General features: G+C 70.2%; 57 protein-coding genes, 1 tRNA gene and 1 riboswitch (1 of these 59 cut by a window edge). Of the genes, 38 read left to right on the plus strand and 20 right to left on the minus strand.

The window, feature by feature from the left end; genetic code table 11:
• Nucleotides 1–213: 213 nt before the first annotated feature.
• On the minus strand, nt 214–1,728 hold the full coding sequence (locus ACWEFB_RS19220; RefSeq protein WP_326561737.1) for a peptide deformylase: 1,515 nt from the start codon (nt 1,726–1,728) through the stop codon (nt 214–216).
• Nucleotides 1,729–2,187: 459 nt separating this feature from the next.
• Here ACWEFB_RS19220 and ACWEFB_RS19225 point away from each other — a divergent pair, with 459 nt between their 5' ends.
• On the plus strand, nt 2,188–2,970 hold the full coding sequence (locus tag ACWEFB_RS19225) for a hypothetical protein (protein ID WP_452287426.1): 783 nt from the start codon (nt 2,188–2,190) through the stop codon (nt 2,968–2,970).
• A 25-nt stretch (nt 2,971–2,995) separates the two neighbouring features.
• Here the strand turns inward: ACWEFB_RS19225 and ACWEFB_RS19230 are convergent, their stop codons facing one another.
• The gene (locus tag ACWEFB_RS19230) at nt 2,996–3,127 is read right to left on the minus strand and encodes a hypothetical protein (protein ID WP_452287146.1); all 132 of its coding nucleotides are present in this window, start codon (nt 3,125–3,127) and stop codon (nt 2,996–2,998) included.
• A 179-nt stretch (nt 3,128–3,306) separates the two neighbouring features.
• On the opposite strand from ACWEFB_RS19230, the gene ACWEFB_RS19235 reads away from it, so the two are divergent.
• Nucleotides 3,307–4,035, plus strand: a complete 729-nt coding sequence (locus tag ACWEFB_RS19235; protein ID WP_452287148.1) for a class I SAM-dependent methyltransferase — start codon at nt 3,307–3,309, stop codon at nt 4,033–4,035.
• Nucleotides 4,036–4,102: 67 nt separating this feature from the next.
• On the opposite strand, the gene ACWEFB_RS19240 is transcribed toward ACWEFB_RS19235, so the two are convergent.
• Nucleotides 4,103–4,642: a YbhB/YbcL family Raf kinase inhibitor-like protein gene (locus ACWEFB_RS19240; protein WP_326561739.1), complete on the minus strand. Its 540-nt coding sequence runs from the start codon at nt 4,640–4,642 to the stop codon at nt 4,103–4,105.
• A 658-nt stretch (nt 4,643–5,300) separates the two neighbouring features.
• Nucleotides 5,301–5,444, plus strand: a riboswitch (cyclic di-AMP (ydaO/yuaA leader).
• A 410-nt stretch (nt 5,445–5,854) separates the two neighbouring features.
• Here ACWEFB_RS19240 and ACWEFB_RS19245 point away from each other — a divergent pair.
• The 3 genes from ACWEFB_RS19245 (at nt 5,855) to ACWEFB_RS19255 (ending at nt 7,208) form a co-directional block, all read left to right on the plus strand.
• Nucleotides 5,855–6,703 (plus strand): C39 family peptidase, encoded by an 849-nt coding sequence (locus tag ACWEFB_RS19245; protein WP_452287150.1) that lies wholly within the window; start codon nt 5,855–5,857, stop codon nt 6,701–6,703.
• A 125-nt stretch (nt 6,704–6,828) separates the two neighbouring features.
• Complete coding sequence (locus tag ACWEFB_RS19250; protein WP_452287152.1) at nt 6,829–6,984, plus strand: hypothetical protein; 156 nt, start codon at nt 6,829–6,831, stop codon at nt 6,982–6,984.
• Complete coding sequence (locus ACWEFB_RS19255) at nt 6,981–7,208, plus strand: hypothetical protein (protein ID WP_326561742.1); 228 nt, start codon at nt 6,981–6,983, stop codon at nt 7,206–7,208. Before ACWEFB_RS19250 ends, ACWEFB_RS19255 begins: the two co-directional genes overlap by 4 nt.
• Before the next feature lie 60 nt (nt 7,209–7,268).
• On the opposite strand, the gene ACWEFB_RS19260 is transcribed toward ACWEFB_RS19255, so the two are convergent.
• The 4 genes from ACWEFB_RS19260 to ACWEFB_RS19275 form a co-directional block, all read right to left on the minus strand.
• Nucleotides 7,269–7,643: a type II toxin-antitoxin system VapC family toxin gene (locus ACWEFB_RS19260; RefSeq protein WP_326561743.1), complete on the minus strand. Its 375-nt coding sequence runs from the start codon at nt 7,641–7,643 to the stop codon at nt 7,269–7,271.
• Nucleotides 7,640–7,897, minus strand: coding sequence for a type II toxin-antitoxin system Phd/YefM family antitoxin (locus tag ACWEFB_RS19265; RefSeq protein ID WP_452287155.1), 258 nt, complete (start codon nt 7,895–7,897; stop codon nt 7,640–7,642). The genes ACWEFB_RS19260 and ACWEFB_RS19265 overlap by 4 nt, the downstream gene beginning before the upstream one ends.
• Nucleotides 7,898–7,963: 66 nt before the next feature.
• A complete protein-coding gene (locus ACWEFB_RS19270; RefSeq protein WP_452287157.1) occupies nt 7,964–9,166 on the minus strand; it encodes a serine hydrolase domain-containing protein in 1,203 nt (400 codons plus the stop codon).
• Between the two features lie 181 nt (nt 9,167–9,347).
• Nucleotides 9,348–9,436: transfer RNA gene (locus tag ACWEFB_RS19275), tRNA-Ser, on the minus strand.
• A gap of 122 nt (nt 9,437–9,558) precedes the next feature.
• Here ACWEFB_RS19275 and ACWEFB_RS19280 point away from each other — a divergent pair.
• A complete protein-coding gene (locus tag ACWEFB_RS19280; protein WP_452287159.1) occupies nt 9,559–10,536 on the plus strand; it encodes an NAD(P)H-quinone oxidoreductase in 978 nt (325 codons plus the stop codon).
• Between the two features lie 276 nt (nt 10,537–10,812).
• On the opposite strand, the gene soxR is transcribed toward ACWEFB_RS19280, so the two are convergent.
• On the minus strand, nt 10,813–11,262 hold the full coding sequence (gene soxR, locus ACWEFB_RS19285) for a redox-sensitive transcriptional activator SoxR (RefSeq protein WP_452287161.1): 450 nt from the start codon (nt 11,260–11,262) through the stop codon (nt 10,813–10,815).
• 46 nt (nt 11,263–11,308) lie between these two features.
• On the opposite strand from soxR, the gene ACWEFB_RS19290 reads away from it, so the two are divergent.
• Both ACWEFB_RS19290 and ACWEFB_RS19295 read left to right on the plus strand, forming a co-directional pair.
• Nucleotides 11,309–12,001 (plus strand): transketolase, encoded by a 693-nt coding sequence (locus tag ACWEFB_RS19290; RefSeq protein ID WP_452287163.1) that lies wholly within the window; start codon nt 11,309–11,311, stop codon nt 11,999–12,001.
• A 32-nt stretch (nt 12,002–12,033) separates the two neighbouring features.
• The gene (locus ACWEFB_RS19295) at nt 12,034–12,927 is read left to right on the plus strand and encodes a transketolase family protein (RefSeq protein WP_452287428.1); all 894 of its coding nucleotides are present in this window, start codon (nt 12,034–12,036) and stop codon (nt 12,925–12,927) included.
• Here the strand turns inward: ACWEFB_RS19295 and ACWEFB_RS19300 are convergent.
• Nucleotides 12,908–13,618 carry a glycosyltransferase family 2 protein gene (locus ACWEFB_RS19300; RefSeq protein ID WP_326561749.1) on the minus strand — a complete coding sequence of 237 codons (711 nt, stop codon included), beginning with the start codon at nt 13,616–13,618 and terminating at the stop codon, nt 12,908–12,910. The genes ACWEFB_RS19295 and ACWEFB_RS19300 overlap by 20 nt on opposite strands.
• A gap of 121 nt (nt 13,619–13,739) precedes the next feature.
• On the opposite strand from ACWEFB_RS19300, the gene ACWEFB_RS19305 reads away from it, so the two are divergent.
• Nucleotides 13,740–15,806 carry a hypothetical protein gene (locus tag ACWEFB_RS19305; protein ID WP_452287165.1) on the plus strand — a complete coding sequence of 689 codons (2,067 nt, stop codon included), beginning with the start codon at nt 13,740–13,742 and terminating at the stop codon, nt 15,804–15,806.
• 9 nt (nt 15,807–15,815) lie between these two features.
• On the opposite strand, the gene ACWEFB_RS19310 is transcribed toward ACWEFB_RS19305, so the two are convergent.
• From ACWEFB_RS19310 to ACWEFB_RS19325, 4 genes are all read right to left on the minus strand, one after another.
• Nucleotides 15,816–17,243, minus strand: a complete 1,428-nt coding sequence (locus tag ACWEFB_RS19310) for a sensor histidine kinase (RefSeq protein WP_452287167.1) — start codon at nt 17,241–17,243, stop codon at nt 15,816–15,818.
• Nucleotides 17,233–17,928, minus strand: coding sequence for a response regulator transcription factor (locus ACWEFB_RS19315; RefSeq protein WP_452287169.1), 696 nt, complete (start codon nt 17,926–17,928; stop codon nt 17,233–17,235). The genes ACWEFB_RS19310 and ACWEFB_RS19315 overlap by 11 nt, the downstream gene beginning before the upstream one ends.
• Nucleotides 17,929–18,022: 94 nt before the next feature.
• Entirely contained in the window at nt 18,023–18,520 is a 498-nt protein-coding gene (locus tag ACWEFB_RS19320; RefSeq protein ID WP_452287171.1) for a hypothetical protein, read from the minus strand.
• A 129-nt stretch (nt 18,521–18,649) separates the two neighbouring features.
• The gene (locus ACWEFB_RS19325; RefSeq protein WP_452287173.1) at nt 18,650–19,840 is read right to left on the minus strand and encodes a thiolase family protein; all 1,191 of its coding nucleotides are present in this window, start codon (nt 19,838–19,840) and stop codon (nt 18,650–18,652) included.
• A gap of 79 nt (nt 19,841–19,919) precedes the next feature.
• On the opposite strand from ACWEFB_RS19325, the gene ACWEFB_RS19330 reads away from it, so the two are divergent.
• Nucleotides 19,920–20,378 carry a PH domain-containing protein gene (locus ACWEFB_RS19330; RefSeq protein WP_452287175.1) on the plus strand — a complete coding sequence of 153 codons (459 nt, stop codon included), beginning with the start codon at nt 19,920–19,922 and terminating at the stop codon, nt 20,376–20,378.
• A gap of 49 nt (nt 20,379–20,427) precedes the next feature.
• Here the strand turns inward: ACWEFB_RS19330 and ACWEFB_RS19335 are convergent, their stop codons facing one another.
• Entirely contained in the window at nt 20,428–21,339 is a 912-nt protein-coding gene (locus ACWEFB_RS19335; RefSeq protein ID WP_326561755.1) for a rhomboid family intramembrane serine protease, read from the minus strand.
• Between the two features lie 92 nt (nt 21,340–21,431).
• On the minus strand, nt 21,432–21,962 hold the full coding sequence (locus tag ACWEFB_RS19340; RefSeq protein ID WP_326561756.1) for a peptidylprolyl isomerase: 531 nt from the start codon (nt 21,960–21,962) through the stop codon (nt 21,432–21,434).
• A gap of 159 nt (nt 21,963–22,121) precedes the next feature.
• On the opposite strand from ACWEFB_RS19340, the gene ACWEFB_RS19345 reads away from it, so the two are divergent.
• Entirely contained in the window at nt 22,122–22,877 is a 756-nt protein-coding gene (locus tag ACWEFB_RS19345) for a hypothetical protein (protein ID WP_452287178.1), read from the plus strand.
• Between the two features lie 14 nt (nt 22,878–22,891).
• Here ACWEFB_RS19345 and corA read toward each other — a convergent pair whose 3' ends face one another.
• Together corA and ACWEFB_RS19355 are read right to left on the minus strand one after the other, a co-directional pair.
• Complete coding sequence (corA, locus tag ACWEFB_RS19350; RefSeq protein ID WP_452287180.1) at nt 22,892–24,055, minus strand: magnesium/cobalt transporter CorA; 1,164 nt, start codon at nt 24,053–24,055, stop codon at nt 22,892–22,894.
• A 396-nt stretch (nt 24,056–24,451) separates the two neighbouring features.
• A complete protein-coding gene (locus tag ACWEFB_RS19355) occupies nt 24,452–25,552 on the minus strand; it encodes an aminotransferase-like domain-containing protein (protein WP_326561759.1) in 1,101 nt (366 codons plus the stop codon).
• 186 nt (nt 25,553–25,738) lie between these two features.
• On the opposite strand from ACWEFB_RS19355, the gene ACWEFB_RS19360 reads away from it, so the two are divergent.
• The 4 genes from ACWEFB_RS19360 (at nt 25,739) to ACWEFB_RS19375 (ending at nt 28,835) form a co-directional block, all read left to right on the plus strand.
• A complete protein-coding gene (locus tag ACWEFB_RS19360) occupies nt 25,739–26,188 on the plus strand; it encodes an NUDIX hydrolase (RefSeq protein WP_452287182.1) in 450 nt (149 codons plus the stop codon).
• 96 nt (nt 26,189–26,284) lie between these two features.
• On the plus strand, nt 26,285–27,058 hold the full coding sequence (locus tag ACWEFB_RS19365) for a phosphocholine cytidylyltransferase family protein (RefSeq protein ID WP_452287184.1): 774 nt from the start codon (nt 26,285–26,287) through the stop codon (nt 27,056–27,058).
• Nucleotides 27,059–27,067: 9 nt separating this feature from the next.
• Complete coding sequence (locus tag ACWEFB_RS19370; RefSeq protein ID WP_452287186.1) at nt 27,068–28,135, plus strand: iron-containing alcohol dehydrogenase family protein; 1,068 nt, start codon at nt 27,068–27,070, stop codon at nt 28,133–28,135.
• Nucleotides 28,119–28,835 carry a CDP-alcohol phosphatidyltransferase family protein gene (locus ACWEFB_RS19375; RefSeq protein WP_452287430.1) on the plus strand — a complete coding sequence of 239 codons (717 nt, stop codon included), beginning with the start codon at nt 28,119–28,121 and terminating at the stop codon, nt 28,833–28,835. Before ACWEFB_RS19370 ends, ACWEFB_RS19375 begins: the two co-directional genes overlap by 17 nt.
• 73 nt (nt 28,836–28,908) lie before the next feature.
• Here ACWEFB_RS19375 and ACWEFB_RS19380 read toward each other — a convergent pair whose 3' ends face one another.
• Entirely contained in the window at nt 28,909–30,090 is a 1,182-nt protein-coding gene (locus ACWEFB_RS19380) for a glycosyltransferase (RefSeq protein WP_452287187.1), read from the minus strand.
• 25 nt (nt 30,091–30,115) lie between these two features.
• Here ACWEFB_RS19380 and ACWEFB_RS19385 point away from each other — a divergent pair, with 25 nt between their 5' ends.
• The 9 genes from ACWEFB_RS19385 to ACWEFB_RS19425 all read left to right on the plus strand — a co-directional run bounded on the left by ACWEFB_RS19385 (nt 30,116) and on the right by ACWEFB_RS19425 (nt 41,330).
• Nucleotides 30,116–30,976 (plus strand): Fpg/Nei family DNA glycosylase, encoded by an 861-nt coding sequence (locus tag ACWEFB_RS19385; RefSeq protein ID WP_452287189.1) that lies wholly within the window; start codon nt 30,116–30,118, stop codon nt 30,974–30,976.
• 271 nt (nt 30,977–31,247) lie between these two features.
• Entirely contained in the window at nt 31,248–32,810 is a 1,563-nt protein-coding gene (locus ACWEFB_RS19390; protein WP_452287191.1) for a sugar transferase, read from the plus strand.
• A gap of 50 nt (nt 32,811–32,860) precedes the next feature.
• Complete coding sequence (locus ACWEFB_RS19395) at nt 32,861–34,078, plus strand: sensor histidine kinase (RefSeq protein WP_326561766.1); 1,218 nt, start codon at nt 32,861–32,863, stop codon at nt 34,076–34,078.
• A 22-nt stretch (nt 34,079–34,100) separates the two neighbouring features.
• Nucleotides 34,101–34,856 (plus strand): LytR/AlgR family response regulator transcription factor, encoded by a 756-nt coding sequence (locus ACWEFB_RS19400; protein WP_326561767.1) that lies wholly within the window; start codon nt 34,101–34,103, stop codon nt 34,854–34,856.
• A gap of 88 nt (nt 34,857–34,944) precedes the next feature.
• A complete protein-coding gene (locus ACWEFB_RS19405) occupies nt 34,945–35,622 on the plus strand; it encodes a response regulator transcription factor (RefSeq protein WP_452287194.1) in 678 nt (225 codons plus the stop codon).
• Nucleotides 35,619–36,710 (plus strand): HAMP domain-containing sensor histidine kinase, encoded by a 1,092-nt coding sequence (locus ACWEFB_RS19410; protein ID WP_452287196.1) that lies wholly within the window; start codon nt 35,619–35,621, stop codon nt 36,708–36,710. The genes ACWEFB_RS19405 and ACWEFB_RS19410 overlap by 4 nt, the downstream gene beginning before the upstream one ends.
• A 398-nt stretch (nt 36,711–37,108) precedes the next feature.
• Nucleotides 37,109–39,031, plus strand: coding sequence for a DUF4153 domain-containing protein (locus ACWEFB_RS19415; protein WP_452287198.1), 1,923 nt, complete (start codon nt 37,109–37,111; stop codon nt 39,029–39,031).
• 243 nt (nt 39,032–39,274) lie between these two features.
• Nucleotides 39,275–39,688: a hypothetical protein gene (locus ACWEFB_RS19420; RefSeq protein WP_452287200.1), complete on the plus strand. Its 414-nt coding sequence runs from the start codon at nt 39,275–39,277 to the stop codon at nt 39,686–39,688.
• A 1-nt stretch (nt 39,689) separates the two neighbouring features.
• Nucleotides 39,690–41,330: a sodium/solute symporter gene (locus ACWEFB_RS19425; protein WP_452287202.1), complete on the plus strand. Its 1,641-nt coding sequence runs from the start codon at nt 39,690–39,692 to the stop codon at nt 41,328–41,330.
• A 180-nt stretch (nt 41,331–41,510) separates the two neighbouring features.
• On the opposite strand, the gene ACWEFB_RS19430 is transcribed toward ACWEFB_RS19425, so the two are convergent.
• The gene (locus ACWEFB_RS19430) at nt 41,511–41,783 is read right to left on the minus strand and encodes a hypothetical protein (RefSeq protein WP_452287204.1); all 273 of its coding nucleotides are present in this window, start codon (nt 41,781–41,783) and stop codon (nt 41,511–41,513) included.
• A 12-nt stretch (nt 41,784–41,795) separates the two neighbouring features.
• A complete protein-coding gene (locus ACWEFB_RS19435; RefSeq protein WP_452287206.1) occupies nt 41,796–41,921 on the minus strand; it encodes a hypothetical protein in 126 nt (41 codons plus the stop codon).
• A 512-nt stretch (nt 41,922–42,433) separates the two neighbouring features.
• Between ACWEFB_RS19435 and ACWEFB_RS19440 the strand changes: the two genes are divergently transcribed.
• From ACWEFB_RS19440 to ACWEFB_RS19505, 14 genes are all read left to right on the plus strand, one after another.
• Entirely contained in the window at nt 42,434–43,615 is a 1,182-nt protein-coding gene (locus ACWEFB_RS19440; RefSeq protein ID WP_452287208.1) for a helix-turn-helix domain-containing protein, read from the plus strand.
• Nucleotides 43,616–43,930: 315 nt separating this feature from the next.
• Nucleotides 43,931–44,920, plus strand: coding sequence for a hypothetical protein (locus ACWEFB_RS19445; RefSeq protein WP_452287210.1), 990 nt, complete (start codon nt 43,931–43,933; stop codon nt 44,918–44,920).
• 115 nt (nt 44,921–45,035) lie between these two features.
• Entirely contained in the window at nt 45,036–45,794 is a 759-nt protein-coding gene (locus ACWEFB_RS19450) for an ABC transporter ATP-binding protein (protein ID WP_326563084.1), read from the plus strand.
• The gene (locus ACWEFB_RS19455) at nt 45,785–47,464 is read left to right on the plus strand and encodes an ABC transporter permease (RefSeq protein ID WP_452287212.1); all 1,680 of its coding nucleotides are present in this window, start codon (nt 45,785–45,787) and stop codon (nt 47,462–47,464) included. Before ACWEFB_RS19450 ends, ACWEFB_RS19455 begins: the two co-directional genes overlap by 10 nt.
• Nucleotides 47,465–47,507: 43 nt before the next feature.
• Nucleotides 47,508–48,053 (plus strand): flavin reductase family protein, encoded by a 546-nt coding sequence (locus ACWEFB_RS19460; RefSeq protein ID WP_452287214.1) that lies wholly within the window; start codon nt 47,508–47,510, stop codon nt 48,051–48,053.
• Between the two features lie 194 nt (nt 48,054–48,247).
• The gene (locus ACWEFB_RS19465; RefSeq protein WP_452287215.1) at nt 48,248–48,595 is read left to right on the plus strand and encodes a DUF485 domain-containing protein; all 348 of its coding nucleotides are present in this window, start codon (nt 48,248–48,250) and stop codon (nt 48,593–48,595) included.
• On the plus strand, nt 48,595–50,268 hold the full coding sequence (locus ACWEFB_RS19470; protein ID WP_326561781.1) for a solute symporter family protein: 1,674 nt from the start codon (nt 48,595–48,597) through the stop codon (nt 50,266–50,268). Before ACWEFB_RS19465 ends, ACWEFB_RS19470 begins: the two co-directional genes overlap by 1 nt.
• A gap of 172 nt (nt 50,269–50,440) precedes the next feature.
• On the plus strand, nt 50,441–51,418 hold the full coding sequence (locus ACWEFB_RS19475) for an NAD-dependent epimerase/dehydratase family protein (protein WP_326561782.1): 978 nt from the start codon (nt 50,441–50,443) through the stop codon (nt 51,416–51,418).
• Between the two features lie 77 nt (nt 51,419–51,495).
• Entirely contained in the window at nt 51,496–52,758 is a 1,263-nt protein-coding gene (locus ACWEFB_RS19480; RefSeq protein ID WP_452287218.1) for an LCP family protein, read from the plus strand.
• 143 nt (nt 52,759–52,901) lie between these two features.
• On the plus strand, nt 52,902–54,101 hold the full coding sequence (locus ACWEFB_RS19485) for an LCP family protein (RefSeq protein WP_452287220.1): 1,200 nt from the start codon (nt 52,902–52,904) through the stop codon (nt 54,099–54,101).
• A gap of 109 nt (nt 54,102–54,210) precedes the next feature.
• A complete protein-coding gene (locus ACWEFB_RS19490; protein WP_452287222.1) occupies nt 54,211–55,293 on the plus strand; it encodes an LCP family protein in 1,083 nt (360 codons plus the stop codon).
• Nucleotides 55,294–55,349: 56 nt separating this feature from the next.
• Nucleotides 55,350–55,685 (plus strand): rhodanese-like domain-containing protein, encoded by a 336-nt coding sequence (locus ACWEFB_RS19495; protein ID WP_326561785.1) that lies wholly within the window; start codon nt 55,350–55,352, stop codon nt 55,683–55,685.
• Nucleotides 55,686–55,687: 2 nt separating this feature from the next.
• The gene (locus tag ACWEFB_RS19500) at nt 55,688–56,485 is read left to right on the plus strand and encodes a glycerophosphodiester phosphodiesterase (RefSeq protein ID WP_452287224.1); all 798 of its coding nucleotides are present in this window, start codon (nt 55,688–55,690) and stop codon (nt 56,483–56,485) included.
• Between the two features lie 50 nt (nt 56,486–56,535).
• Nucleotides 56,536–56,776 carry the 5' end (the start) of a PAS domain-containing sensor histidine kinase gene (locus tag ACWEFB_RS19505; RefSeq protein WP_326561787.1) on the plus strand. 1,220 nt of this gene lie beyond the right edge of the window, so the window shows 241 of its 1,461 coding nt (coding positions 1–241); the start codon lies at nt 56,536–56,538; the stop codon falls past the right edge of the window.

Here is a 56,776-nt window from a genome sequence, read left to right on the forward strand (position 1 = left end):
CAGCCTCGACTTCGGCACCGGGCAGTGGCTCAAACGGGACCTGGTCGTCGCGGCGGTGGCCGCGGTCGCGCACCTGACCGTACGCGGTGGGAGCCCGATACCCGGCCCCCCTTCACCCCCGCCCCCGACGGGCCCTGATACGGAGAAAGAGTGGCTATCCCCCCGGATATAGCCACTCTTTCTCTACATCTGCCCCAACGCAGGGCGGGTGGGTCAGTAGCGCCAGGGGCTGCCGGTTTCGCGGTATTCCTCTACCGGGACCAGGGGGATGTTGGGGTCCATGCGGTCGATGTAGAGCTTGCCTTCGAGGTGGTCGATCTCGTGGGCGACGAGTCGCGCCATGGCGAACTCGAAGGACGTGATCGCCCGCCCCCCGTCCCATCTGGCGTGTTCGACGTCGAGTCGGAGTGGGCGGGCCACCAGGCCACGCTGGTCGAAGAAGGAGAGGCAGCCCTCGTACTGCTCGTCGGTGTCCCGGGCGGTGTCGACAACACGCGGGTTGAGCAGGACGACGGGTTCGGCGTCCCGGTCGGGTGGGCGTACGACGGCGGCGGCCCAGGGGATGCCGAGTTGCGGTGCGGCGAGCCCGACCCCCTTGCTGAACGGGTGCAGTTCGTCCAGCCGGTGCAGTGCCGCCCGTAGTTGGAAGACGACGTCCCGGGCAGTGGCCTCGTCCCGGGGCAGTTCGAACAGTCGGGCCGGTTGGCGCAGGAGGGCCGCCCCGCGCTGGACGATGCCGGCGGCCCGCATCCGGTCGCTGGCCCGTGGCTCGGGCTCGGCCTCGGCGGTGGGCTGGGCACGGTAACGCCATTCGAGGCGGTAGCGGGCGTTGAGCGGTGGTTCCTCGGTCGACCAGTCGAAGACCGCCCGGCCGTCGACGTCGTGGCGGAGCAGGGGCGTACGCAACGGCCCCTCTTCGGCCGAGAGGGTGGTCTCCACCCCCCACACCTGGGGGTCGAGGTCCAGCGGGAGGTTGAGCCGGACGGAGAGGTGCCGGGTGGGCAGGCGTACGGCCCGCTGGAACCACGGACCCCACTTCTCCTCACCGACGGTGTACGCGTACTCGATGGTGACCCGCTCGCCGGGGTAGAGCGGGAAGCGACCGTTGGCGTTCTCGAAGAGCAGCCAGACCTCTTTGAAGGCGTCCCGGTCGTGCTTCTTGCGCCAGTCCATCGGCTCGGGGCTGGCTTCGTCGCCGCAGAACGCCTGGAGGTCGAGTTCGGCGAAGGTGAGCGGGTGCTCGCGGTGGTGCCGGTTGGAGCGCCCGGGGTCGCTGGGGTACCGGTCGACGGCGACCCGGACCAGGTAGCGGGTGACGGGTTCGGTGCCGGCGTTGTAGAGCGCCCGCCGGATGACGCACCGGTACGCCTTGTCCTGGTGGGTGAGGGTGGCGGACTCCTGCTCGACGATGAGCCCGGTGCCCGGGGGCAGCCACTGTTCAGGTACGGGCGGGTCCCGGTGCGCGGTCATGTTCGACCGGGCGTGCCGGAGTTCGTCGTACTCCTGGAAGCGTTGCCAGATCGCGCCGGACGCGGCGAGTACGGCCTCGGCCCGGCGGGCGAAATCCTCGGTGGGCCGGTGGCGGCGGCCCTCTACATGGCTGACATATGAGGGGTCGAACCCCATGCGGGCGGCGAGCTGCTTCTTGGTCATGCCCCGCTCGACCCGCCGTCTGGAGAGTTCGGCCGCGAACGAGTCGGCAGCTCGCTCAATGGGCGAGGTGGTCATCTGGTTCCTAAGGGGCCGGGAATCCCAGTCTGGTGGGCGACCTACCCACTGGGGCAGAACTGCCGCGTTAACGACATTTGGCTTGACAATTCTTCCATCATCATCGATCCTATCGCGGCTCGATGCCCTGCTCAGGGCCATGGTCGAGCCCTCCGATCGGTCACTCCCGGTTACCTGTCACCCGTTCGGGTATCCGCCCGCCAGGCGTACCGGTGGATCTCGGTAGCCGATGGTGACGAACGCCTCCGCACCCTCCAAGATGTGGTTAGGCTTCCCTTAGTGCTAACGTGGCGACCGGTACGGTGACCGAAGGGCGGGTGCGGTGACAGCGGTGACACCATGGCGAACGCGGCCCCTGCGCCACGCTGACCTGGGCATCCTCCCGACACGGCGGCACCGCGCCGCCGACCCGCTGGACACATCCGCGCAGCACACAGGTGACGCACGGTGACGGCCGTCATCGATGGGCGCGCGTACGCGACCGCACCGCTCGCACCGGTCAACGCGACCCTGCGTCAGATGTTCGGGACCGACGACCTGCCCGGGCTCGTACCCGGACTGTTCGTCGACGACGAGCGGGGCTGGCTGCCCGCCACCGACCTGATCAACGGCAGTCACCTGCCCGACCTGCTGGCCGCCGCGCGGCGCTCCTGGCAGTCCACCCCGCACGCCGCCGCCGCGCTGTTCTGGAAGTCCTACACCTACTGGTTGGCGCTGCCCACCGTGGTCGGCTGGGCCGCCGCCCGCCGGGTCCCCCTGCTCCGGGCGTCGGACGTACTGGTGCGGGCCGAAACCGACCGGGCGACGCTGACCCTCGGGCTGCGCCGCTCCACCACGGTCGCGGTGCTCGCCTCCGACCCGCTGGCGCTCAGCGGGCTGCCCGAGGTGCGGGTGCTCACCGACGAGACCCAACTCCTCCGCGAGCTGCGTGCCTCGCTGCTCGACGAGCACCTGACCCCGCTGCTCGACGCGATCCACACCCAGGTCCGGGTCGGCGCCCGTACGCTGCTCGGCTCGGTCGCCTCCGGGGTCGCGTACGGCATCCTGCGGGCCGCGGACGGCCTGCCCGGCGCGTCCGAGGAGAACGTCGCGACGCTGCTTCGCGCGCTCGACCTCGAAGACCTGATCGAACTGGTGCCCGGTCCGGACGGTGAGCCGACCGTGCAGCGCAAGACCTGCTGCCTCGCCTTCACCCTGCCGCAGCCGCGGATCTGCAAGGGCTGCTGCATCCGCTCGAACTGAGCCCAGGCAGGACGCCCCCGCCGGTTCACCCGTCCAGCAGGGGACGGACGTCCCAGACCCAGACCCCGCCGATGGGCTTCGACACGACGCCGGTCAGCGCGGTCATCCCGGCGCGCGGTGCGTCGGCCCGAGCACCTCCGCGCGGCGTCGCAGCCACCGGAACAGGGCCACCACGAGTACGACCAGCCATCATCCACCGGAAGGCGGACGGGGACGGATCAACCGAACAATCCGTTCGTGCCACGCCGATGCCTCAATTTCCCTACGGTCGTCGTAGATGGTTCACTCTGTCGGTCCAGGGTGCAGGTCGAGTTTCAGATCGCGAGGAATCGACGCATGGCAGAAATCACTGGGGATCAGCGAGTTCAGTCCGAGGTACTCGAGGGTCTCGCGACCGCCGTGAACCACCGCCGATGGTTTGTTGAGCTGGCGCTGCCCTACCTGGGGGACAACCCGATCGAGATCGGCAGTGGCCTCGGTGACTACGTGCTCGAGTGGGCGCCGCACTTCCCCAGGTTCACGGCCACCGAGGCCGATCCCGACCGGTTGGTGGCACTGAAGGAGCGCCTCGCCGACGAGTCCAACGTCGAGGTACGGCAGATGCTGCTGCCGCAGCCGGAGCAGGAACGCGGCGACTACAGCGCGGCGGTCTCGTACAACGTGCTCGAACACATCGAGGACCACGTCGGGGCGCTGCGGAGCATGCGGGAACTGGTGCGTCCCGGCGGTGCGATCGTACTGATCGTGCCGGCGTTCGAGTTCGCCATGGGTCCGGCGGACATCGCCACCGGACACGTACGGCGCTACACCAAGAAGACGATGCGGGCCGCGCTCACCGACGCGGGGCTGACCGTGGAGCGGTTGCACTACGCGAACGCCCTCGGCCTCATCGGCTACTACATGGCGACGAACGTGTTCCGGCTGATGCCCAAGGAAGGCCCGATGGTGAAGGTCTACGACAGCCTGGTGCTGCCGGTGACCAAGGCGGCGGAGCAGCTCGTGCGGCCGCCGTTCGGACAGTCCGTCTTCGCCGTCGCCCGGGTACCCGGCGCGTCGAAGGCCTGACCGGAGAGCGACGACCGACACCGTTCCACCCGTCCCCGGTGTCGGCCGTCCACTTACTCCGGTTGGTTCAGCCCTTGACCTGGTACGTCGGCCGGATTACCGCCCGTGCCAGGGTGTGGAAGGTCAGGTTGAAGCCGACGTACGCCGGGCTCGCGTCCGGCGTGAGGTCGAGCTGCTCCACATCGAGGGCGTGTACGGCAAAGAGGTACCGGTGGACATGGTCGCCGGCCGGCGGGGCAGCGCCGCCGTACTCCTGGGTGCCGTAGTCGTTGCGGACGGCGAACGCACCACCCTCGACGGACCCGGCCTTGCCCGCGCCCCGGGGTAGCTGGGTGACCGACACCGGGATGTTGACCAGGACCCAGTGCCAGAAACCGCTGGTGGTGGGCGCGTCCGGGTCGTAGCAGGTGACCGCGAAGCTGCGCGTCCCGTCCGGGAAACCGGACCAGGCGAGCTGCGGCGACAGGTCGCCACCGCCCACGCTGGAGTGTACGAACTCGGTGCCCAGCGGCTCCCCGTCGCGCACGTCGTCGCTGGTCAGCGTGAACGCCGGCACCGGCGGCAGCAGGTCGTACGGGTCCGGCCCGATCGCTCGCTCAAGGTTCATCAGGATGTCCTTCCAAAGAGGGAGACTCAGTGTCTTTGTACCCTGTCCGGCCTGCCTCAGTGCTGCCGGTGGGGGAAACAGTGGGCGACAGGTCTCCCGGCGCCCACGACAACACCGGTGGTCCCCATTTTCGGAATACCGATCCGACCACTCGTACGGATGGCCCGCCGCCTATTTCAGCCGAGAATCGGCACCGGTTCGGAAACCCTCTGCCTCGCGTGCGGACGCGACTTTCATCCGGGCTTTTCCCGGCCGGGTCGTCGGCGCGCCCCCGACCGGCAGAGCGTGAACGACGGCTCGCTGGCTGCCGCGCCGGTCGACCGAGGCGGGGGGACCCCGGGTCCGTGGCTGCCGACGAGGGGACCAGCCCGCCTCGGCCCAATGGACATTTCTCTGATCCGGACACCGTGCCGGCAATGTCACCTCGTCGACAAATCCGACGTCGTCAACGTCCGGGACACAAGCGGGTACGCCTGTCGCAGTCAAACTGGTCACTGCGGCTACAACCACTCTCCGTGATCACGGATCGCGGGTCGCACCACTCGAAAGAAGCGGCATGGGTCACGGTTTAAGCAGGCCAAGAGGGGTTGGCAGGAGCAGAAGCGGCCCAGTAACGTCAGCCCGTCTGGTCCGGCCCTTAGTCACCGCGGGTGACACCGGAACAGGCCCGCTGAGTCGTAACTGTTACGAGCCGGGGACCCACAGTAGTTCTGGGGTGAATCCGCGAACCATTGGTTAGCGGTAGGGCGTGCTTCCCGCCCGAATCCGTCAGCTAACCCGGTAGGCGGTATCGGAAGGAGAACATGCTCGTGCAGCGCCGTACCTGCCGTGGCCCAACCCTCGATCCCCCCGGCCCGATCCGCCACCTGCCCCGGCTCGCCCGCATCGCGGTGCAGCCCGCGAAGGTAGCGCACTAGGCCCACTCCGACGACCGGCGACGCACACAGGTACGCGGTCGGTGGCGCGAGGACGCGCGTGACCGGTAGGTGATCCGAAATCGCCCGGCAATTCCCGTGGCGAGTTCATCCGGTAACGCATTTCACCGCATCGCGGTGACGGTTCCGCACGCCCCGATCCGGACCGACGGCTGGCGGTGAATCCGCCCCGCCGATAGCGCGTACCCCGGTCACGTACCCGGCCCCGGCAGAGACATCTCGCCATCCCGATTCATGTGCCCCCGATCGCAGATCGGCACATCTGCGGAGGATCTATATGAAGCATCGTCAGCAACTCCGACGCGTCGTGACCGCCAGCCCGTACCGGGCCGGTGCCGTCTCCGCCGCCGTTCTCGCCGTGGGTCTCACCACCGGCATCCTGCTCACCCAGGGCAACGGGTCCACCCCGCCGGCCAACGCCTCGACCATCGCGGTCGCGGAGAAGATGGGCGGCCAGGCCGGCGCCGAGGTCGCGCCCAGCCTGGTCACCCCGAGCCCGGCCACCCCGTCCCCGAGCGCCTCGACCTCGGCACCGGTTCCGGCGGCCCCGTCGTCGGCCCCGCCCACCGCCGCCAAGGCCGTGGCGACACCGACCAAGGCAGCCAAGAAGGCTCCCCCCGCGTCGAAGGTGCTCGACTACGACTACGAGGCGCAGATCAACGGCTGGTACTGCGGGCCGGCGGCCACCCGGATCGCCCTCACCGCCCGCGACCGTCAGCCGAGCCAGGACGACGTCGCCGCGGCCCTGGGCACCACGTTCAACGGGACCAACTCCGCCGACGACGTCACCCGTGGGCTGAACAGCCTGGCCAAGACCAACTTCTACACGAGCACGTTCATCCAGGGGGCCCCGTCCCCGGCCCAGATGGACCAGCTCCAGGCGGACGTCGTACATGCGGTCAGCAGCGGGTACGCGGTCGTCGCGAACATCGCCGGTTCGGCGACCGACACCGACGGCGGCTGGCACTCGTACGACGGTGGTCACTACCTCACCGTCGTCGGCTACCGCGACAGCGGACGGACCGTGCAGATCGCGGACCCGGCGTTCGTCAACGGGGTCAGCTCCTACTGGATGACCACGATCGACCTGGCCAACTGGATGGCCACCCGAGGCTACTCAGCCTGACCCGCCCTCCCCCCGGTCCCGGGTGCCGACCCAACCGGTCGGCACCCGGGGCTGTCCGTACCAGTGGGACGGTGGCCGCGTTGCCACAACCATCCACGTACGCGTGCGTTGACCCTGTCGTGACCATGGACCTCGCCAATCGGGCGGACACCGGCGACCGCAGGGTCCCGGCGACCGGCGGTGCTCCCGGTCGCTACTCCGAGCCGGTCGCCGCCGCGCGCCGGTACCCCGAACGAAAGGCACAGGTGGTGGCCATGGCCGGTCAGGTGTTCGCCCCGTGAGCCGCGTCGACGAGCCGCTGACCCGCGCGGGCATCTGGGAGGCGGCAGCGATGACCATCGCCCAGCACGAGGACCGGGGTACGTCCTACGCCCCCGGCACCTGCGCCTGTTGCACCCCGGACGGCTGCGCGCAGTTGAGCTGGGCGATGGAGGTACGCGCCGGACGTGATCCGGAGTACCCGATCGGCAGCCCGGCCCCGCCAACGCTGAAGTCGATCAGCTGACGCCCCAGCCCGACGAGCCCGAAACTGCCCGATCACCGTGGTAGGAAGTGCGATGCTCGTTCATGCGGCGAGCACGGAGACGTCGTACTTCCGAATCTCGGGGTCCCGGGTGATCAGGGTCAGATCTTCACAGCGAGCCTGGGCCACGAGCATCCGATCGAACGGATCACGATGAAACAGCGGAAGACGCCCAGCCGCGATGGCATGCTCGGACGTCACTGGGAGTTCGCGGAAACCGCTGGCGCGGATACGCTCAGGAAGATCGGCCGGCTCCTTGAGCTTGCCGATCGCCTGTTTGATGCAGACCTCCCAGACCGTGACCGGGCTGACATAGACATCCGGCTCGTGATCCAACTGAGCCTTGATCTCTTCCGCCAACGTCGGATCATCCGTCAACCACCAGATCACGACATGCGTGTCCAGGAGCAATCTCATCGCGGCATACCGAAGTCACCGGCGATGCTGTCGTTGACCTCGGCGGAGTCCCAGTCCTCTGTGGCGACCAGTTTTCCTCGTAGCGAACCGCGACCACTGCGGTCCACCCGGCGAGTCAGCGGGATGACCTTTGCGACCGGGTTGCCGGCACGGCTGATGATGATCTCCTCGCCGTGTTCGACCCGATCGATAATCCGTGACAGGTTCGTCTTCGCATCATGGATGTTGAACTGCATCGCCGCTTCGCCTGACATGTCGCCTCCTTAGCTAAGAGGTTAGTCCATCCCGCGTACTGCCGCTGCCAGCTGGTGAAGTCGCGGTTACCGACCGTCTGCCGCCTCGATGGCGAGCTTGGCGAATTCGTTCAGCCCGCCGTTCCACATGAAGTCGCTGGTCTGGGTCAGGGCGATCGCGACCAGGTCGGTGTGGGGGTCGTTGAACCAGGTGGTGCCGTACCCGCCGTCCCAGCCGTAGCGGCCCGGTACGGGCGAGATCTCGTCCGGCTCGACCGCGACGGACATGCCCAGCCCCCACCCCCGGCCGCCGAGCAGCATCCCGCCGGTGGAGATCTGCTCCGGGGTCAGGTGGTTGGTGGTCATCAGGTCGACCGACGCCTCCGACAGCAGCCGCTCACCCCGGTGCACCCCCTTCGCCAGCAGCAGCCGGGCGAAGGCCAGGAAGTCGTCGGCGGTGGACAGCAGGCCGCTGGAGCCGGACGGGAAAACCGGCGGGCTGGACCACTCGCTCGGGGTGGAGACCGTACGCAGTTCCATCTTCCCGGTCTGGAAGTCCGTCATGTAGTGGCTGGGCAGTCGCCTGGTGTAGTCGGCGGGCAGCCAGAAGCCGGTCTCGGTCATGCCGAGCGGCTCGAAGATCCGGGCCCGGAAGAAGTCGCCGAGCGGCTGTCCGGCGGCCCGCGCGACCAGGACACCCAGCACCAGCGTGCCGACGTTGTACTGCCAGCGCTCGCCGGGCTGGTACATCAGCGGCAGCGAGGCGAACCGCCTGATCCACTCGTCCGGCTCGTGCGGCGTACGCGGATCCGGCTGCCCGAGGACGAGTTGCAGCTCGTGGACCGCCTTGTTGATCGGGAACGGTGGGTCGAAGCTCGGTTCGGTGATCGTGCCGAATCCGAGGCGGAAGGTCAGCAGGTCCTCCACCAGGATCGGACGATCGGCCGGGACGGTCTCGTCGAGCGGCCCGTCGACCTGCTTGAGCACCCGGCGATCGGCCAACTCCGGCAACAGCCGGTCGACCGGCTCGTCCAGGCTCAGCCTGCCGTCCTCGACCAGCATCATCGTGGCTGCCGCGAGGACGGGCTTGGTCATCGACGCGATCCGGAACAGGGTGTCCCGCCGCATCGGCACATCGCCGCCGAAGGCGGTACACCCGATGGTCTCGACCCGTACGTCGTCGCCCTTGGCGACCAGGGTGACCAGGCCCGGCAGCTCGCCCTTGTCGACCCGCCCCGCCATGGCATCGCGCAGCCGGTCGAGTCCGGCCCGATCGAGTTCGCCTGTCATCTCACAACCTCCGATGCGTACGGTTCCACGAACGGGTCGAAGCAGCGTTCGGCGGATCGACATCCAATCGGGTCCATCTTCACCCTCGACACCGACAGTCGACGCCCCGACACATCGTGTCGGGCACCCCGGCGGCGAGTGGATTGCGATGGTGCGGGCGGGCGTTCCCGCTGTTCAGGGGCGGAGGGTGTGGGATTCGAACCCACGAAGAACATCGCTGCCCTTACCGGTTTTCAAGACCAGCGCCATCGGCCACTAGGCGAACCCTCCTTGGCCTCGGAAGCCGTACCCGGCGGTCCGTTGCCGTCGCCTAGTCTGCCATGAACCGGACCTACCCAGACGCCATGGTCCACAGGACTGGACAGGACGGCAGGTTTCGCCAGACTGGACACATGAAGGCGATCACTGTTCCGGAGCCGGGCGGACCCGAGGCACTGGTCTGGGCCGACGTTCCCGATCCCGAACTCGGTCCGGGCGAGGTGCTGATCGACGTACGCGCGACCGCCGTCAACCGCGCCGACGTCCTGCAACGGCAGGGCAGGTACGAGCCGCCGAAGGGCGGTTCGCCGTACCCGGGGTTGGAATGCTCCGGGGTGATCGGCGCGATCGCCCCCGACGTGACCGGGTGGCGGCTCGGCCAGGAGGTATGTGCCCTGCTCACCGGCGGCGGCTACGCGCAGCGGGTGGTGGTCCCCGCCGGGCAGGTGCTGCCGGTGCCGGCGAACGTCGACCTCGTCGACGCGGCCGGCCTGCCCGAGGTGGCCTGCACGGTCTGGTCGAACCTGGTGCAGGTGGCCCGGCTCGGCGGGGGCGAGACGCTGCTCGTCCACGGCGGTGGCAGCGGCATCGGCACCTTCGCCATCCAGTTCGGCACCGCCTTGGGCGCGAACGTGATCGTCACCGCCCGGGCCAGCAAACACGAACAGTTGCGCAAGCTCGGCGCCACCCACGTCATCGACTACACCGACCAGGACTTCGTCGAGGAGACCAGAGCCGCCACCGACGGGCGCGGTGCGGACGTGGTCCTGGACATCATGGGTGGGTCGTACCTGACCCGGAACGTGCAGGCGCTCGCCAACCACGGCCGGATCGTGGTGATCGGCCTACAGGGTGGCCGCAAGGGTGAACTGAACGTGAGCACCCTGATGTCGAAGTACGGCTCGGTCCACGGGACCGTCCTCCGGTCCCGCCCGTCGGCGCAGAAGGCCGCCATCGTACGGGGAGTACGCGACGAGGTCTGGCCACTGCTGGAGTCGGGCGTGATCCACCCCGTGGTGGACCGGCGGCTGCCGATCACCGAGGCGGCGCAGGCGCACCGGATCCTGGAGGACAGCAACCACCTCGGCAAGGTGCTCCTCACGCTGGAGTGATCGCGGTGGGTCGCGCTGGGTCGGGGCGGGTCGGGACGGATTGCCGCAGGTCGCGGCCGGCCCGGGACCGCCGCCGGCCCGCCCCTGGGACATCCCCCGGCCGCAGACATACAACGCCTTTCTCCTCTACATCAAAGATGATGTAGATACATCATCTTTGATGTACGAATCGAACGCGTTGTTTTGTCCGGCGGGGCGACCGGCAAGAGGCCCGGCGGGACGACCGGCAAGAGGCCCGGCGGGACGACCGGCAAGAGGCCCGGCGGGACGGGTGCGCTAGGCCCGGGCGGTGCGGGGGAGCATCAGGCGGGCGCCGGGTCCCTCGGCGGCCAACTCGTCGCCGGGGTTGTAGAGGGTGCACCGCTGCAACGACAGGCACCCGCAGCCGATGCATCCGTTCAGGTCGTCGCGGAGTTTGGTGAGCATCCGGATCCGCTCGTCCAGCCGACCCTGCCAGGCGGCGGAGAGCCGGGTCCAGTCCGCGGTGGTCGGCGTACGCGAGTTGGGCAGCGAGTCGAGCGCGGCGCGGATCTCCTCCAGCGAGATCCCGACCTGCTGCGAGATCCGTATGAACGCCACCCGGCGCAGTTCGCTGCGCTCGTACCGGCGCTGGTTTCCGCCCGTGCGTCCGGCCCGGATCAGCCCGAGCCGCTCGTAGTAGCGCAGCGCCGAGGGGGCCACCCCGGACCGGACGGCCAGATCGCCGATGGTCAATCCCTCCTGCACGATCACCCCTTGACTTGAAGTTAACTTCAACTCGCAGGCTAACCGCATGACAACGGCACCGACAACCAGCGCCGGGCTCGGCCCGCTGCTGCGCCGGCTCACCGGCGACGAGAAACACGGGCCCAGCGCGTTCTCGACCCTGGACGTGATCTGGGTGCTCTACGACCGCATCCTGCAGGTCGATCCCGACCGGCAGGACGCTCCCGAGCGAGACCGGTTCCTGCTCTCCAAGGGACACGGACCGGCCGCCTACTACGCCGTACTCGCCGCCAAGGGTTTCATCCCCGAAGCGTGGCTGGACGACCTCGCCGGGCCGGAGAGCCGGCTCGGCCACCACCCGGACCGGCTGCTGGTGCCGGGGGTGGAGATCGGCAGCGGCTCACTCGGGCACGGCCTCGGACTGGGCATGGGCAGCGCGCTCGGGCTGCGGGCCCAGGGCCTGACCCAACCCCGGGTGTACGTCCTGCTCGGCGACGCCGAACTGGACGAGGGCGCCAACCACGAGGCGATCGCGTACGCGGGTGCGACCGGACTGTCGAACCTCACCGCGATCGTGATCGACAACCAGTCGGCGAGCCACGGGTGGCCGGGCGGGATCGCCAGCCGGTTCACCGTCAACGGCTGGACCGCCGCGGGCGTCGACGGGCGGGACCGGGACGCCATCGAGGCCGCCCTGCGCGGCCACCAACCCGATCGGCCGCACGTCGTGGTGGCCCGGGTCGAATCGAAGGAAGGCTGACGAACATGTCCGGTACCGCAGTTCCGTGCACCATGCGGGAGACCTTCGTCAGCACGGCGACCGCGCTGCTCGCCGAAGCGCCGCGTACGGCCGTGGTGCTCGCCGACATCTCCGCCTCGGCGTTCGCCCCGGCCGCCCGAGCCCATCCCGACCGGGTGCTCAACGTCGGCATCCGCGAACAGTTGATGATCGGCGTCGCCGGTGGGCTCGCTCTGACCGGGCTGCGCCCGATCGTGCACTCGTACGCGACCTTCGCGGTGGACCGGGCGTACGAGCAGCTCAAGCTGGACCTGGACCATCAGGGCGTGGGCGCGGTGGTGGTCAGTGTCGGAGCGTCGTACGACGGTTCGAGCATGGGCCGGACGCACATGTCCCCGGCCGACGTGGCTCTGATCGACACGCTCGGCAACTGGACCGTGCACGTACCCGGTCACCCGGACGAGGTCCCGGCGCTGCTGCGTACCGCGGTCGGCAACGACGACGCGGTCTACCTGCGGCTGTCCACCCAGACCAACAACCGCCCGTACGAGGACAACGGGGGCCGGCTCCGGGTGCTCCGACGGGGAAGCGCGCAGGGGGCGGTGGTGGTGGCGGTCGGGCCGATGCTCGATCCGACGATGCGGGCGGTCGCCGGACTGGACGTCACGGTCGCGTACACGAAAACGCCCCGCCCGTTCGACACGGCGGGGCTACGTTCGCTGGTCGGCACCAGGGGTGCGGCGGAGGTGGTCCTGGTCGAGCCGTATCTCGCCGGTACGTCAAGCGCTCCGGTCGGGCAGGCGCTGACCGACGTGAGCCATCGGTTGCTGGCCCTGGGCGTGGGCCGCACCGACCTTCGACGTTACGGCAGCCCGGCGGACCATGCCCGGTGGCACGGGCTGGATCCGGCAGGCCTGCGCGCCTCGATCAGCGCTTTCCTGGGGTAGGGACGTTGCGGCGTCGGGCGCGTTCACGGCCGAGGATCCAGACCGCCTCGACGCCGTCCTTCCAGGTGATCTTCTTGCCCTCCTCGCGGCCCCGCGCGCGGTAGCTGATCGGCACCTCGTACGGGCGGATCTTGCGACGGAGCAGCTTGCCGGTGACCTCGGCCTCCATGCCGAACCCGCGCGACTTCACGTCGAGCGAACGGTAGAGCGCCACCGGCAGCAGCTTGAAACAGGTTTCCAGGTCGCCGATGTACGAGTTGAACAGGACATTGGCAGCGGTCGTGACGGCCTTGTTGCCCATCACGTACCAGAAGCTGTATGCGCTGTGGCTGCCGAATGTCCGATTTCCGTATACAACCGTGGCCCGCCCGTCGAGTACCGGGTCGAGCAGCTTCGGAATGTCCTGCGGGTCGTATTCGAGATCGGCGTCGAGCATCACCATGTACTCGCCGTCCGCGTGCGCGACCGCGGTCTTGATCGCGGCGCCCTTACCGGCGTTACGCGGGTGGGTGATCACCCGGAGCCGCGCGTCGTCCGCGCGACCGAGGATTTCGGCGGTGCCGTCGCGGCTGCCGTCGTCGACGACGAGCAGCTCGATCTCGCACGGGTAGTCGACCGCAAGTGCCTGTTTGAGGGCATCCGCGATGCGTTCTTCCTCGTTGTAAACCGGCATGAGGATCGATAGCTTCACAGGAGGTCTCCACGGTGCGGACGACGAATCGGCCCTAGCCTAGCTGGTCCCGCCGATTGGCAAAGTCCGGCGCTGTGCGTCGGTTGCCGGACCGCAGGCCATGTGGTGTTTACTTCCCGCCATGCCGGCTGCGTCGTCCGCGCTCGTGGTGGTGCCCCTCCTCGGGTACCTGTCCCTGCTGTACGCGGTACGCCCGGCCACGGGTACCACCGTCGGACCGTACCGGTTGGCCGCCGTCCGGGCCGCGCTGGCCACCGGCGCCTACGCCGTACTCGCCGTGGAGCTGCTCGGTGCGCTCGACGCGCTGACGCTTCCGGCGATCGCGCTCGCCTGGCTGATCTTCCTGGTCGCGGCGGTCGCCCTGGCCGTACTGCGCCGTCGCCGCGAGGGGCCGGGTCGGTGGGCGCCGGTCCGCGACCGGTTCCGCTCCGCCTGGCGTACGGCGAGCCGGGGCGAAAAACTGCTCGCCGGTACGGTCGCCGGCCTGCTCCTGGTCGATCTCGTCGTCGCCCTGCTGGCCGAGCCGAACAACTTCGACTCCCAGACGTACCACCTGCCGAAGATCGAACACTGGGTGGCCCAGGGGTCGCTGGAGTTCTGGCCGACCGCCATCCACCGGCAGGTCACCATCCCGCCCGGCGCCGAATACCTGCTGCTGCACCTGCGCCTGTTCACCGGCGGCGACGGGCTCTACAACCTGGTCCAGTGGGCCGCCGGGGTGGGCTGCCTGCTGCTGGCCGCCCGGATCGCCGCCCAGCTCGGCGGCGGCCGGCGCGCCCAGCTCCTCACCGCGTTCCTGGTCGGCACCACCCCGATGGTCGTACTCCAGGCCACCAGCACCCAGACCGACCTGGTCACCGCCGCCTGGGTGGCCTGCCTGGCGACGCTGGTCCTCGACGGGCTGACCCGACGTGTCACCGCCGGTACGGCACTCGCCCTCGGTACGGCCACCGGGCTGATCGCGGTCACCAAGACGAGCGGGTTGCTCGGCGCCGGTCCGCTGCTCGTCCTGTGGGCGCTCGCCCAACTCCGGCTCGGCTGGACCGGCGCCCACCCCGGTCGAGGCCGGGCGGTGTGGTCCACCGGGCTCGCCTCGGTGGTGATCCTGCTGGTCGCGGCGGTGGTCACCGGACCGTTCCTGCTCCGGGTCACGGCCGAGTTCGGTAACCCGCTCGGGCCGCCCCGGCTGCGCGAGTCGATCCCGATGCAGCGGCACGACCCCGGCTCGATCCTGGTCAACGCCCTGCGGATCGGGCAGACCGCGCTGGACACACCGCTGAGCGCGCTGACCGGCACCCCTGCCGGTGTGGTCGGCGACGCACCCGCCGAGGCGATCGAGGGCGGGGCGCGGCTGATCGGGGTGGACCCGCAGGACCGGGCGACCACGTTCGGCAAGACCACGTTCCCGGTCCAGGCGTGGTACCCGGACGAGGACCGGGTCGCGTTCCCCATCGCCGGCGCGCTGGCGCTGATCGGCTGCGTGTTCGCGCTGGTCCGCCCGCGTCGGATCAGTCCGGACCGGCCGGGTGCGCTGCGGGCGTACGCGGTGACGGTGGCGGTGACCCTGCTGCTGCACAGCGCGATGATCAAGTGGCAACCGTGGGGGAACCGACTGCTGCTGTACGCGCTGGTGATGGCCGTGCCGCTGGCCGGGCTCTGGCTGGACGCGCTGTTGCGTGCGCGTACCCGGGACAGGACGACCACCGACCGACCGGGCCGGCGCTCGGTGGCGGTCGTCCTGGCGGTCGCCCTGCTCGCCGGCTCGGCGCTGGCCGGCGTGCTCGCCGTGTCGTACGGCTTCCCCCGCCGGCTCGTCGGCCACGGCTCGGTGTTCACCACCTCCGACTGGGACACCCGGTTCCTGCGGCGTCCACAGTGGGCGGACGAGTTCCGGTGGGCCGCCGACCGGGTACGGGCGACCGACGCGCGACGGATCGGCCTGGTGCAGCAGAACGACAACTGGGAGTACCCGTGGTGGCTGCTCCTGCGCGACGGGGACGGGGGTGCCGAACGCGAGATCGTGGCGTTGCAGTCGGTGCTGCCCAAGCGGCCACCGGCCAGCCCGTCCAGTGTGGACGCCATCGTCTGCACCGGGATCCGTGCCGACTGCACCCGGCTCGTACCGCCGGGTTGGCGGGTCGAGTTCCGCGACTACGTCGGCGTCGCCCTCCCACCCGACCCCGGATGAGCCGGTGGATCAGCGGGGCGGTGGCAGCCAGACGGTGAACCGGGCACCGCCCTCGGGCGCGTGTCCGGCGTCGATCCGGCCGCCGAGCCGGCGGACCAGACCGGCGGCGAGCGCCAGTCCGAGCCCACTGCCGACCTTGCGTACGCCCCGGTAGCGCTGGTGCAGCGCACCCCGCTCGAAGGCCACCGCCAGGTCGTCGTCGGTGAAACCGGGCCCGCCGTCGCGTACCTCGATCACCCCGCCGCCGTCCGGGGCGACCGCCACGGCGAGCACCACCGGCGCACCCGGCGGTACCACCCGCAGCGCGTTCTCCAGCAGCCCGTCGACGACCTGCCGGATCCGTCCCGGATCGGTGTACGCCGACACCGGCCCGTCCGGCACCTCGGTACCGAGGTGCACCCCCAGGCCGGCGTACCGGGCTCCCCAGGTCTCGGCCGCGTCGGCGACCAGCCGAGCGAGGTCGACCGGAATCGGTTCGAGTGGAAAGTCGACCGCCTCCAGCCGGGCCAGCGCCAGCAGGTCGCTGACCAGCCGGTCCAGGTGTTCGGCCTCGGCGAGCATGGTCTGTCCCGCGCGTTGCGCCCCCTCCGGGCCGACCACCCCGTCGGCGATCGCCTCGGCGTAACCCCGGATCGCGGTCAGCGGCGTGCGCAGCTCGTGCGAGACCGAGAGCAGGAACTCGCGCTGCCGGCCCTCGCTGCCGGCCAGCGCGGCGGCGAGCTGGTTGAACGCGTACGCCAGGTCGGCCACCTCCTGCGGTGGCTCGACCGGCAACCGTACGGTCCGGTCACCGGAGCGCAGCCGCCCGGCGGCAACGGCCGCGTCGTGGATCGGCCGGGCCAGCCGGCGGGCGAGCAGCACACCGGCGACGACGCCAGCGGCGAGTCCCGCGAGCAGCGGTAACCAGAGGCTGCCGAGCACCGCCCAGGAGAGTCCGGTGGAGACCGGGCGGGCAAGCACCACCCCGTTGCCGCCGGGCAGGGTGCGTCCCTCGACCAGTGACGGAACACCGGCGACCGTACGGCGGCCGGAGAAGTTCCGCCCGGCACCTACCTGGTCGACCACCCGTGCCGGCAGACCCGGCCGGTCGGCCACCCCGGCCCGGATCAGGTACGCGTCGATGTCCTGGTTGCGCAACTGCCGGATGATCCGTTCCTCGTCGGCGGTACGGCCACGGTCGAGGCGCAGACGGAGGGTCTCGGCGGCCAACCGAGCCTGCGCGGAGAGCGCCTCCCGGGCCTGGCGCTGTGCCGCGTTGGCCGCCAGCGGTCCGGCCACCGCGGCGGTGACCAGCACCGACACCAGTGCCACCGCGCAACTGACCAGCACCGCACGGGCGGACAGGGTACGGCCGACCCGCCACCAACGCGGGGGTGGCAGGTCGGACGGGACCTCGGCGGACGGGTGCGTGTGGGGGCCCTGCCGGTCAGTCGGCACAGGCGTACCCGACTCCCCGGTGGGTCCGGATCACGTCCGCACCGGCGCCGAGCTTGGCGCGTACCTGCGCGACGTGCACGTCCACGGTCCGGGTGCCGGCGTGTGCCGCGTAACCCCAGACGGCGGCCAGCAGCTCGTCCCGGGTAAAAACCCGGCCGGGCCGGGCCATCAGGTGCGCGAGCAGGTCGAACTCGGTCGAGGTGAGCTGCACCGCGGCGCCCGCGACGGCCACCGTACGCCGGGCGGGGTCGAGGGTGACCGGCCCGGCGGCGCGCGGGCGTTCGGTCCGGTCCGGCGGCCCCGCCGCCCGGCGCAGTACGGCCCGGATCCGGGCGACCAGTTCCCGTGGGCTGAACGGCTTGGTCACGTAGTCGTCGGCGCCGAGTTCCAGCCCGACGATCCGGTCCGTCTCGTCGTCGCGGGCGGTGAGGAAGATGACCGGGGTCCAGTCCCCGTCCTCGCGCAACCGGCGGCAGATCTCGGTGCCCGCCAGTCCGGGCAGCGAGATGTCGAGTACGCAGGCGACCGGGCGCAGCCGTCGGGCGGCGGCGAGCCCGGCGGTGCCGTCCCGTTCGACGTGCACACCGAATCCGTCCCGGACCAGGTAGAGCCGGACCAGATCGGCGATGGCCGGCTCGTCCTCGACTACCAGGACGAGTCCACGAGCGGGTACGTCGTCCGTCACCCGACCATGATGGCCGACTCCGGGCGGGCCGGACATGGCGGCTCTGTTCGAGTTCTGTACGGATCCGGTACGGCGGTTCGCGCGGCGGGTCGACTCAGATCGCCACGGCCGGGCTGAACTTCGGCCGACGGGCCTCTTTCTGGCGCGTCGCCGCCTGCGGTTCGGGTACGCCGGCACCGAGGAACACGTGGTCGAGCAGGGCGTCGAGATGCACCACCGGCTGCCGCCGGCCGGCTCTGATCAGGTAGCGCTCCCGGACGCCGTCCACCGCGGTCGCGGTGAACTCCATGACGGGCAGCCGGGGGTCCGGGGCCCAACTGACGTTGTTGAGGTGCCGCAGATCGGTGTTGAGGTGCAGGCTGAGCCGGTGCAACAGGCGGCTCTGCTGGGTCACCACCAGCCGGTGGCCGGTGAGCAGGAGCAGGTGACCGCCGGACACCGGCGCGTCCGGTCGGATGCAGCGGGCAACCAGGACCGTGGCGTCGTCGGCGGCCACGCACCGCCGGAAAACCGGCAGGTGCCTGCTCAGAATCGGCTCGGCCAACCCCGCCTCCGCCGCAGCCGGCAGGAACGTTCGGAAGAAGAGGTCCATGCGATATCCAACGAGACGTCACCTGAATCTGACGTGGCGCAGGCATGGATGAATGTGAAATTACAGAACTTCCACGATGGCAAGTCCATGCTCCGACGGCGCGTCGGATGCCCATAAGCGGACAAACAACTACAGCAGCTCCACGATGGTGGCGTTGGCCATGCCGCCGCCCTCGCACATCGTCTGGAGGCCGTACCGGATGCCGTTGTCCCTCATGTGCTGCAACATCGTGGTCATGATGCGGGCGCCCGAGCCGCCGAGCGGGTGGCCGAGGGCGATCGCGCCGCCGCGCGGGTTGAGCCGGTCCGGGTCTGCCTCGGTCTCGGCCAGCCAGGCCAGTGGCACCGGGGCGAACGCCTCGTTGACCTCGTACACCCCAATTTCCTCGATGCCCAGTCCGGCCCGGCGCAGCGCCTTCGCGGTGGCCGGAATCGGTCCGGTCAGCATGATCACCGGGTCGTCGGCGGCGACCACCGCGGTGTGGATCCGGACCAACGGTCGCAGGCCGTGCTGACCGGCCCACTCCGAACTGGTCACCGCGAGCGCGGCGGCACCGTCCGAGATCTGCGATGCCGAACCGGCGGTGACCACACCGTCGGGCCGGAACGGGGTGGCCAGTTCGGCCAGCCGGGCCAGCGTGGTGTCCCGGCGGATGCCCTCGTCGGCGGCGACCTTGCCGCCGTCGGCGACCGGGACCGGGGCGATCTCCGGGTCGAACGCGCCCGCGTCCTGGGCGGCGGCCGCCTTCTCGTGACTGGCCAACGCGAACTCGTCGAGCTGGGTACGGGACAGCCGCCACCGCTGCGCCATCAACTCGGCCCCGATCCCCTGGTTGAACGGCACCGGATCCGAGGCGGCGAAGCCGTCCACCCCCCGGTAGCGGGCCCGTACCTGGTCGCCGTACGGCAGCCCGTCGGTGCCGGAGGCGGGCACCTGGATGCTGCTGCCCATCGGCACCCGGGTCATCGACTCCACCCCGCCGGCCACCACCAGCTCGGCCTGACCGGAGATCACCGCGGCGGCGGCGAAGTGCAGCGCCTGCTGGCTCGAACCGCACTGCCGGTCGAGCGTGGTGCCGGGCACCGACTCCGGCCAGCCCGCACCGAGTACGGCGTTGCGCCCCACGTTCCACGCCTGCTCGCCGACCTGGGAGACGCAGCCCCAGATCACGTCGTCCACATCAGCCGGATCCAGGCCGGTACGTTCGGCCAACGACCGCAGCACGTGCGCGGACAGGTCGACCGGATGGACCGTGGCCAGACCGCCCCGGCGTCGCCCGACCGGGGTGCGTACCGCGCCGACGATGACCGCGTCTCTCATCACAACTCCCCGGTAACTTAGCCTGCTCCGATCGTACGCGGGCTGGCTCGCCGCCCCGCGATCCTGGCATCCTGGATCGGTGCACCCCGATCAGAGCGTGACGCCGACCCGCTGGCGGGTTCGCCCCGCCGTGCCCGTACTGAAGGTCACCGGTGCGGTGGTCCTGGTCGGGCTGGGCCTGCTGCTCGGTGGCGGAGACCCGGTGCCGATCGGGGTGACCGTGCTGGCCGCCGTCGGACTGCTCGGCTGGGCCGTACGCGACCTGGTCGCTCCGGAGAGGCTCGCCGTCGACCCGGCCGGGGTGACCGTGATCAGGGGATTCGCCGGTCGCCGGCACCTCGCCTGGACCCAGATCGAACGGATAGCGGTGGACAACCGGCCCCGCCTCGGTCTGCGTACGGACACCCTGGAACTCGACGCCGGTGACTCACTGCACTTCTTCAGCCGCCACGACCTCGGTGCCGAGCCGGGCGAGGTGGCCGACGCCCTGCGCGCGGCCAAGTTCGGCGCCGGCCGAGGAGCCGCCGACCCCGCCTGATCCGGCGGGGTCGCGCCGACGTTGGTGGCCCACCTCGGGCCGCCGGTCGTCAGCCGAGCAGCAGTGAGGTCCGGAGCACGGTCAGACCGATCAGCGCGATCACGATCACCGCACCACCGGTGGCCTGGAAGACGGACCGGCGCATTCGCGGGGCGTAGGCGAGCACCAGCGCCATCAGTGCGCCGATCACCAGGCCGCCGAGGTGCCCGGCGATCGAGATGCCGGGCACGGCGAAGGTGAAGACCAGGTTGACCACGAGGACCGGCACCACCGCCGAGGTGTCCCGACCCATCCGGCGCATGATGATGAACAGCGCGGCGAAGAGCCCGAAGATGGCGGTCGAGGCGCCCACGGTCTGGGCGTTGGGCGCGGAGAACAGGTACGCGGCCACGTTCCCGCCGAGCCCGGCGATCAGGTAGAGCGCGAGGAAGCGCAGCGGCCCGAGGGTCGCCTCCAGGGTGCGGCCGAGCATCCAGAGCGCCCACATGTTCAGCAGCAGGTGCACGATCCCGTAATGCAGGAACATGGCCGTGAACAGGCGGTAGTACTCGTCGGCGGCGACTCCGTGCGGGGCGCCGAACGGCTGGTACGACGCGAAGCCCAGCACCGAGCCCCACCGGGTGAGCGGGGTGCCGCCGCCGAGCAGTCCGCCGAGCCCGCCACCGGCGACCGCGTCGCCGCCACCGGCCGACGCGATCGAGATCAGCATCAACAGCACGTTGAGGCCGATCAGGGTCTTGGTCACGTACCCGGCGCGGCCGGCGGCACCGCCACCGAAGGCGGTACGCGCCGGCCGCTGGGTACGCCGGCCTTCCGAAACGCACTCCGGGCACTGGTGCCCGACCGACGCTTCCCGCATGCAATCAGGGCAGATCGGCCGGTCGCACCGGGTGCACCGGACCCAGGTCTCCCGACCCGGATGGCGATAGCAGACCGGGGTGGTCGGGGGCGACTCGCTCACGCGGCCACCTCACTGCGCTTACTCAACGCCCGCCACCTCGCTGCACTCGGGGTGCTCTCGCTCATGCACGCAAAGGGTACCCCGGTCGGTGGTCAGTCGCCGATGCGCTCGATCTCCACCCGCTCGATCACCACGTCCTGACGGGGCCGGTCGGCCGGGTCGGTCGGGGTGTTGGCGATCGAGTCGACAACCTTCACCGAGTCGTCGTCGGCCACCTGGCCGAAGATCGTGTGCCGGTTGTTCAGGTGCGGGGTCGGGCCCACGGTGATGAAGAACTGCGAACCGTTGGTGCCCGGTCCGGCGTTCGCCATCGCGAGCAGGTACGGCCGGTCGAAGCGCAGCTCCGGGTGGAACTCGTCACCGAAGTTGTAACCGGGGCCACCCCGGCCGGTGCCGGTCGGGTCGCCCATCTGGACCATGAAGCCGCTGATCACGCGGTGCGAGATGGTGCCGTCGTAGTACGGCCCGCTGCCCGGCTGCCCGGTGCGCGGGTCGGTGTACTCCTTCGTGCCCTCGGCGAGCTCGACGAAGTTGCGCACCGTCTTGGGCGCGTGGTTGGGGAAAAGTTCCAGCCGGATCGGACCGGCGTTGGTGTGCAGGGTGGCGTAAATGGCCTCGGCCACGGGGTACTCCTCGATCGTCGTGGACTTGCCGGCCGGGGGACGCAGACCGGCAGGCACGGGTCAGTTTCCATGCGGATCCTCCCATGTGCCCGTTCCGGCCGTGCGGAGGCATCCAAAGGTGGAGGATGACGGAGGAACAACCCGAGGAGGTGGAGACCGGTGTTTGGATTCGGGCGCCGCAAGTCCCACACGCAGCTCGTCCGTACCGAGCTGGGTGAGGGCTTCGGTCACATCAGGCAGGCTGCCGGCCACGCGGCGGAGGGTGTCGGCGCGACCGTCGGCCCCCGCGTACAGGTGGCCCGCAACTACCTCGCGCCGACCGCGACGAAGGTCGCGCAGACGGCAGCCGATGGTTGGGGATCGACCATGACCGCGATCGCGCCTCTCGCCGTGGCCGCGTTGGCCGGCGCTCGCCAGGCCGGCACGGGCACCGGTCGGACGGGGATCGGGAACCTGACGGGATCTAAGAAGAAGATGATGAGAGCGATGCCGAAGAACAAGCGGAAGTCGAACACGTCACGTCGGCGCTGGACCATGCTCACCGGACTGCTCGCGGCCGGCGCGGTGGCCGGTGCGGTGGGGGCGGTCGCCATGCGCCGCCGGCACCAGGAGCACTGGGAGACGTACGAGCCGTTGCCGGCACCGGAGACGAGCCGCAGCGATGGTCGGGCGACCGCCGGTGGCGGCCTCAGCTCCAGCGCCGGTGGCGCCGGTCGACCCTCCGGTGAGAGCGCCGCGGGGGCGACGAAGCCGAAGCCGGTCACCATCGAGAAGGTCCGGGACCGGACCGCGGTAGCCGGGGAGAAGATCTCCACTACCGCCGGTACGGCCGACGGTGCCAAGTCCACCGCCAAGGCCGGGGCGAAGCCCGACGGGCTGCTCGGCACCGGACCGGCAGGCAACAGCCGGAGCTGACCGCTCGCGAGCGGTCAGAGCCAGCGGTTGCGCCGGAACCAGCGGTAGAGCCCCAACGAGATCGCCACCATGAGGGCGGCCACCACCGGGTAGCCGTACTTCCACTGGGTCTCCGGCATGTACGCGAAGTTCATGCCGTACACACCGGCGATCGCGGTCCAGACGGCGGCGATACCGGCCCATGCGGCGATCTTGCGCATGTCGTTGTTCTGGTCGACGGTGACCTGGGCGAGTCGCGCCTGCAGGATCGAGTTGAGCAGGTCGTCGTACGAGTTGACCTGTTCGACGGTCCGGGTGAGGTGGTCCTGGACGTCCCGGAAGTAACGCCGGATCTCCTTGGGCACGTCCCGGTTGACCGTGCCGGTCAACATCATCAGCGGCCGTTGCAGCGGGACCACCGCGCGCTTGAACTCGACCAGCTCACGCTTCATCTGGTAAATCCGCTGGATCCGGCCGTGCGCCTTGACCGAGAACACCTGGGCCTCCAGGGTGTCCAGGTCGGCCTCTACCTGGTCGGCGACCTCCAGGTAGAGGTCGACCACCCGGTCGGTGACCGCGTACGCCACCGCCCACGGTCCCTGTTCCAGCAGCTCCTTCTTGCCCTCCAGGTCGGCCCGGACGGCGGCCAGCCGGCAGGCGTCACCGTGCCGGACGCTGATCACGAAGCGGGGGCCGATGAAGAGCATCACCTGGCCGGTCTCGACCACCTCGGAGGTCTCGGTCAGCTCGCCGTGCTTCACGTACCGGGCGGTGCGGAGCACCAGGAAGCTGACCTCGCCGAACCGTTCCAGCTTGGGGCGCTGTTCGGCCTTGACCGCGTCCTCGACGGCCAGCTCGTGCAGGCCGTACGTCTCGGCGATGCCCGCCATCTCCTCCTGACCCGGCTCGTGCAGCCCGAGCCAGACGAACGCGTTGGACTTGCTGCCGTCGGCGGAATTCTGCTCGGCGGCGGCCAGCGCGGAGGCGTAGTCCCATTCGCCGGGCTGGCGCACCCCGTCGACGTAGAGGCCGCAGTCGACCACGCCGGTACGGACTCCGCCGGGCGTGGATGCGTGGTGCTGGCCGGGGTCGGCGTTGAGCCTGCGCCCCATCGCCCGGACCGGTTCGATCCAGGAGCGGGGTCGGACCCGGACCCGCCCGTCACTACCCGTCTGGTCCCGGTCGAGTCGCTCTGCCATGGGCCTGCCCGCCCCCCTCCGTGATTCTCGGTACGCGGCTTGCAGGCTACGCCGAGAGTCGCCGTACGCCGACCGCACCGGGGGAAGGGTCGGCGCCGGGTGGACCGACCGCGTCGGGGGGTAAGGTGCGGTCGGCCCACCCGGCGCCTTTGGGGGCGGGGGGCTATGCATTTGGGTCCTGCCGGTCGAACGCGGCAGGACCAGCACGGACAACGTCGTGGCTGGTGGCCGGGTCGAAACGCGACAGGCGCTCGCAGCATTGTGGGCCGTTTGCCGGGTCCGGTGGGACCCCCGGACCGGCAAAGGCGAACTTCTGTCGGGTATCTGACAGTTCTTTAGTGGCCGACGCCGATTCTTTCTGATCAACGCCCGTTTCTTGCGTACCGCTTTCCGTGCTCAGTTCTGGCCGCGGACCTCGTCCACCGCGGCGGCCAGCCGGCGTACGCCCTCCTCGATCTGGTCGACCGTGACCGCCGAGTACGCCAACCGCAGCGCGTGGTGCCCGCCCTCGATCAGGAAGTCACTGCCCTTGACCACGGCGACCCCACGCTCGGCGGCGGCCGGCGCCAGCCGGTCGACCCGTACGTCCGGGGGCAGCTCGATCCAGAGGAAGTAGCCGCCGTCCGGCTCGTAGAACCGGACACCCGGGATCTGGGCGCGCAGCGCCTCACCAAGCAGACGGGCCCGCTCGCCGAGCGCGGTGCTGACCGTCTCGATCGAGCGGTCGATGTCACCGGAGACGCAGAACTGGTAGACGGTCGCCTGCGCGAACATGCCCGGCGAGATGTAGAGGTTGGTGGCCTTCTTGGCGATCTCGGCGATCAGCGCGGCCGGTCCGATCAGGTAGCCGACCCGGACCCCGGGGCAGACCGTCTTGGTGAAGCTCGACGCGTGCACCACGACGTCGTGCTCGTCCAGGGAGAGCATCGAGGGGATCTGCTCACCCCGGAACCGGATGTCCGCGTACGGGTCGTCCTCGAAGATCGTGAAGCCGTACTCGGCTGCCAGGGCGAGCAGGGTCCGCCGCTTCTCCAGCGAAAGGGTCACCCCGGCCGGGTTCTGGTAGTTCGGGATGATGTGCGCGAGCTTCGGACGTACCCCGGACTCGAGCAGCTTGCCCAGCTCCTCGGTGTCGATGCCGTCCGGGTGGATGGTCACCGAGTGCAGGTCGCCGCCCTGCTGCTGCAGGTTGAGCAGGGTCCGGTCGTAGGTCGGCCGTTCCACCACCACCGAGTCGCCGGGCCGGACCAGGTGCTCGAAGAGGAACGCGTCGGCCTGCAACGAACCGTTGGTCACCAGCACCTGGTCCACCGCGACGCCGTGCTTGCGGGCGATCCACTCCCGCAGGGGCGGGTAGCCCAGCGACGTTCCGTAGGCGGTGACGCCGGCCGGGTCCGCGTCCAGCGCGCGTACGGCCGCGGCCTTCAGCCCTTCGATATCGATGATGTCCAGCGACGGAGCGCCACGGGCAAAGGAGATCAGCTGCTCGGCAGTCATGACTACCCAGCGTACGGGCGACCCCGGCCGCTCCGGCGGCGGCACGGCGATGTCCGAATCCTGGAAAACGGGACCGACTCCGTCCCAACCCGCGCGCCGAACCAGGGGTACGCGCACCGCCCCGACGTCGGTGCACCCCGGAATAGACCCTGTTCACAGCGCACATCCGGGAACTAATCTCGACCCGTGCCCACCGACCCCCTCCGGTGCGCCGGAGCCCTGATCGTCGACGACGACGGTCGGATCTTCTTCCAGCGCCGGTCCCCGCAGCGAAAGCTCTTCCCCGACACCTGGGACATCGTCGGCGGCCACCTGGAACCCGGCGAGGGGATCGAGGACGCGCTGTCGCGTGAGGTGACCGAGGAGACCGGCTGGACCGTGTCGGTGGTCCTCGGCCTGGTCGGTGAGTACACCTGGACCGGCAACGACGGGTTCACCCGACTGGAGAGCGACTTCCTGGTACGCGTCGACGGCGACCTGACCCGCCCCCGGCTCGAGGTGGGCAAGCACACGGAGTTCCGCTGGCTGAACGAGCACGAGATCGAGGTGCTGGACGAGCACCGGCACGTCAACGACGGCATGATCCGCCGGATCGCCGAGGACGCGTTCGCCGCCCTGCACGCGATCGGCCTCTGACCGGTCCGGCCGCTGCCCGGTCCGGCTGGAAACCGCCGTTCTGTCCCTCGGGGCTATCCTCCGTGCGGTAGTCGTTGTCACAAGGAGGATCCACTGATGATCGGATTAGTGCTCGCCGCAGGGGCCGGGCGCCGGCTGCGCCCGTACACGGACACCCTGCCCAAGGCGCTCATTCCGGTCGATGGTGGCACGACCATCCTCGACATCGCGCTGCACAACCTCGCCGAGGTCGGGCTGACCGAGGTGGTCGTCGTGGTCGGCTACGCCGCCTCCGAGGTACGCGACCGCCAGGCCGCCCTGGAGCAGCGCCACGGCGTACGGCTGACCCTGGTGCAGAACGACAAGGCCGAGGAGTGGAACAACGCGTACTCCCTCTGGCTGGCCCGGGACCACTTCGCCCAGGGGGCGTTGCTGGTCAACGGCGACACCGTGCACCCGGTGAGCGTGGAGCGGACCCTGCTGGCCAACCGTGGTCCGGGCATCCTGCTCGCCATCGACGACGTCAAGAAGCTGGCCGACGAGGAGATGAAGACCATCCTCGACGCCGACGGTCAGCTCACGAAGATCACCAAGCTGATGGACCCGGCCGACGCGTACGGGGAGTACATCGGCGCCACCCTGATCGAGCCGGCCGCCGCGCCCGCCCTGGCCGACGCGCTGGAGGCGACCTGGCGCCGGGACCCGAACCTCTACTACGAGGACGGCTACCAGGAGTACGCGAACCGGGGCGGTGAGGTGCGCGGCACCCCGATCGGTGACGTGGAGTGGGTCGAGGTCGACAACCTCGCCGACCTGACCCGGGCCCGTGAGATCACGAGCTGGCAGTGGGCGACCGGGTCCGGCACCGACGACCGGCCGACCGGCAGTTAGGGGAGTCGGGTGCCGCTGCTAGCCCGTACGGTCAACACGCCACTGATCATCGAGGTGCGCCGGGGCGCGATCGCCGACCTCGGCCCCCTCCTCGCCGACCAGCGCATCTCCGCCGGTGGTGACGTGGCGGTGGTGGTCGGCCCTGGGCAGGGTGAACGGATCGTCGAACTGATCCGCCCCACCCTCGGTTCCGCCGACGTGTTCACCGTCGCCGGTGGCACCCTGGACGCCGCCCTCGAACTCGGCGACAAGCTCCGCGCCCGCTCGTACGACGCGGTTGTCGGCATCGGCGGGGGCAAGACCATCGACACCGCCAAGTACGCCGCCGCCCGGTACGGCATCCCGATGGTGTCGGTGGCGACCAGCCTCGCCAACGACGGGATCGCCTCCCCGATCGCCACCCTCGACCACGACGGGGGACGCCCGTCCTACGGTGCGCACATCCCGATCGCGGTCGTGGTCGACCTGGACTTCGTCGATTCCGGCCCGGACCTGCACAACCGGGCCGGAATCGGGGAGCTGCTCAGCAACATCAGCGCGCTCGCCGACTGGGAGCTGGCCCGCGAGATGTGCGGTGAGCGGGTGGACGGGCTCGCCGCCACGCTGGCCCGTACCGGCGCCGAGGCGATCATCAACCATCCCGGCGACATGACCGACGACGGTTTTGTCACCATCCTCGCCGAGTCGTTGATCGCGAGCGGCCTGGCCATGGCGATCAGCGGCACCAGCCGGCCGTGCAGCGGCGGTTGCCACGAGATCATGCACGCGATGCACCTGCTCCGGCTCGGCACCGGTTCGCACGGCGAGCAGGTCGGTCTCGGCGGCCTCTTCTGCACCTTCCTCCGGGGTGACCTGCCCCGGTTCCGGCAGATGGCGAGCTGCCTGCACCGCCACGGCCTGCCGATCCTGCCGGCCGATCTCGCGCTGACCGACGACCAGTTCGTCGACGTGGTTCTGCACGCTCCCCGGACCCGACCTGACCGCTACACGATCATCGAGCACCTCGACCTGTCGCCGGACGGGATCCGCGACCGGCTGGCAGACTACGCCGATGCCCTCCGTGACCACCTCCGCTGAGCCGTCCCGTCCGACCACCGCCGACTTCTACCGGGTGAACCGGGGCGGCGGCCTGTTCAGCGAGGCGTTCAGCCAGCGCCTCGGTGCCGGCTTCGCGCTGCTCGCGTACCGCCTGGGGTTGAGCCCCACCGCGTTGACCATGGGGAACCTGGTGCTCGGGCTGGCCGCCTCGGTCGCCGTGGTGGCGCTGGCCGGGCCGGTCGCCGACGGGGACGTACCGGCCTGGGTGGTCGGGCTGATCGCGCTGGTCGGCTGGCAGGTCGCGTACGCCCTGGACTGTGCCGACGGGCAGCTCGCCCGGGTCACCGGGCGGGGCAGCCCGGCCGGTGCGCGGGTCGACATCCTCTGTGACGTGGCGGCCCAGATCGCCCTGGTGACCGCGCTCGGGGCGACCGCGGTGGCGCAGCGCCCGAGCACCCCGGTCTGGCTGGTCGCGGCGTTCGCCGGGACCTGGATGGTCAACCTGGTCACCTCGGTGATGCAGGCGGGTCCGAACCACGCCAGCATGGTCACCTCGACCAGTCTGCCGGTACGCCTGGCCAAGCTGATCCGCGACTACGGCGCGGTGATCTTCGTGGCCGCCCTGGTCCTGATCCTCGTCCCGGCCGCCACGATCTGGATCATCGCGGCCTTCACCGTGGTCAACGGCGGCTTCCTGCTCGCCAGCATCGCCTTCTCCGCCCGCGCCTCCCTCCGCTGAGGCCTATCCGAGGCTCGCCTCGTCGATCTAGGGCAAATACGTGTGATCGGAGATCAGGTCACAGGTATTTGCCCTAGATCGACGGCCGGTGGATGAGGGAGCGGTAGGTGGCGAGGAGTTGGGTGGTGACTACGTCGGGGTGGAAGGTGGCGAGGTAGCGGGCGCGGGCCAGGGGGGCGAGCGCGGGGGCGGCGGCGCGGGCGGTGGGCAGGGCGGCGGCCAGGGCGGTCGCCTCCGCCGGCACCACCCAGCCGGCGGCGGTCGGCGGATGGTCCATCCCGATCAGGTACGGCACCCCGCCGAGCGCCGTACCGAGCACCGGTCGGCCGGCGGCGAGCGCCTCGATCACCACCGTCGGCAGTACGTCGTGCCAGGTCGGTACGGCCACCACCACCGCGGCTGCCCGTACGGCGGCCCACACCCCGGCGCGATCCAGCGGGCCGAGGTACTCGATGTCGGTACGTTCCCGGGCCGCCGCCTCGGCCAGTGGGCGCAGCTCGCCGTCCCCGGCGATCCGGAGCGGGCCGAGGGACCCGTCGGGGTGCTGCCGCCAGGCCTGGAGCAGCAGGTCGAGACCCTTCTCCGGGGAGAGCCGGCCGAAGAAGAGGAAGCCGTCGCCGAGCGGGGCCGGCTCGCCCGGATCGGGGATCGCGTTCGGCTTGATCACGATCCGGTCGTCCGGGATGCCGTACTCGCGTAGGTGGTCGGCGACCGCGGAGGTGAGGGCGATGAACCGGTCGACCGAACGCCACGTGGGCCGGTGGACCGCCAGGGTGGTCGCCATGAGCGCGCTCTGCGCCCGGGAGCCCCGGTAGCAGCGGTGCACGATCGCGGGCACGCCGAGCGCCCGTCCTCGGCAGTCGTGGCAGATGTGCCCGTCCCGGAAGTACAGCCCGGAGGAGCAGACCTGCCGGTAGTTGTGCACCGTCTGGACCACCGGCACACCGTGCCGGTGCGCGGTCCGCACCACCCAGGGTGACAGGAGGGGGTACGGATTGTGCAGGTGCAGTACGTCCGGCCGTTCGGTCTCGATCAACCGGCTCAGATCCTGCTGCGCCTGGGGCGCGTAGATGGGCGAGATCGGCAACAACACCTTCGCGCTCTTGGGCATCGCCGGGATCTCGTCCGAGCTGCGCAGGAACGGCAGCACGTCGACCCCAGCCCCGGTGAGCTGGGCGATCTCCAGATCGACCATGGTGTTCTCGCCCGACGGCTGAGCTTCTCGATACCGGTTGTGCGCTACGACCACCTTCACGCGACTAGAGGCTACCGTTAGTGACGTGCCCGAACTGCCTGAGGTAGAGGCGCTCGGCGCCTATCTGCGCGAGCGCGCGGTCGGCCGCCGGGTGGAGCGACTCGAGGTCGCCGCCATCAGCGCCCTGAAGACGTACGACCCGCCGCCGTCGGCCGCGTCCGGTCGCTCCGTGACCGGCGCCGGTCGGTACGGCAAGTTCCTCGACGTCCGGTTCGACGACGGCCTGCACCTGGTGGTCCACCTGGCCCGTGCCGGCTGGCTGCACTACCGGGAGGCGTTCCCGTCCACCGCCCCGCTCAAGCCCGGCAAGGGTCCGATCGCGGTCCGGGTACGCCTCGACGACAGCTCCGGCTTCGACCTCACCGAGGCCGGTACGCAGAAGAAGCTCGCCGCGTACCTGGTGACCGATCCGGCGCAGGTGCCCGGGGTGGCCCGGCTCGGCCCGGACGCGCTCGCCGCCGACCTGCCCCTGTTCAGCGAACGGCTGCGCGCCAAGCGCGGACAGGTCAAGGGGGTCCTGACCAACCAGGAGATCCTGTCCGGGGTGGGCAACGCGTACTCCGACGAGATCCTGCACGCCGCCCGGCTGTCCCCGTTCGCGATCACCGACCGGCTCACCGACACGCAACTCGCCGCCCTGCACGCGGCGACCCGGCAGGTCCTCGGTGACGCGGTCGCCCGGTCGGTCGGGCAACGGGCCGCCGAGTTGAAGGGCGAGAAGCGGTCCGGGCTGCGGGTGCACGCGCGTACGGGGCTGCCCTGCCCGGTCTGCGGCGACACGGTGCGTGAGGTCTCGTTCGCTGATTCGAGCCTCCAGTACTGCCCGACCTGCCAGACCGGCGGCAAGCCCCTGGCGGACCGCCGACTATCGCGACTTGTGCGTTAGGTGACCAACAATTGGCTGAGGGTAGAAATCGCCCAGGTGGAGATGGAATCTCCATCGGACAGATCTGGCCAGGACGCCATCCATCGGTATAGTGACCCGGTCCGAGGCGCTTATCGGGCGGTGCCGGCTCGCTCTCATCGCCCGTCGGTGGAGCGTAAAGTCCCTCCGGTCGACGCCCCTACCGGGGCCTGCGTGGGAGACTGAGACGGTGGGCGACCCGAGCCCTTTCGGCGAATGGGCGGCACGTGTCACACGGGAGGACGTAGGTGAGGTGACGACAAGCCTCCAGCGCCCGGTAACTGGCACTGGCCGGAATGGCCCGGTACGACACGTCGACAGCTTCGAGATCCAGCTGCCGGCGACTCCGCCACCGAACGGCGTACCCCGTTCCGCCTGGGCCAAGGTCAGCCGGCGGGTCTCGCGGTGGCACCGTCCGTACATCCTGATCCTGCTCCTGCTGGACTTCGGCGCGGCCGCGTTGGCGAGCTGGGTGTCGATCCAGCGGTTCGAGAAGGCCACCTCCGGTTTCAACGGCGCGGACGTCGACGCCACCTGGTTCCACACGGTGACGTACCTGTTACTGCCGCTCGGTTGGCTGCTGGTGCTGTGGGGCAACCGTGCCTATGACCGGCGCTATCTCGGCATCGGCACCGAGGAGTTCAAACGCGTCGTACGGGCCGGCATCGTGGTCGCGGCGAGCGTTTCGTTCCTCGCCTTCGCGACCGTGACGAAACTGTCCCGACTCTCCGTCGCCACGGCGGTACTCGGCGCACTGCTGTTCATCCTGATCTTCCGATTGCTGGCGCGTTTTGTACTGCACACGATGCGGCGGCGCAGCGGACACGCCGCGCACCGGATGGTGCTGGTCGGCACCCTCCCGGAGGCGCTCGAGGTCTACACCGCGGTCACCCGCAGCCCGGCCGCCGGGCTGATCCCGGTCGCGATCCACCTCACCGACGGTTACGCCGCCGCCCGGGGAATGGAGACCCCGGTGCCGGTCTACGCCGGGCGCGACGTGCTGGCGCTGGTCCGCGAGGTCGCCGGCGACACGATCGCGGTCTGCGGCTCGGCCAGTTGGGAACCGGGCGAACTGCGCCGGCTCGCCTGGCAGCTGGAGGGCTCCGGCATCGACCTGGTGGTCGCCCCGCAGTTGACCGACATCGCCGGTCCCCGGGTGCACATCCGGCCGATCGAGGGCCTGCCGCTGCTGCACGTCGAGGAGCCCACCCTCTCCGGTCCGGCGCTGCTCGCGAAGAACCTGCTCGACCGGGTCGCCGCCGGGCTGGGGCTGCTCCTGCTCTCCCCGCTGTTCATCGCGATCGCGCTCGCCATCCGGATCTCCGACCCCGGCCCGGTCTTCTTCCGCCAGCCGAGGGTCGGGCACGAGGGCCGCACCTTCCGGGTCTGGAAGTTCCGGACCATGTACGTCGACGCGGAGGACCGCCTCGCCGGACTGGTCGACCAGAACGAGACCGACGGCATGCTCTTCAAGATCAAGGAGGACCCCCGGGTCTTCCCCGTCGGCCGGTTCCTGCGGGCCAGCTCCCTGGACGAGCTGCCGCAGCTCATCAACGTACTCAAGGGCGAAATGTCCCTGGTCGGCCCGCGTCCGCTCCCGGCCGACGACGGCGACTTCCTCGGCGACGTACGCCGCAGACTGCTCGTCCGCCCCGGCATGACCGGCCTCTGGCAGGTCTCCGGCCGATCGGACCTGTCCTGGGACGAAGCCGTACGCCTCGACCTCTACTACGTCGACAACTGGTCCCTCGCCTACGACCTGAGCATCCTCTGGCGGACCATCGGCGTGGTCCTGGCCCGCAAGGGCGCGTACTAGCCGGACCAGGGCGGGTTTCGCTTTTGGGGCGGGTCGGACAGGATCTGTCCGTGGGGCCGAACCTCTCTGCTGTGCTTGCGGTCGTCGCGCTGGTGAGTGCGCTCGGCGCCGCCCTGTTCGCGGTGCTCCGGCTGCGCGCCCGGCGGGGCATCGCGACCGCGACCCAGTTGGCGACGTACGACGTGTTGCACACGGCCGGGCTCGCGGCCGAGCCGTTACGCGCGGGCCTGAACCCGGCGAGCGCGGCAAAGGCCGTACGGCACCTGCGTGCCCTCGTCGGGGCGGCCGGGTTGGCGCTGGTCGACGACAGTGAGGTGCTCGCGATCGACGGTCGGGGCGGCCACCACGGCGCCCAGTACGTCACCGCCGCGGAGCGGGCGATCGGGGCGAACCGGTCGACGGTGCTCGGCGAGTCGGAGTTGCGCTGCGACCGGGTCGACTGCCCGATCCGGGGTGCGGTGGTGGCGCCGCTGACCGGGTCGGACGGCCGGGCCCTCGGGGTGCTGGTGGCGATCGCGGACGACCAACCGGCGCCGGGTCTGGTCCAGGCGACGCTGGAGACGGCCCACTGGGCGAGTGCACAGCTCGCGCTCGCCGAGCTGGACTCGTCGCGGGAGCGGCTGGCCCGCGCGGAGGTACGCGCGCTGCGGGCACAGATCAGCCCGCACTTCATCTACAACGCGCTGACCGCGATCGGCTCGTTCGTGCGTACGGATCCGGAGCGGGCCCGGGAGCTGATCCTGGAGTTCGCCGAGTTCACCCGGTACTCGTTCCGGGCGCACGGCGAGTTCACCACGCTCGCCGAGGAGTTGCGCTCCATCGACCGTTACCTCACGATCGAGCGCGCACGCTTCGGTGACCGGCTCCAGGTCCGGCTGGAGATCGCGCCCGAGGTCCTGCCGGTGAGCGTGCCGTTCCTCTGCCTGCAACCGCTGGTCGAGAACGCCGTACGGCACGGCCTGTCCCGCAAGCCGGGGCTGGGGATGGTCAGCATCGAGGCGCGTGACGCGGGCGCGGAGTGCCACATCACGGTGGAGGACGACGGGGTGGGAATGGATCCGGCGGTGCTCGCCCAGGGGATCGCCGAGGCGGCCCGGGACAGCGCCGACGACTCGGGCCAGCACGTGGGACTCTCCAACGTGGACGAACGACTCCGGTCGGCGTTCGGGGACGGGTTCGGCCTGGTGGTGGAGACCGGGCTCGGATCGGGTACGAAGGTGAGCATGCGGGTGCCGAAGTTCCACCGACAGGTCCGAGCGCGTACGTGAACGGGCGGGAAGGGGTGGGGGTGTGAACGGTTTCCTGCGGGTGCTGGCGGTCGACGACGAGCCGCCCGCGCTGGACGAACTCGCGTACCACCTGCGGGCCGACCCCCGGGTGGCCCGGCTGCACACCGCGTGCGACGCGACCGAGGCGCTACGGGTGCTCCGGGACGCGGACGTCGACGTGGTCTTCCTCGACATCCGGATGCCGGGGCTGGACGGGATGGAGCTGGCCAGGGTGCTACGGCGGTTCGCCCGACCTCCGGCGATCGTCTTCGTCACCGCGTACGACGACGGCGCGGTGGACGCCTTCGACCTGGGCGTGACCGACTACGTCCGCAAGCCCGTACGCGCCGAGCGGCTGGCCGAGTCGCTGCGTCGGGTGATCGGCGCCCGGGTGGTGCCCGCCCATCCGGCGGCGATGGCCCGAGCCGAGGAGGATCCGACCATCCCGGTGGAGTTGGCCGGTACAACCAGGATGCTGCCCCGGTCGGCGGTGCGTTGGGTGGAGGCGCAGGGCGACTACGCCCGGCTCTACACGGCGGACGCCTCGCACCTGGTCCGGGTCCCGCTGGCCACCCTGGCCGAACGCTGGGCCGACGCCGGTTTCGTCCGGATCCACCGCTCGTACCTGGTCCAGCTCCGGCTCATCGCCGAACTCCGGCTGGCAAACTCCGGGTACGTGGTCGTGGTCGACGGCACCGAACTGCCGGTCAGCCGCCGCCACACCCGCGAGCTGAAGGACAAACTCGTGCGGGCGGCGAAGCAGGACTGGAACCGCTGACCGGTTATCCACAGGCGAAGCTCGTTCTCCACAGGTTATTCACAACCTGCCCCATCCCTCTCCATCCCGCATGCCTACAGTCCAGGACATGAACGAACGTCGGGTCCTGGTCGTCGAGGACGAGCAGACGATCGCGGAGGCGGTTGCCGCGCGGTTGAGGGCGGAGGGTTTTGCCGTCGAGATCGCCGGTGACGGTCCGTCCGCGGTCGAGTCGGTCCGGATGCGCCCACCGGATCTGGTGGTGCTCGACGTGATGTTGCCGGGGTTCGACGGGCTGGAGGTGTGCCGCCGGATCCAGGTCGACCGCCCGGTGCCGGTGCTGATGCTGACCGCCCGCGACGACGAGACCGACCTGCTGGTCGGGCTCGCGGTCGGGGCCGACGACTACCTGACCAAGCCGTTCTCGCTGCGGGAACTGGCGGCTCGGGTGCACGCTCTGCTCCGCCGGGTGGACAGGGCGGCGAGCAACGCCCAGCAGATCCTCCGGCTCGGCGACCTGGAGATCAACCAGGCCGAACGGCGGGTACGGCGCGCCGGGGTGGAGGCCCACCTGACCCCGACCGAGTTCGACCTCCTGGTCCACCTCGCCGGGCGGCCACGGACCGTACTGCCCCGGGAGCGGCTGCTCTCCGACGTCTGGGGGTGGGCCGACGCGTCCGGCACCCGGACCGTGGACAGCCACATCAAGGCGCTGCGCCGCAAGCTCGGCTCGGATCTCATCCGGACCGTGCACGGCGTCGGCTACGCGCTGGAGGTACTCCCGTGACGGAGACGATCTGGACGTGGGTCAACCGGGGACTCGACCTGCTGCCCCGCCCGCTTGATCCGGTCCGCTCGATCAAGGTGAAGCTCGGGATACTGCTGGTGTCCTCGGGCGCCGCCGCCCTGGTCGTCTTTCGGATCGGCATCGGCTGGATCCCGCCGTGGACCTCGGTGACCGCCATCATCATCGCCCTGGCCACCTCGCAGGTCCTCGCCCACGGGATGACCTCGCCGCTGCGGGAGATGACCGCCGGAGCACGGGCGATGGCCCGGGGTGACTACTCCAGGCGGGTCCGGGCCACCTCGCGGGACGAGGTCGGCGAGCTGGCGGTCGCGTTCAACCAGATGTCGGCGGAGCTGGCCGAGGCCGACCGGCGGCGGCGCGAGCTGATCGCCAACGTGTCGCACGAGCTGCGTACGCCGATCACCGCGTTGCAGGGGGTGCTGGAGAACATCGTGGACGGGGTGGCCGAACCGGAGCCGGCGACCCTGCGTACCGCCCTGGCGCAGACCGAACGCCTCGGCCACCTGGTCGCCGACCTACTGGACCTGTCCCGGCTGGACGCCGGGGTGGTCCCGCTGCGCCGGGTCAACATCGACGTCGCGGACTTCCTCGACGAGGCGGTCCGGCTGGCCGCGGCGAGCGCGACCGGCGCCGGGCGGACGGTCGATTTCCGGGTACGCCAACCAGCCGTGCCGCTGAGCATCAAGGCCGACCCGTGGCGGCTGCACCAGGTCTTCGCGAACCTGCTCGACAACGCGGCCCGGCACAGTCCAGCCGGCGGAAACGTACTCGTCAGCGCGGTGCAGCGGGCCGACCGGCTCGACGTCGAGGTGACCGACGAGGGCGAGGGGATCCCGGTGGGGGAACGCTCTCGGGTCTTCGAACGGTTCACCCGGGGCGAGCGGGCCGGTGACGGCGGCACCGGACTCGGCCTGGCCATCGCCCGCTGGGTGGTCGAGATGCACGGCGGCACCATCGCGGTGGCGGAACCTGCGCCGACTGCCGGCAACCGCCGGAACACCGGTTGCCGGATCCGGGTGAGCCTGCCACTCGGGCTCACCCAGCCATCGGTCTCCACCGGCCCCTGAACCCTTTCCGCACCACCGGCTGCCCCGCCCCGCGTACGACTGGCGGGCGGACCGGCCGGTCGGATCCGCGTGCCTTCGGAGGAACCATGTCCGCACGTCCAGTTCCCGGTCCGGTACCCGAACCGGAACCGTCATCCAATCCGCACCAGCCTCGGGAACCCATCGCCGCACCAGCAGCGGCTCCGGCACAGGCGACGGGTCCCGCTCCGGCACAGGCCGCGGGTCAGGGTCCCGCTCCGGCACAGGCCGCGGGTCAGGTTGCGCCTCAGCAGCCGGCACCAGCCGGGCAGCAGCCTGCGGCACCCGCGCGGGTGCCGCACGTGGCAGCGCAACGTCCGCCGGCGACCGGGTGGCCGCCCACGGGTCCCCACTGGCCGGTTCCGGCGCAGCCACCGCTCGTGCCCCCACCGCCCTCGATGTGGCAGCGGCGTTGGCCGGGACCGGCGGGAGGCGCACCGCAGGCGGTGCTTGCCGCGACGGCCGTGGCGGCGGTCATCGCCGCCGTCAGCATCCCGCTGGACCGGGCCGGGGTCGGCTGGCTCGTCGCCGTGGTGGCGGGCACGGTATCGCTGGGCATCGCCGCATTCAGCCGGGCGACCACGAGTCTGCCCAGCCCGCCCGAGCCGAACGCGACCCACCCGAGCCCGACCCACCCAAGCGCGACCGAGCCGGGCGCGACCCATCCGAGCCCGTCCCCGAACGCGACCGAACCGAACGCGACCGAACCGAACGCCGGCCCGAATCTGGCCCGGCCGAGTGCGGCCGAGGCGAGCGGGCTCGCGGCTAACCCGGACCGGGCGGGACAGAGCGCGCCCAACCCTGACCGGGCGAGCCAGAACGCGGTGCGCCCGAGCCCGGTTCCTGCGGCCAGTTCGGTCGGCAAGCCGGCCGAGCCCGGCCCGGCCGGCGTACCCGCTCGCCCGGCTGGCGTACCCGCTGGCGAGGCCGGCGTCGGTGGCACAGACCCGGTACGGTCCGGCAACACGGGGATGCCGGACCGTACCGCTTCGGCCGGGGCGGGGCGGGTGGGCAGGGCGCCGCTGGGCGTGACCCGGCTCGTCTGGCTGGCGGCGACGGTGGCCCTGGTCGGGGTCGGCACGGTACGGGCGGCCGGGTGGCTGTTCGTACTCTGTCTGCTCACGGCCGGACTGACCGCGTGCCTGGCGGTGGCCAACGGCCGCACCCTGTCCGGCCTGTTCTTCTCCGTCGTGATCGCACCCGAGGCGTTCTTCCGGTCGGTGCCATGGGCGCGACGCGGGCTGCGCCAGGCGGACCGGACGGGCCGCTCCAGCCTCAGCCGGGGGTTCGCCACCGCAGGGGTCTCGGTCGGCCTGCTGGTCGTCTTCGGCGCCCTGTTCGCCTCGGCGGACGCGGCGTTCGCCGACCTGATCGACGGGCTGCTCCCGGAGTTCTCGGCCGGAACCGTGTTCCGGTGGATCTTCGTGGGGCTGGCGGTCGGCGGCGGGCTGCTGGGAGCGGCGTACGTGCTGGCCGCGCCGCCGGACCTGACCGGGTTGGAGCGGCCCTCCCGGCACCGCCTGCGGGGTACGGAGTGGGCGGTACCGGTCGCCCTGCTCGACGTACTCTTCGCGGCGTTTGTGCTGGTGCAGCTCACGAACCTGTTCGGCGGTTCCGCGCACGTGCAGGACACCGCCGGACTGACCTACGCCGATCATGCCCGGGGCGGCTTCTGGCAACTGCTGGCGGTCACCGTGCTGACCCTGATGGTGATCGCCGGGGCGATCCGGTGGGCACCTCGGGGCAAACCGGCGCAGCGTTGGCTGATCCGGGGCCTGCTCGGCGTACTCGCCCTGTTCAGCCTGGTTGTGGTCGCCTCCGCGCTGTACCGGATGAACGTCTACACCCACGCGTACGGGGCGACCCGGCTCCGCCTGCTGGTGGCCGCGTGCGAGCTGTGGCTCGGGGCGATCTTCGTACTCATCCTGGTCGCCGGGGTACGCCTGCGCGCAACCTGGCTGCCCCGAGTGGTGGTCGGTACGGCGGTGCTGGCGCTGCTCGGCCTGGCCGTGGCGAACCCGGACCGGCTGATCGCCGAACGCAACGTCGACCGGCACGCCACCAGCGGACGGGTCGACCTCGACTACCTGTCCCGGCTCTCCGCCGACGCCGTCCCGGCACTCGACAAGCTCCCCGGCCCGCTGCGCGACTGCGCGCTCAGGGAGATCGCGCAGAACCTGACGGACCATCCCGACGACTGGCGGGGCGCGAACCTCGGCCGCTCCACCGCGTGGAAACTCCTGCGCGCGGACCCGGTCGTCGGCCCCGGCCAGCAGTACGGCACCTGCTCCGACAAACCCTGACCACCCGCCCTCTCCTCTCCCACCACCCCTCCTCGCCACGCCCTTGCCACGCCTCTCCACGCCTCTCCTCGCCTCTCCTCGCCTCTCCTCGCCTCTCCTCGTCGATCTAGGGCAAATACGTGTGTTCAGAGATCAACTCACCTGTATTTGCCCTAGATCGGCGACACGGGCGCGGGGCGCACGGGGGCGGGGCGGGGGCGGGCGGGCACTTGACAATCGGCTGCGGGGGGTGAGACTGCCGGGGTGGCCGCTCCCATCGATCCGTCCCCCGATCCGGCGGCGCCGACCGTCACGCCTCGGTCCCGGATCGTGCTGGCCGAGGTGTCCCGGCACGGTCACGGGCCGGCGCGTACCCGGACCGAGCTGACCGAGCAGACCCGGGTCGGCGAGGCACTCGTACGCGGACTCGTGCGCGCCCAACTGGCGCTCGCCCTCCGGCTGTCCCTGGTCGTCGCGATCGGGCTCGGCGGCCTGCCGTTGATGTTCGCGCTCGCTCCGGCGGCCGGTGAGGTGAAGCTGTTCGGGGTGAACCTGCCCTGGTTGCTGCTCGGTGTCGGCGCGTTCCCGTTCCTGGTCGGGGTGGGCTGGGCGTACGTGCACCTGGCGGAACGCAACGAGCAGGAGTTCACCAACCTGGTCCAGCGACCGGAGCGCTGAGGTGGCGAACCCGTACCTGGTGCCGTCGATCGTCGCGGTCACCCTGATCACCGTCGCGATCGGGTTCTACGGGCTCAAACTGGCCCGGACGACCTCGGACTTCCTGGTCGCGTCGCGTACGGTCAGTCCGAACTGGAACGCGGCGGCGATCGGCGGCGAGTACCTGTCGGCGGCATCCTTCCTCGGCATCGCCGGCCTGATCCTGAAGTACGGCGTCGACGTCCTCTGGTACCCGGTCGGCTTCGCCGCCGGCTACCTGGCCCTGCTGCTGTTCGTGGCGGCCCCGCTGCGCCGGTCCGGTGCGTTCACCCTGCCGGACTTCTGCGAGGTCCGGCTCGGCTCCCGCTGGCTGCGCAAACTCGCGACCCTCTTTGTGATCTTCATCGGCTGGCTGTACCTGGTACCACAGTTGCAGGGCGCCGGCCTGACCCTGACCACGGTCGCCGGTGGCCCGTACGAGCTGGGTGCGCTGCTGGTGGGGGCGGTGGTGACGACCAACGTGGCGCTGGGCGGGATGCGCGCGGTCACCTTCGTGCAGGCGTTCCAGTACTGGCTGAAGCTGACCGCGCTCGCCGTACCGGTGATCTTCCTGGCGTTGCAGTGGCAGTCCGACGGGCGGCCGGCGGTGACGCCGCCCGACGGGCCGACCTTCCGGTCCGCGATCACCGTCGTGGTCGAGGAGCCGGCGACCCTCACCCTGCCCGACGGTGGAACCCGAGCGGTACGCCCCGGCGACGAGCTGACCTTCGCGGCCGGTGACCCGGTGCCGGAGGTGTCGGGTGTGGTCACCGACGGACCGGACTGGCTGCTGCCGAGCGCCGCCGGTAGCGACGACCGGGACCTGTTCGCCACGTACTCGCTGATCCTGGCGACGTTCCTGGGCACGATGGGGCTCCCGCACGTACTCGTGCGTTTCTACACGAACCCGGACGGAGCCGCCGCCCGCCGGACCACGCTGGTGGTCCTCGCCCTGGTCGGCATGTTCTACCTGCTACCCACCCTGTACGGCGTCCTCGGCCGGATCTACACCCCACAGCTGCTGCTGTCCGGGCAGACCGACGCGGTGGTGGTGATGCTGCCCGGTGCGGCGCTCGGTGGCGGCCTGACCGGGCAACTGCTCGCCGCCCTGGTCGCCGCGGGCGCGTTCGCGGCGTTCCTGTCCACCTCGTCCGGCCTGCTCACCAGCGTCGCCGGGGTCATCTCCACCGACGTCCTCGGCCGAGGCTCCGTACGCGACTTCCGCCTGGCCACCCTGCTCGCCGGGGTGGTACCGCTGGTGCTCGCGCTGAACGTGTCGGGGCTGGACGTGTCGCAGGTGGTGGGGCTGGCGTTCGCGGTCGCCGCGTCGAGTTTCTGCCCACTGCTGGTGCTCGGCATCTGGTGGCGGGGACTGACCGACCTGGGCGCGGCGGCCGGCATCCTCGCCGGTGGCGGCGCCTCGATCCTGGCAGTCCTGGTCACCGTGGTCGGCCCCGAGCTGACCGGCTGGCCGGCAACCCTGATCGCCCAGCCCGCCGCGTGGACCGTACCCCTGGCGTTCACGGTCATGGTCGCCGTCTCCATGGCCACCCGCCGCCGCACCCCCGTCGATGTCGGCGCCACCATGCTCCGCCTACACGCCCCAGAAGCCCTCCGCCTCTAACTCCGCCCCCGTCCCGCCCCCGTCCCGCCCCCGTCCCGCCCGCCCCTGTCCGCGCGATCTTGCAGTTGTGGCTGTACGCAAAGCGGGTTAATGCCGCAATCGGTGGCACCACAAGTACAAGATCGACAACGAATGGCGGCGCGAGACCGCTCCCACATCACCCGGAGGCACGCCCCGGATTCAGATTGATCTCGTCCGGCGGCGCACGAGAGGATCGCGGATCCAGCCGATGAACCTAGCGTCGGTCTGCTCCCCGGTGAGGTCGGTCAGTACGGGAGCCGCCTTGTCGCGGAAATGTGCCATGAACCTGACCAACCGATCTCGGTCGTTGCGGTACAGAGTCCACATCCGTCGACGGAAGACCTGGCAGGGCCACTCCTCCTCGTCGTCCTTGCAACGCCAGTCGTCGCCGGGTCGGTGTGGTGCGCCCAGGGCGCCGTCATCATCGCTCACCTGTCCTCCGTCTCAGACAAGGTAGATCTCCACCGGGGTGCCGCCCGCCGGGGTGATCGAGAAACGCCTGCCCGGTGCGACGTTGTGCAGCATCGTGGCTACCAGCAGCGCACGGTTGATCGCGTCCGTCCTGCTCATCCGCTGTTCCGTCGCCAGTTCGATCAGCGCTTCGTTGGCCGTCGGGGTGAGATTGACGGTGACCTTGACCAACCCGATCCGGTCAGGTTGAGTCGATGACTCGCCCACCGTCAGCCCGTCGGGTTGCGCGGAACCTGATCACGCAGTCTCGCCCTGACGTTGCCGCCCGGTCCCAGCGGTGTCGGAACGGAGAACCGCCCGCCGTTGCGCGTCCGAGGTCGCGTCGCGGGCACCGCCAACAGATCAGGGTTCGGTTCTCGTGAGGGCGGGGCGGGTGTCATCGGCTGATCGTTGTCTGCGTCATACACAGCGAATGTCCTCTCTCTCGTGGAAGGGGCCGCCCCGTTGCCGGATGTGGGTGGGGAGGACGACGGGCGGCCCCGCAGTTCCGCCCGGTCACACTTGCCGGTGATGCCGAACGGTCCCGCTGATGACACTCTGGTGTGGCGAGGCATACGCTCGGAAGTGGCCGCGTGATGCCTGAGCACACTGGCAACAGCCTGGGAGATCTGATGCGCGAGACGTTCGGAGCGGCAGTGCGTCGCCTCCGCGCCGAGCAAACCGGGATGACGTTGCGTACCCTCGCACGCTCCACACACATCGATCCCGGACACCTGAGCCGGATCGAACGCGACCTTCGCCCACCCACACCCGATATCGCGGCAGTGCTCGACGAGGCGCTCTCCGGGCGTGGCTACCTCGTCAGCCTCCCCGCTGACGCAGGCGACCTGGCTGCACGCGAGTCCGCCAAGCTGACCGACATGCTGTGTGGGATTTCCCCATCGGACATGGTGGGTGAAATGGCCGCTGAAACGCATCGCCTGGCCGTCGCGTACCTGTCCTCGCGGCCGGGCGACATGCTCGACCACGCGGGTGCTCTTCGCCGCCGAGCAATCAGCGCTCTGCACGGCGGACGGCTCAACCGGCCGACGGAACTGGCCGATGCCGTTCTCTACGCGGGTTACCTATCCGGAGTCATCTCCTACGCCGCCCTGGACCTGAACGACTCTGCGAGCGCCATGACCCACGCGGAGGCAGCATGGCACGCGGCCGAGTCGGCCGGCTCCGATCCACTTCGGGCATGGGTACGTGGCACCCAGTCACTGATCGCCCGCTTTTCCAGTGATTTCCCCCGTGCGCTCTCCTACGCAGAAGACGGACTCCGGTACGCCACGAGCGGAACGTCCCGGGTGCGCCTACTGGGTGGGGTGGCACAGTGCCACGCGAACATGGGCAACGGCCCGGCGGCGCGAGCCGCTCTGGGCGCGGCGGTCGACGCTCGTGATCGTGCCCATGAGTCGGACGACCTTCCTGGCCTTTTCGCGTTCAGCCAGGCGAAACAGCATTACTACTCGGGCTCGGTACTCGTATGGCTCGACACCGAGGCGGACGCCAGACGCGCTCGGGCGGGTGCCGATCAAGCGCTCGCCCTGTGGGCGGTGGCCGAGTCGACCGATCGGGCCCTGGGCGACGAGGCGTTGGCCCACATCTACGCGGCCACGGCATCTTTGCAGCTCGGTGACCTGGAATCGTCGGTCGAATCACTGAACCCGATCCTCGACCTCCCCGAGGATCGACGGATCTCCTGGATCCGCAAACGGCTTGAGCGGGTCGACGCGATGCTGTCAGTGAAGCCGTACGCCAAAGATCCGCTCGCCATCAACACCCGAGAACGTATAGCCGCATATCGGTAGGTGAACGGCCGTAACCAGAGGCTCATCGACCCTCGGCTGCTGAGCCCTGTTCCACGCCGCCCTTCAGCCGGCAATCAGCCTCCCCCGCACCTGGCAGCGCACGATCTTGCAGTTGTGGCTGTACCCAAAACGGCTCAATGCCGCAAACCATGGCACCACAAGTGCAAGATCGTCGACACCGGTCGGTGGTCGCCATGGACGGAACCACAAGACGGACGGATCAGGGTCGTACAGCGGGGCAGGGGGCGCGTCGGAAGGCGCGGACGCTGCAGTAACGTCGCGCTGCACCTTGCCCCACCGTGCTCGGGAGTCTGCATGTCGGCGTTGCTACGACGGGCGCTCGGCGTCTACGTCGATCCCGCCCAGGGGGACCCGGTCGCCCGCCGGCTGGCCGCCGCCGCCAAGCGGGGTGACTGGCCGACGGTACGGGACCTGTTCGACACCGTCACCGATCTCGACGACAGGTCGTTCTACACCTACGTCGTGTCCTGTGTGCCGGGTGTGGAGAAGTGGCTGGCCGCCGTTATCCGCGACGAGCCGTACGACGCCACCGCGTTGGTGCTTCACGGGTACCGGATGACGATCCTGGCGTGGAAGGCCAGGACGGGGTACGGCGCCGAGCACGTGACCCGCGACCGCTGGAAACTGTTCTTCGAACGCCTCAACATCGCCGAGGACACCCTCGCCGACGTTGTCCTCAAGGACCCGGACAACGTCACCGCCTGGTACGCCCTGCTGATCACCAGCCGTGGCCTCCAGTTCGGCGTGGACGAGACCCGTCGGCGGTTCACCGAGGTCGTCTCCCGCCACCCGGGGCATCTGCGCGCCCACCAGCAAATGCTGCAACAGCTCTGCACCAAGTGGGGCGGCTCGGACGCGGAGATGTTCGCGTTCGCCCGGGAGTCGGCGAGCCGGGCGCCGGCCGGTAGCCCGTTGGGCAGCCTGGTCGCCATGGCGCACCTCGAATCGTGGATGCGTACCGGCGGAAACCGACGGGTCGATTTCCGCCTCAACACTCACCACTTCCGCAAACCGGAGGTACGCGCCGAGCTGCGCGAGGCGCTCGACCACAGCGTCCGGCACCCGGACTACGTACGGCGGCCGGGTTGGGCGCGGGTGCACAACGAGTTCGCGATGGCGCTGGTGCTGGCCGGGGAGCGGTCGGCGGCGGCCGACCAGTTCCGGGCGATCGGTGCACACCTGACCGAAATCCCGTGGGCCTATCTTCCCCCGTCGGGCTTGTGGACCTGGCTTGCGCGTAGCTACCGGGGCAGCTCGTACCTGCTCGCCCGCACCGGGCATTAGCCCCGACCGAACGTCGGCCGGTACCGAGAGTCAGCCCCGGACCGATCGAGCATGGTGACAGATCGGCACGGCACGGGCACGATTCGGCGCTCCGAGCGACTACCGTCAAGGAATGATCGGGGCTGAGCACGCCGCTCTCGCGCTGCGCGGGCTGGGCAAGCGGTTCGATGCCAAGGTCGCCGTGGCCAGGGTTGATCTCGAAGTGCCGGCCGGGTCGTTCTACGGGCTGCTCGGCCCGAACGGTGCCGGCAAGACCACCACCCTCTCCATGGCGGTCGGGTTGCTCCGGCCCGACACGGGTGCGGCCTGGGTGCTCGGCCACGACGTCTGGGCCGACCCGGTACGCGCCAAGCAGCTCCTCGGCGTGCTGCCCGACGGCGTACGGCTGTTCGACCGGCTCAGCGGGGCGGAGCTGCTGGCGTACCACGGGTTGCTCCGGGGGATGGAGCCCGCGGTGGTCGACCAGCGGGCCGGTGAGCTGTTGGACGTACTCGCGCTGGCGGACGCCGGGCGGACCCTGGTGGTCGACTACTCGGCCGGCATGAAGAAGAAAATCGGCCTGGCCTGCGCTCTGCTGCACGGGCCGCGCCTGCTGGTCCTGGACGAGCCGTTCGAGGCGGTCGACCCGGTCTCCGCCGCCCTGATCCGCGACATCCTCCAGCGGTACGTCGCCGGTGGCGGCACGGTCGTCTTCTCCAGTCACGTGATGGAGGTGGTGGAGCGGCTCTGCAGCCACGTCGCGATCCTCGCCGACGGCACCATCAAACGGGTCGGCACCCTGGCCCAGGTACGCGGCGACCGCTCCCTGGAGGACGTGTTCGTCGAGGTCGTCGGCGGGCGTACGGCCACCGGGGAGGAACTGGCGTGGCTCTGAGTGCCGAGGGTGCGGTGACCGGCGTACGTCCCGTCTCGGCCCGGCACTTCGTCCGGTTGAAGCTGCGGATGATGGCCAACAGCTTCCGGGGCCAGGGCTGGCGGATCGCGATCTTCCTCAGCGGTGTCCTGATCGGCGGCTGGTTCGCCGCGTCCGGTTTCCTGCTCCTCGCCCTGCCCGGCCTGGTGGAGAACCGGCAGATGGCCGGCATCACCGCCGCCTTCGGTGGCTCCCTCCTCGTGATCGGCTGGCTGCTGCTGCCGCTGATCTTCTTCGGGGTGGACGAGACCCTCGACCCGGCCCGGTTCGCCCTGCTCCCGCTCTCCCGGCGCACCCTGCTCACCGGTCTGCTCGCCGCCGCGCTGACCGGGGTGCCGGCGGTGGCGGCGCTGCTCGCCACGGGTGGTGTGGTGCTGACCGGGTGGGCGCTCGGCGGTTGGGACGCGGGGCTCGTCGCCGGGGTCGGTGTCCTCGCCGGATTGCTGCTCTGCGTCACCGCCAGCCGCGCGGTGACCAGCGCGTTCGCCAACATGCTCCGGTCGCGGAAGGTACGCGACCTGGCCGCGATCCTGCTCGCGGTCTGCGCCGCCCTGCTCGGGCCGTTGCAGATCGGGTTGCTCAGCGCGGTCGAGGGGGCGGACTGGGATCGGCTGGCCGGTTTCGCCCGGGTGTTGAGCTGGACCCCGCTGGCGGCGCCGTACACGATCGGTTTGGACGTTGCCGACGGGCGGGCCTGGGCCGTACCGGTGAAGTTGCTGATCATCGCCGCGACCGTCGGCGCGCTGCTGCGCTGGTGGTCGGCCTCGCTGGAGGCGGCGATGCTCGGTACGGCCAACGGCGACCGGGCGGCGCAGTCCCAGCCGGCGGCCGGCGGCGGATCGAGCGCGCAGCTCTTCCCGAGGATTCTCGGCTGGCTTCCGCACGACCGGTACGGCGCACTCGTGGCCCGGGAGGCCCGGTACTGGTGGCGGGACACCCGGCGACGGGCCAGCCTGATCACCTTCGCCGTGGTCGGCATCTTCGTGCCGGTGTCGGTGAACGTGGGCAGCCACGGCCTGCTCTCCGGGCCGACCGAGTTGAACGCGTCCCCGGTCCTGGTCAGCCTGTCGATGGTCTTCGTCGGCGTGGTCGCGGCGGTCACCCCGGCGAACCAGTTCGGCTGGGACGGCAGCGCGTACGCGGCGAACGTGATCGCGGGGGTGCCGGGGCGGCTGGAGCTGCGGGCGCGGGTGGTCGCGTTCTCGCTCTACGTCGGTCCGATGCTGCTGGTGATCGCCACCATCCTGGCGTTCTTCCTGCGTGAACCGGAGTGGGTCGGTGTCCTGGCCGGGTCGCTCTTCGCGGCGTACGGGAGCGGCCTGGCGGTCACCCTGTACGTCTCGATCCTGAGCCCGTACGCCGTGCCGGACAGCACGAACCCGTTCGCCATGAACAGCGGCGCCGGGGTGGCGAAGAGCGCCCAGGTGCTGCTGGCGATGTTGATCGGGTCGGTCCTCGCCCTGCCGATGGTGCTGGCCACCGCCCTGCTCGGCGGGGTGTGGCTCTGGCTGGCGCTGCCGGTCGGGCTGGGGTACGGCCTCGGCGCGCTAGCCCTCGGCATCCACCTCGCCGGTGACGTGCTCGACCGGCGGATGCCGGAACTGCTGGTCGCGATCACCCCGCGCCGGTGACCGGGGACAATGTGCCGGTGAGCGGACAGGTGACCACTGCGGGGTGTTTCACGTGAATCAAGAACCGGGTGCCCGGATCCACGACACCGACCCGTTCGCCACGCCCGAGACCGACCGGTCGCCCGTACGCCGGATGCGTGGCCGGCTGGCCATGGCGGTGACCCTCTGGACGGCCGGTGGTGATCAGGTCCCGCCGGCCGGGCTGACCGTCTCCTCGACCCTGGTGGCCGACGGCGAGCCGGGCCGGCTGCTCGGCCTGGTGGACGAGGAGTCGGAGTTCTGGACCTCGGCGTCGGCGACCGGGCGGTTCGCGGTCGCCACCCTCGGCCCGGCGCACCGGCAGCTCGCCGACCGGTTCGCCGGCCTCTTCCCCGCGCCGGGCGGGCTCTTCGCCACCGGTGACTGGACCTCCACCGGGTACGGCCCGGTGCCGGCGGACGCCGGGGCGTACATGGGGTGCCGCCTGGACGGCTTCCGCGAGTTCGGCTGGTCCCTGCTGGTGGAGGCCACCATCGAGGTGGTCGAGGTGGTCGGCGAGAGCGTGCCGATGGTGTACCACCGGGGTCGCTACCGGGGCCTGGCCGACTGACGGCACGGGCGGCGCGGACGGCCGACGGCAGGGCGACGGGCCCGCCGTTGAGCGACGTGACCGGGGTCACTCGGCGCAGCCAGTAGCCCGTTCGGCGCAGCCGCCCGCAGGGGCCCTCGCACCGCTTTCCGGCAGGTCGGCCGGGTCCTTACGGTGCGCGCAAATCCCCCACACCTGCGAAGGTGGTGACTTCCATGTCCACGGATGCTCCCGCACCGGCGAGCGCGCCGGATCGGTACGTCGCAATACAACAGTCGGACGAATTCAGCGGGCTCCGCAAGGCGCTGCGCGGCTTCGTCTTCCCGATGACGGTGGCGTTCTTCCTCTGGTACGCGCTCTACGTGATCCTCTCCGCGTACGCACGCGGCTTCATGAGCACCAAGTTGTTCGGCAGCAACATCAACGTGGCGCTCGTCTTCGGGCTGCTCCAGTTCGTCTCCACGTTCCTGATCGCGTGGCTCTACTCGCGCTACGCCGATCGCAAGCTCGACCCGGTAGCGGACAAGATCCGGGAAGACCTCGACAAGGGGGCCGATTCCTGATGCCCACCGTGTTCGCCGCTGCGGCCGGGGACAACACCGCCCGTACGCTCACCATCACGCTGTTCCTGGTCTTCGTCGCGGCCACCCTCGCCATCACCATCTGGGCCAGCCGGCAGACCAAGACCGCCACCGACTTCTACGCCGGTGGCCGTTCGTTCACCGGTTTCCAGAACGGCATGGCCATCGGCGGCGACTACATGTCGGCGGCCTCGTTCCTGGGCATCGCCGGCATCATCGCCCTGTACGGCTACGACGGCTTCCTCTACTCGATCGGTTTCCTGGTCGCGTGGCTGGTCGCGCTGCTGCTGGTGGCCGAGCTGCTGCGTAACTCCGGCCGGTACACGATGGCGGACGTGCTGGCGTTCCGGATGCGGCAACGGCCGGTCCGTACCGCCGCCGCGGTCTCCACCATCACCGTGTCGATCTTCTACCTGCTGGCCCAGATGGTCGGCGCGGGTGCACTGGTCGCGCTGCTGCTGGGGATCCGGCCGGGGACGACGTTCCTGGGCATGGACGCCGACGCCGCGAAGATCGCGACCATCATCATGGTCGGCGCTCTGATGATCATCTACGTGACCGTGGGTGGCATGAAGGGCACCACGTACGTGCAGATCGTCAAGGCGTTCCTGCTGATGAGCGGTGCGCTGGTGATGACCCTGCTGGTGCTGGCGCACTACAAGTTCAACCTCTCCGCCCTGCTCGGCGACGCGGCGGCGACCTCCGGCAAGGGGGACGCGTTCCTCGAACCGGGACTCCGGTACGGCGTGGAGGTGGCCGGCAACGCCACCCAGACCTTCTACAACAAGGTCGACCTGCTCTCGCTCGGCATCGCCCTGGTGCTCGGCACCGCCGGCCTGCCGCACATCCTGATCCGGTTCTACACCGTGCCGACCGCGAAGGCGGCCCGCAAGAGCGTGCTCTGGGCGATCGGCATCATCGGCACCTTCTACCTGTTCACCCTGGCCCTCGGCTTCGGCGCGGCGGCCCTGGTGGGCGGGGAGGCGATCACCGCGCAGGACAAGGCCGGCAACACCGCCGCGCCGCAGCTCGCGCAGGCGCTCGGGGCCGACCTCTTCGGCAGTGATCTCGGCGGGGCCACCCTGCTCGCGATCATCGCCGCGGTCGCCTTCGCCACCATCCTCGCCGTGGTCGCCGGCCTCACGCTGGCGTCCTCGTCGAGCCTGGCGCACGACTTCTACGCCAACGTGATCAAGCGGGGCGAGGCGTCGGAGCGGCAGGAGGTCCGGGTCGCCCGGATCTCGGCGTTCGTGATCGGCGCGATCTCCATCGCACTGTCCATCTTCGCGCAGAACCTCAACGTCGCCTTCCTGGTGGCGCTGGCGTTCGCGGTCGCGGCGTCCGGAAACCTGCCGGCCATCCTCTACAGCCTGTTCTGGAAGAGGTTCAACACGTCCGGTGCGGTCTGGGCGATCTACGGCGGTCTGATCAGCGCCGTGGTGCTGGTGTTCTTCTCGCCGGTGGTCTCCGGCGCGGCGACCTCGATGTTCCCGGACCACGACTGGCAGTGGTTCCCGCTGTCCAACCCGGGCATCATCTCGATCCCGCTCGGCTTCCTGGCCGGTTGGATCGGGACGATCGTCTCCAAGGAGACCGACGAGGAGAAGTACGCCGAGCTCGAGGTCCGGGCTCTGACCGGACACGGGGCGCACTGACCCGTACGGCACCAGGTTCGGTGCCGGGTGACCCTCGGGTTGCCCGGCACCGAAACGTTTATAACAACCCTGAGCGACCCCTCAATAACACAACGGTGCGAGCGGTCTCAGATCGCCATCAGCGCCCCACCCATCACCCGCAGGAGATCGCCGTCCTGGGTAGGCTGGCGGCATGGTGGTAACCCAGCGATTCGGACAAGGTCACCGCATTCTCGTCACCGGAGGCGCTGGGTTCGTCCCGTCTCACCTGGTCGACGCGCTGATCGCCCGTGGTTGCACGGTCGTCGCGGTGGACAACTTCGTCACCGGGTCGAAGGAGAACGTCGCCCACCTGATCGAGCACCCGCGGTTCACCCTGGTCGAGGCCGACGTCTCCGAGGGTCTGCCCCAGCACGAGCCGGCAATCGCCGAGCGGTTCGACGCCATCCTGCACCTGGCGTCCCCGGCGAGCCCGACCGACTTCGCCTCCCTGCCGATCGAGATCCTGCGGGTCGGTTCCATCGCCACACTGCACCTGCTCGACCGGGCGGTCGCCGACGGTGCCCGGTTCGTCATGGCCTCCACCTCCGAGGCGTACGGCGACCCCAAGGAGCACCCGCAGCAGGAGACCTACTGGGGCAACGTGAACCCGGTGGGCATCCGCAGCGTCTACGACGAGGCCAAGCGGTTCTCCGAGGCGGCCACCATGGCGTACCACCGGTTCCACGGGCTCGACGCGGGCATCGTCCGGATCTTCAACACGTACGGGCCCCGGATGCGGCCGGACGACGGGCGGGCCATCCCGACCTTCATCACCCAGGCGCTGCGCGGCGAGCCGATCACGGTGCACGGCACCGGCACCCAGACCCGTTCGATCTGCTACGTCGACGACCTGGTCCGGGGCATCCTCCTGCTGCTCGACTCGACCGAGACCGGTCCGATCAACTGCGGCACCGAGCACGAGGTCACGATGACCGAGCTGGCCGAGCTGATCGTGAGCCTGACCGGGAGTGGTTCCTCGGTGGCGTACGTCAACCGGACCGCGGACGACCCGGAGATGCGCCGGCCGGACCTGACGCTGGCCCGCGAGCGGCTGGGCTACGCGCCGACCGTCACCCCCACCGAGGGACTCCGTCGTACGATCGAGCACTTCAGCCACCGGTTGGGCTGATCCGGAGCAGTCGAATTCGTACCGGCCCGGCGGTTGCTGCCCAGCGCCCCTTGGCATCCCTCCGTACCCTGATGCACATGTCAGCCAGCGCGTCCGTCGGTCCCCTGCCCGCCACCGCCCGTCTGCGTTCCGGCGGCGGTAACGCCGGGCGCGCCTCGGCCTCCGGGTCCGACCCCGGTCGCACCGGGCGCACCTACGGCAGACCCCCGCGCCGGCAGGACCCCGCGTACGGCCCAGGAGCCGGTGGACCCTCCGGACCCGTCGGACCGGGTGGACCCGGTGGACCGTCCGGACCCGGTGGACCGGTGCCGCCCAGTGGGCCGGTACGCCCCGGCCCGCGTCCGCGCTGGGGCCGGATCGCCCTGGTCGCCGGTGCCGCGGTGCTCGTACTCGCCCTGATCGCGGCCGGCGGAACCTGGATCTACGTACGCGGGCTGGACAACGACCTGGCCCGGACCGACCCGTTCTCGGCGCTGACCGGCGACCGGCCGAAGTCGGTCAACGGCGCGCTCAACATCCTGCTGGTGGGCAGCGACTCCCGCGATCCCGACGCGCCGGTGGACGAGTCGAGCGAATGGCGGGCCGACACGATCATCGTGATGCACATACCGGCCAACCACAAAGAGGCCTATCTCGTCTCCATTCCCCGCGATCTATACGTGCCCATTCCGGACGGGGCCGGGGCGGAGTGCGGTAGCGGTGGGCGAGGGAAAATCAACGGTGCGTTCGCGTTCGGCGGTCTGCCGCTGGCCGTACGGACCGTCGAGTGTGTCACCGACGTACGGATCAACCACGTGATGGCGATCGACTTCGGCGGCTTCAAGGAGGTCACCGACGCACTCGGCGGGGTGGACCTGACCGTCGAGCGGACCGTCACCTCGATCCACAAGCCGTTCCGCAAGTTCAACAAGGGCGTCAACCACATGAACGGCACCGAGGCCCTCGACTGGATCCGGCAGCGCAAGCAGTTCCCGGACGGCGACTTCGCCCGGATGCGCCACCAGCAGGAGTTCCTGAAGGCGCTGCTGGACAAGGCGGCCAGTTCCGGGACCCTGACCAACCCGGCGAAGCTGAACGGGTTCCTCAAGTCGGTCACCGCCGCGGTCACCGTGGACGAGGGTTTCTCCTTGGTGGACATGGCGGTCGAGTTCCGCAACCTGCGCGGCGAGAACCTGCGCTTCTTCACCAGTCCGAACGTCGGTAGCGACACCATCGACGGAGAGTCGGTCGTGGTCTCCGATCGGGAGAAGGCACTGGCGATGTACCAGGCGATGGCGGCCGACAAGATGGCCGAGTGGGCGCAGGCAAACGGCGCTCCGGCAACCCCGGACAGTAACTGATTCGGAACGCAGATGCGGGAATCGAGCCATCGACAGGTATGACGATGGACACGACACGGGTTTGAAACGTACAAGACTCGCGCAATTGGGGTTCTTGTCCGTACAGTGGGCTCGCCCCCATCGATCCGCGAACTGGAGCGAGCATGCCGGTTCAGACCCGCCGACGGCCCTCGTCGCCGGACCAGACCGAGACGCCGATTCGGAGCGGGACCGTAGTCGGGAAGTCCGGCAGGCCGGGCAAGCGCGCCCGCCGCAAGGACCCGCTATGGGCCCGGCTCGCGTTGGTGATGGGTGCGGTCCTGGTGGTGAGCAGCGGCGTCGCGATCATCGGCAGCAAGGTCGTGATCAACCAGGCGACCAGCACCATCGACCAGGAGAACCTGCTCGGTGACGCCGGTAAGAGCGACGCCGAGGGCGGCAAGGACCTCGAGGGACCGATCGACCTGCTGCTGCTCGGCGTGGATGTACGCGGGTCGTGGGATCCGGAGAACGTCCGGGCCGACACGATCATCGTGCTGCACATCCCGGCCAGCCACGACCAGGCGTACCTGATCTCGATCCCCCGGGACACCGAGGTGCAGGTGCCGGCGTCGAAGAAGAGCGGCTACTCGGGCGGTACGGCGAAGATCAACAGCGCGTTCGAGATCGGCGCCAAGAACGGTGCCGGTTGGACCGGTGGAGCACAGCTCACGGCGGCCACCATCAAGAACCTGACCGGCATCGGCTTCGACGGTGCCGCGATCATCGACTTCGGCGGGTTCCGCAAGGTCATCGACGCGCTCGGCTCGGTGCACCTCTGCGTCGACCAAGAGGTCGAGTCGTACCACATGAAGTTGGTCGACGGTAAGCCGATGTGGAACGCGGACGCCAAGAAGACCGGCAAGCCGATGAAGCCGGTGGTGCACAAGAAGGGCTGCCGGGAGATGGAGGGCTGGGAGGCGCTGGACTACTCCCGCCAGCGCTACGGCCTGAAGAACGGCGACTACGACCGGCAGCAGCACCAGCAGCAGCTCATCAAGGCGATGGCCAAGAAGGCGATGGACGGCGGGGTGATGACCAACCCGCTCAAGCTCAACGACCTGGTCAAGTCCGCCGGCGAGGCGTTCGTGCTCGACACCGGCGGCACGGAGATCGGCGACTTCGTCTTCACCCTGCGCGGTGTGGCCGCCAACGACATGGTCATGCTCCGGACCAACGACGGCGCGTTCAACTCGGTCAAGGAGGGTGCGGAGGAGCGCGAGGTGCTCAAGCCGATCAGCCTCGAGATGTTCAAGGCGGTCAAGGACGACAAGCTCGCCGAGTTCATCGCGGCCAACCCGAGCGTGATCTCCACCAAGAAGTGACCGGGGCGACGCTACAAACGCCCCTGGACGGGTAGCCCGGATTCAGGCCGGACGTGGGAGATGCCCACGCGGCAGGGTCCGGGAGGCTGCCACGAACAGATCCGAACGAGTGGGTCGGGAGCAGCCGGAACACTCGGAACAGAAGGCTGATTCGTCGTCTTCCGGCGGACCGGGACGAGGTCGCGCGAAACGGGTACGGCGTACCGCCCGTTGGCCCAGGGTCCTGCTCGGCATCGGGATCGGCCTGGTGCTGATCGCCGTCGCCGCCGGCCTCGGTCTGCGCGGCGTGACCCAGCGGTACGACAACAGTGTGGCCAAGGAGCTGCTGCTCGACCCGGCCGCCCGGCGGGACCGGGCCGCGGGCAACGGCCCGCTCAACTACCTCCTGGTCGGCTCGGACCGGCGGGCCGCCACGGCGCAGTCGGACCAGCGGGCGGACACGATCCTGATCGTGCACATTCCGGCCGGGCTGAACCGGGCCTACCTGATCTCCGTACCCCGGGACCTGCTGGTGGAGATCCCGCCCTCGCCGGCGAACGCCTATCCGGGCGGATCCGACAAGATCAACTCTGCGTTCCACTACGGCGGCGGCGGACAGCCCGGCGCCCGACTGCTCTCGGCGACCCTGACCCAGATCACCGGCCTCCGGTTCGACGGCGCGGCGCTGATCGACTTCTCCGGCTTCCGCAAGGTGATCGACCTGCTCGGCGGGGTGAAGATGTGCGTCGACACCCCGGTACGGTCGATCCACACCAACACCCAGTTCAACCCCGGCTGCCAGGACATGAACGGGGCGACGGCGCTGGACTACGCCCGCCAGCGCTACGACCTGCCGGCCGGCGACTTCGACCGGCAGCGGCACCAGCAGCAGTTGCTCCGGGCGATCATGGACAAGGCCAGCGCGAGCGACCTGCGTACCAACCCGCTGAAGCTCGACCAGGTGCTCCGGGCGGTCGGCGCCTCGTTGACCGTGGACACCAACGGCAAACCGACCCAGGACATCCTGTTCGACCTGCGCGGGCTGCGCCCCGAGGCGATGAGGGGCATCCAGGTCCCGTCCCGCTCCGAGATGATCGGCGACACGTCGTACGTGGTGCTGGACGACAGCGCGACCGGCCTGTTCCAGGCCCTGCGGGGGCCCGATCTGGACGCCTGGGCACAAGCCAACCCAAAATGGGTGAACAAGCTTTAGCGGCGCGGCACCGCCCGGCCGCACCGGCCCGACCGTCCGGCTCTAGGCTGGACGCCGTGAACGGATCGAGAATTCCCACCGTGACGGTGTCCGAGGTCGACGACGAGGCGTACCTGCTCGACGTGCGCGAGCCCGACGAGTGGGAGGCCGGCCACGCGCCCGGCGCCCACCACCTGCCGATGATGGAGGTGCCGGCCCGCCTCGCCGAGCTCCCCACGGACCAGGACGTGGTCGTGGTCTGCCGGTCCGGGGGCCGCTCCGGCCAGGTGGTCTCCTACCTGCTCGGCAACGGCTGGGACAACGTACGCAACCTCGAGGGTGGGATGCAGGAGTGGGCGGCGTCCGGCCGACCGGTGCAGAGCGAGAACGGGCAGCCCGCCCGAGTGATCTGAGCATGACCGGTCCACTGGTGTTCGCACACCGCGGTTCGTCCGCGGTGCTGCCCGAGCACACCCTGGCCGCGTACCTGCGGGCGCTGGACGAGGGCGCGGACGGGTTGGAGTGCGACGTCCGGCTGACCCGCGACGGGCACCTGGTCTGCGTACACGACCGGCGGCTGGACCGGACCAGCAACGGCACCGGGCTGGTCAGCACCCGTACCCTCGCCGAGCTGGACCAGCTCGACTTCGGCTCGTGGCACAGTGCCACGGCCGGCGAGGACCTGCCGACCGACGTACCGGCGGACCCGTCCCGGACCCGGTTGCTCACCCTCGACGGGCTGCTGCGCGCGGTCCGCGCCGCCGGCCGCCCGGTCGAGCTGCTGATCGAGACCAAACACCCCACCCGGTACGGGGCCGACGTCGAGCGCCGGCTGGTCGACCTGCTCCGCCAGCACGGGCTGGTCGACCGGAACCCGGACGAAACCGTACGGGTCACCGTCATGTCGTTCTCACCCCTGGCCGTACGCCGGATCCGCGAACTGGCCCCGCACCTGCCGACCGTGCTCCTGCTCGAGGTGCTACCGCCCTGGATGCGGGTGGGCCGGCTGCCGTTCGGCGCCCAGATCGCCGGCCCCGGCATCGGGCTGCTCCGGGCCCGTCCCCGGCTGGTGCCGGCGTTACGCGCCGCCGGCAACCGCGTCTACGTCTGGACGGTCAACGAACCCGACGACCTGGATCTGGTCCTCGACTCCGGGGTGGACGGCATCATCACCGACCGTCCGGCGCTCATCCTCGACCGGCTGGGTCGCTGACCGGCCGACCGGGACTGCCCAAAGCCGACCGGAGAAGGCAGACTCGGGGCATGCCGGACCGCCCCGATTACCCCGCGCTCGTCGCCGGCCACACCGTCGTCATCGAAATGATCAATTCCGGTGACGCCGCACTGCCGGTCCTCGGTCACCTGCTCCGGGTCGCCCAGCGGACGGTCGGCGCGGCCGGCATGGCCTTTGTGGAGTACGGCCCCACCCGGGGCAGGATCATCGCCGCCACCGGGGCCGCGGAGTGGGCCCTCGGCCGACCGGTGCCGCTCGGCGACCCGGCCA

The sequence above is a fragment of the Micromonospora sp. NPDC004704 genome (assembly GCF_053601675.1).

What these genes read in the sequence shown, in the direction of transcription:
- ACWEFB_RS19220 (WP_326561737.1), bottom strand. Translation starts at nt 1,728, where the DNA reads ATGACCACCTCGCCCATTGAGCGAGCTGCCGACTCGTTCGCGGCCGAA.
- ACWEFB_RS19235 (WP_452287148.1), top strand. Translation starts at nt 3,307, where the DNA reads ATGGCAGAAATCACTGGGGATCAGCGAGTTCAGTCCGAGGTACTCGAG.
- ACWEFB_RS19240 (WP_326561739.1), bottom strand. Translation starts at nt 4,642, where the DNA reads ATGAACCTTGAGCGAGCGATCGGGCCGGACCCGTACGACCTGCTGCCG.
- ACWEFB_RS19245 (WP_452287150.1), top strand. Translation starts at nt 5,855, where the DNA reads ATGAAGCATCGTCAGCAACTCCGACGCGTCGTGACCGCCAGCCCGTAC.
- ACWEFB_RS19250 (WP_452287152.1), top strand. Translation starts at nt 6,829, where the DNA reads ATGGACCTCGCCAATCGGGCGGACACCGGCGACCGCAGGGTCCCGGCG.
- ACWEFB_RS19260 (WP_326561743.1), bottom strand. Translation starts at nt 7,643, where the DNA reads ATGAGATTGCTCCTGGACACGCATGTCGTGATCTGGTGGTTGACGGAT.
- ACWEFB_RS19265 (WP_452287155.1), bottom strand. Translation starts at nt 7,897, where the DNA reads ATGTCAGGCGAAGCGGCGATGCAGTTCAACATCCATGATGCGAAGACG.
- ACWEFB_RS19270 (WP_452287157.1), bottom strand. Translation starts at nt 9,166, where the DNA reads ATGACAGGCGAACTCGATCGGGCCGGACTCGACCGGCTGCGCGATGCC.
- ACWEFB_RS19280 (WP_452287159.1), top strand. Translation starts at nt 9,559, where the DNA reads ATGAAGGCGATCACTGTTCCGGAGCCGGGCGGACCCGAGGCACTGGTC.
- ACWEFB_RS19290 (WP_452287163.1), top strand. Translation starts at nt 11,309, where the DNA reads ATGACAACGGCACCGACAACCAGCGCCGGGCTCGGCCCGCTGCTGCGC.
- ACWEFB_RS19295 (WP_452287428.1), top strand. Translation starts at nt 12,034, where the DNA reads ATGCGGGAGACCTTCGTCAGCACGGCGACCGCGCTGCTCGCCGAAGCG.
- ACWEFB_RS19305 (WP_452287165.1), top strand. Translation starts at nt 13,740, where the DNA reads ATGCCGGCTGCGTCGTCCGCGCTCGTGGTGGTGCCCCTCCTCGGGTAC.
- ACWEFB_RS19320 (WP_452287171.1), bottom strand. Translation starts at nt 18,520, where the DNA reads ATGGACCTCTTCTTCCGAACGTTCCTGCCGGCTGCGGCGGAGGCGGGG.
- ACWEFB_RS19325 (WP_452287173.1), bottom strand. Translation starts at nt 19,840, where the DNA reads ATGAGAGACGCGGTCATCGTCGGCGCGGTACGCACCCCGGTCGGGCGA.
- corA (WP_452287180.1), bottom strand. Translation starts at nt 24,055, where the DNA reads ATGGCAGAGCGACTCGACCGGGACCAGACGGGTAGTGACGGGCGGGTC.
- ACWEFB_RS19355 (WP_326561759.1), bottom strand. Translation starts at nt 25,552, where the DNA reads ATGACTGCCGAGCAGCTGATCTCCTTTGCCCGTGGCGCTCCGTCGCTG.
- ACWEFB_RS19365 (WP_452287184.1), top strand. Translation starts at nt 26,285, where the DNA reads ATGATCGGATTAGTGCTCGCCGCAGGGGCCGGGCGCCGGCTGCGCCCG.
- ACWEFB_RS19405 (WP_452287194.1), top strand. Translation starts at nt 34,945, where the DNA reads ATGAACGAACGTCGGGTCCTGGTCGTCGAGGACGAGCAGACGATCGCG.
- ACWEFB_RS19435 (WP_452287206.1), bottom strand. Translation starts at nt 41,921, where the DNA reads ATGAGCAGGACGGACGCGATCAACCGTGCGCTGCTGGTAGCCACGATG.
- ACWEFB_RS19440 (WP_452287208.1), top strand. Translation starts at nt 42,434, where the DNA reads ATGCGCGAGACGTTCGGAGCGGCAGTGCGTCGCCTCCGCGCCGAGCAA.
- ACWEFB_RS19445 (WP_452287210.1), top strand. Translation starts at nt 43,931, where the DNA reads ATGTCGGCGTTGCTACGACGGGCGCTCGGCGTCTACGTCGATCCCGCC.
- ACWEFB_RS19465 (WP_452287215.1), top strand. Translation starts at nt 48,248, where the DNA reads ATGTCCACGGATGCTCCCGCACCGGCGAGCGCGCCGGATCGGTACGTC.
- ACWEFB_RS19470 (WP_326561781.1), top strand. Translation starts at nt 48,595, where the DNA reads ATGCCCACCGTGTTCGCCGCTGCGGCCGGGGACAACACCGCCCGTACG.
- ACWEFB_RS19475 (WP_326561782.1), top strand. Translation starts at nt 50,441, where the DNA reads ATGGTGGTAACCCAGCGATTCGGACAAGGTCACCGCATTCTCGTCACC.
- ACWEFB_RS19480 (WP_452287218.1), top strand. Translation starts at nt 51,496, where the DNA reads ATGTCAGCCAGCGCGTCCGTCGGTCCCCTGCCCGCCACCGCCCGTCTG.
- ACWEFB_RS19485 (WP_452287220.1), top strand. Translation starts at nt 52,902, where the DNA reads ATGCCGGTTCAGACCCGCCGACGGCCCTCGTCGCCGGACCAGACCGAG.
- ACWEFB_RS19500 (WP_452287224.1), top strand. Translation starts at nt 55,688, where the DNA reads ATGACCGGTCCACTGGTGTTCGCACACCGCGGTTCGTCCGCGGTGCTG.